Below are 57,671 nucleotides of genomic sequence, written 5' to 3'. Positions count from 1 at the left end.
AGCATGTCATTATTGCTTCCCCGGGAAAGATCGGTTCAGTGAAAAGAGTCAGGGGAGATCCGCCGCTGATCGAGCTGGTCCGGCGAATGCCCGAGATGAACGTGATTCTTGCCGAAGGCTATCATTGGGAAATATGGCCGAAGGTGGAAGTGCTGCGATCCGCCCACAGCAAGAAATTGCGCTGCGATCCGGATGAGCTGTCCGCTGTCGTGAGCGATATTGCGCTGGATATCCCCATACCTGTTTTCGACTTCGAGCAAATGGACGAATTTGTTGACTGGATCGTAAATACATTTTTAATGGGCAGGGATCCGGTTGGAGAGGATGCGATTTGATCTCGTATTCTGAAGCATTGGGAAAGACGCTGGCGGCCATCGGCCCACTGCCGGCCGTCGAGGTCGATCTGGCTGAACTGGTTGGAAGAATTGCGGCCGAGGCTGTTCGTGCCGACATCGAATCGCCCGCCATCGATGTCTCTCTCAAGGATGGATTCGCTATCCGGTCCGAAGATATCCATTTGGCCACCGAGCAGAACCCGGTCCGTCTGCGCCTGCTGGGCAGGGCTGCTGCTGGCGAAGCATGGGCAGGCCAGCTTACAACGGGGCATGCGGTCCGCGTTCTAACAGGAGCTCCCATCCCGGATTGTGCAACGGCCGTGCTGGCGGAGGAATTTGCTCGCCTTGAAGAGGGTGAGATCCTGGCGCTGGCCGACGCCGAACCCGGCCGCAATATCATGCCGCGCGGAGCAGATGTATATGTGGGCCAGGTGTTGGTCGAGGCCGGAGAGGTCCTGGCGCCGGAGACCATCGGGCTGTTGGCTGCTGCGGGTTGCCAGCGCGTACCTGTTGTAACGCGCGCTCGTGTGGGTATTCTGGCCACGGGGGATGAAGTCGTCGCGCCGGGCAAGTCTCTCGGTGCAGCTCAACTCTATGCCAGTAATCTGGTAGCGTTGGCCGCCTGGTGCAGCCAATACGGTATGCAGGTCTCTACGGCAGTCTCACGGGACGACGAGAACCAGCTGCATTTAGCGCTGGAATCGCTGTTCACAGAGCATGACGCAATCCTGACCAGCGGCGGTGCGTGGAAGGGCGATCGCGATCTGATCGTCAAAGTGCTTGTACGCATGGGTTGGCGAAAGGTTTACCACCGCGTGCGAATCGGTCCGGGAAAGGCCGTAGGATTTGGAGTTCTGGATGGGAAGCCCGTTTTCTGCTTGCCCGGCGGCCCGCCTTCCAACCAGATGGCTTTTCTGCAGCTTGCTCTTCCCGGATTGTTGAAGATGGGTGGGCATGCGCAGCCGTCCCTGCCGACCATTCCGGTCCGTTTGGGGCATGAGCTCCGTGGACAGATCGATTGGACGCAGTTCGTCTACGGCACGCTCAGACGCAGCGAAGGAATGCTCGAATTCGAAAAGGTTGACCTGAAGAGCAGGCTTCAAATGATGGCATTTGCGACGGCGATCGTCTCGATTCCGGAAGGATGCGAATATTTGGAGCAGGGAACGATTTGTGAGGCGCAGCTCCTGTCCAATCCGTTAAGCGCAGCTTGATCGACACTCAGGAGGTTTTGATCCTGTAAGCCTACCGGCATCATCGGCTCATATCTGGTTGAAAACTCGCTGCCGCAGTCTTATGAAGATGACGCCGCGTCGATCCGGATCGTCAGCTTGCGTTCACCTGAAGTCCTGTAGACGGGTGAGAGGAACAAGGATGGACACGCAGCCAAGTAGAGTGCCCTTGAACAGGGATGAGAGGCAGCACATGGAAGAACCCGTTGTGGTATCTATCGTGGGAGGTCCAGGTAGTGGGAAAACGACCTTCCTCGTAGGATTACTGCGTGAATTGAAGAGGCGTGGATATCGGGTCGGAACGGTCAAGCACCACGTTCATCCAGGTATCAGCATTGACCGGGAGGGAAAAGATAGCTGGCTGCACGCACAGAGCGGTGCCGATGAGGTCATCATCTCCGCTCCCGATCAAATCGTCACCATCCGCAGGCTGCAGCAGGAACTGCCGCTGGAAGAGGTGGTTCGAGGCTTCGGCGAGGTCGATGTCGTGCTGACGGACGGCTACCGGTTGGAGGGGGTGAACCGAATCGAGGTGATGCGGGAAGAGATGAATTCCGCGATGTTTTGCTCTCCGGAAGAGCTGTTCGCACTGGCAACCGATCGTAAGTTGTCGCTTGCCATACCCGTTTTCGATTTGGACGATTTCGCAGGTGTCGCAGACCTGATCGAGGAGCGGTTGATCCAGTGAGCAGTAAGGGGCGGTTTACCTGTCTGTTTCAACAACAATTCCTGATTGATTCATGATGGCATTCTTTTCTCTTTGTCTGCCAGGGTCACCGAGATCGAATATTGAAGTTTAGCGAAATTGGGTTTCAACGGAACGATCATCGGCGGCCCTTGAATGATGCAGTCCGAAACTTCAACCTGGCTGCAGGAGAAGGCTTCCAGAACGGAGGCTTTCTTGCTTGCCATCATCCTGAGGATCCTTCGCCTTGACGGACTCAGGACAAGGACCTCGCCACTTGAATGCCGGAAAGCGCCCGAGGAAGCGTCTTTTCTTTATAAGAACAATTCCTCAGCGTTCAAGTGATAGACAACATGGCCAAACGGACGATGATCCTGTATGCTACCAGGGCGAAGATATTGGCAAAGCGGATCGGAAAAATGATATAAATCGATTTGCTTTACCCGATCACAGCATGAGGTGAATCGCCATGGGAATCAAGCCGAAAACGATCATCTGGATTCTGATCGTTGCCGGGTTCATTTTTGGGTATGCCGGATTCATGGTTCCGGGGCAATCGGCGATTATTGAGACGCCGCGCGAGGACACATTTCAATTCCAGCGCTTACACGTTTTCTTCTTCAACCTGGTGAGCGGGGGAACCATCCTGCTTTATTTTACGGAAGGCAAGTCCAGGTTAACCCGGCGGGGATGGATTTTCTTCGCAGGATCGTTATTGTTCAGCATCGCTGCGTTTCTGAACCTCTATCTGATTGCCTCCGTTTTTTCTCTCTTTTTGGCTTTTGTCGTAGAATCGATTCGCATCCGCAAATTCTCCTTTTTTCCGAGTGATTTTTTCAAGAGCTCCGTCCCGCTGTCGAGTAAGTTTCACCACGCAGCAATCCTCTGCCTTTCCCTGGGACTTCTGATTTGTACAGGTGTTATGCTCGACAATCAAATTTTCCACGTATTGAATTTACCCTACCTGATTCTGGATGACTTCTATCTGGGATTTTCGTTTCCGATCTCACTGGCTACGTTCGCCATGATATTTTCCATGACACAGGACATTCGCCGCTCATTGTTATCCGTCCTGGGCATCGCCTCCTTCTGGATCGTCACGTTGGGGGTCATTATCTTTTTCGTGTTCATCATCCTCGGAATCCCGATAGCCGAATTCATCGTCGCGACGGTGCTTCTGATCGACGTGCTGATCGTATACTACATTTTCCGTGCGAGCACCTGGGGACGAGTCGAGGAAAAGAGATTTCTGACATCCGGAATGGTTTTCCTTGTCACGACGGGTCTAACCGGGGTTCTATTGGTGTTGTGGAGTATATTTGCCCCCAAGGAAGTCCCGGGTCGAAATTTCCTTTTACAGACACACGCATACTTGTCCCTGTACGGTTGGAACCTGGTCGGGTTGACGGCCCTCGTCCATTATCGAAATTTCCCCCAACGGCTGCATGGAACATCGATCATTCTGCTGCATTGGGTAACGGTATCGCTGCTGGCCCCGCTTGGATATGAATTTACGATTTTCGCCATTGCAGCCGTTGTAGTTTTCGTTTTTCTGACCCGAGTGCTGCTCTTCAGTCGTCCCGAACAAGCACTGCCTCAGTGACTCAAATCCCACAGGTCGATTCTCGCTCAGACTGCGAAAGCCTCTTGTTGAGTTCCGTATGGGTTCAATCGAGTCGTCTGATTGGATTCAAATATACCGGGGCTTCCGTGTCTGGAAGCTGCAAGGGGGTGAGACATCTCGGTCTGGGCACGCCGTGAGGGAAGTCAGGACGCAGTCGGCTGCCCGCCGATCAACCGCCGGCACAGTTCCACGCCGCTGATGGCATCGGTCGCCCAGGAGTCGGCTTTCACGTATTGGCTGACCTCTTCGGTGATCTGGCCACCGCCGATGATGATCGGTCCTCGATAGCCACCGTCACGAATCTGGGCGATCGTTTCACGCATCGAGTCGTAGGAACTGGTCAGCAAACCGGACAAACCTACGATGTGAGGTTTAAATTCGGAAGCTTGCTCGCGAAAGATGTTTGGCGAAACGTCGACGCCGAGATCGTGCACGGCGAAGCTGTGGCAACTCAGCAGCATGGTGAGAATGTTTTTTCCCAGATCGTGGATGTCTCCTTGAACCGTACCGACGAGGATGCGGCCGGTTGATTTCCCTGTCACTTGCTTTACAACGATGGGTTGGAGCCATTCCATGACCTGGCTGAAGATCTCTCCGGCCATGATCAAACCTGCCAGAAAATACTCGCCGGCCTCGTAACGTTCTCCGACCAGCTGCATGCCTCTACTGCAGTCGTCGATGATCGCGATCGGGTCGTCGCCTCTGGTGATGCGTTCCTGTACGAAGGCAAGGGCGGTTTCTTCCTGGAGGTTGGAGATCGAGTTGATCAACTTGGTGCGCAGGTCATTATCAACCATGGGGCGCTGCCTTCCTAATCGGTAACTCCGATGACGGCGGTAAATCGCAGGCGTTCACCGCTGCAAATGAACCAGCCCCAGCTTACCGGTCCATTGTCGAAATCGTAAAAGATGTGCTCCAGACGAAATGCGGGCGTTCCAACTTCCGATTGGAGCAGGGCGGCTTCCTCGGAGGTCAAACTGGTCACGTCGATCACCAGGTCACCCCGCTTTAGATCGGTACCACCGCCCCCGCTGAAGAGGCCTTGAAGCTCTGTGATCTCCATCTCGGTTTCGATAATGGGACGTGTGGGGTCATAGATTACGTACTCGCGGTGCAGGAGTACGGGCTGTGCGTCCTGGTAGATCAAGCGGCGCATGAAGACGGTCCGGTCTCCAACGGCGACGGCCAGCTTATCCGCAACCCGTTCAGTGGCGAGGGCAATTCTCGCCTCAAGGATTTTTACCTTGGATTGGCTGCCGTCTTGAAAAAACCGCTGTAGGGAGTCCAGGTTGAACGTGGCGGTACTCAATTCCATCGGTCTGACGAAAGTGCCGCGTCCCTGTTCGGCGATGACTACGCCCTGGTCTGTGAGGATGTTGATGACGCGGCGCACGGTCATCGGACTTACGCCATAGCGCTCGCAGAGTTGGGCTTCGGAGGGCAGGCGGTCACCCGGCCGGAACTCCCCGGACGCGATTTGACTCAAAAGGATGCGCACCAATTGGGCGTACGCCGGTTCATACGAGTCGCGGTCGATGGACAAAATTTGTTCTTCGGACAAAAAAAGCTCCATTCAGGGATGTATAAATATATATATAAATCGTTTTCCGTTGTCAATGCCCCAATGCGCTTAATTTGATAACTTCTCTATATAAGTGTATAATAGGTTAATCCATTTTGCTAGCCGCCCATTGATTCTCGAGGGATTTGTATCAGCAAGGCTGGACGAACCAAGATCGTCGCTTGTGCGACGGTGGCCGAGGAACTGCAGGCACACTTATGCGAAGGCATGGAGTGTTCTGTATTGGATTTCGGTCTGCACATCAATCCGTCACGACTGCGGTCCGTTTTGCAGGAGACCATCGACGCCGCGGCGGCTTCCTTCGACACGATCCTCCTCGGTTACGGCCTCTGTTCCCAGGCAGTTGTAGGTTTGCATGCCAACGGCTGCACACTGGTCGTGCCCAAAGTCGATGATTGTATTGCGATCTTTCTGGGTTCGGACCAGGCCTATAAAAAGCAGTACCACTCCGAACCAGGCACCTACTATCTCACCAAGGGCTGGATCGAAGTAGGCGACAGTCCATTCAGTGAGTATGACCGCATTGTAGAGCGATACGGAGAAAAAAGGGCTCAACGACTTATGCGCAGGATGTTCAACAACTATACCCGTCTGGCTTTGATCAACACCGGCCAGTACGATCTGGAACGCTACCGTGAATACTGCCGACGTGCGGCGACACGCTTCGACTTACGCTTTGAGGAGATCCCCGGATCTAATGCCTTGACTAAAAAACTACTGCATGGTCCCTGGGATGACGATTTCGTCGTCGCTCCACCGGGCGAAACCATCACATACCTTGACTTTAAAAGAAACGCAAGCGAGAAGCATGAAGATCATCGGTGAAAAGATCAACGGCACACGCCAACGAGTGGCCCAGGCCATAGCCGGGCGTGACGCAGATTACATCCAGAAACTGGCCCAGGATCAGGCGGAGGCCGGCGCAGACTGGTTGGATGTAAACGCCGGCACGAAGCAGAGTAACGAACCGGAAGATCTGATCTGGTTGGTAGAGACCGTGCAATCCGTGGTGGATATACCCCTCTGTCTGGATAGCCCCAATCCGGCTGCCTTGACGGAAGCTATCCAGATCGTCGAACGGACGCCGATGATCAATTCGATCAGCGGCGAGCCCTGGCGTTTGGATGGCATCCTGCCGCTGGTTGCAAAGCACCGCTGTCCGGTGATTGCGCTGGCGATGGACGATGGCGGTATCCCTGAAACCTGTGCTGGCCGGATCGATGCTGTTCACAAGGTGATGCAAGCCTCTCGAAGCTGTGGCGTACCGGACGAGGATGTATACATCGACCCGCTGGTGATGACCCTGGCGACCGATACGGAAAGCGCCAACATAACCCTCGAAACCATGCGGCTCATTCATGCGCAATATCCGGACACTCACATGAGTATGGGATTGAGCAACATCTCGTTTGGCATGCCGGCTCGAGCGAACATCAATCGGGTCTTCCTGATTCTGGCCGTGGCAGCGGGTCTGGACAGCGCTATCGTCGACCCGATGGATCGCGAACTGAAGGCGGCCTTGATCACCACGCAGATGCTCCTCGGTCGGGATCGTTATTGTCTCAACTACACTCGAGCGTATCGGGCAGGCCTGTTCAATCGAAAGGAGTGTTGAGATTCGTTTTCAAAATGCGAAAGTTTGCTGGCGTGACCAACCCCATCAAGTGGGGGTCTGAAAAACCGGATAGCGTATTTGAGAGGAGGGACACTATCGATTGACTTGCCCGGCGGCTCTGGGGCAAGGACCCCAAATCACGTCCTTAATAGGAGGATATTATGTCAAAGAAACTTGTCAATGCCATTGCCGACATGAAAGAGGACGAAGCCCTCAGCCTAGTCAGGGAAATGGTGGAAGACGGTACGGACCCCAAGGCAATCCTGGATGCAGCAAGGGAAGCCATGGACATCGTCGGTGAGCGTTATGAGAAGGGGACATACTTCTTGCCAGAACTAATGCTTGCGGGCGAGATGATGACCGAGATCACGGAAGTGATTAAGCCCGAGTTGGCCAAAATGCCCGCAGGCGAGAAGATTGGCAAGGTACTCATCGGAACCGTTGCAGGTGATATTCACGATATCGGCAAGAACATCGTCACCTTTATGCTCGATGTCAACGGCTTCGATGTCCTGGATTTGGGCGTGGACGTTCCTGCAAAGAAATTCGTCGATGCGATCAAAGAGTTCAAACCACAGGTCGTCGCGCTGAGCGGGTTCCTGACCCTCGCATTTGACGCCATGAAAGACACTGTGGCGGCCATCGAAAGCGCAGGTTTGCGGAACAACGTCCATATCATGGTTGGCGGTGGCCAGGTTAACGAGGAGATCAGCAAGTATGCCGGCGCGGACGCCTACGGCGACAACGCGATGGCCGGTGTGAACCTCGCGAAGAAATGGACCGGCGCCAAGTAGGAACCTCATAAGAGAACCATGGAGGTAGGAAAATGGAAAAACAATTAACCGCAGAAGAAGTCCAGGAAGGATTGTGGCAAGGGAAACTCACGCTGAAGGATCCTGGAGGGAACCCCGTTCCATTCCAATCCGCGGAAGCTGAAAAGGCGTACAAGAATCGAATTTTCCGCTTCAAAGATGCCATACAGATGGAAAAACTGCCGGACAGAGTGCCGGTCACGATCTTTCCCAGCATGTTCCCCTGGACCAACGCGGGTATGACCGTTCAGGAAGCCATGTACGACTACGCCAAATGTGCCGAGGTCTTCCAGAACTTCGTGCTCGAATTTGAACCGGATGTCCATTGGGGCGCATACGCACCCGGCCCAGGGAAGATGTATGAAATCCTGGACTACAAGCTCTACTCCTGGCCGGGGCATGGGGTCGCGCCGGAGCACAGCTACCAGTGCAACGAAGGCGAATACATGATGGCCAATGAATACGATGCCCTGATCAGCGACCCTTCAGGCTTTTTCACCAGTAAATATCTGCCGCGTGTGTTTGGGGCGTTGAGTGGCTTCCCAATGTTGCCGTTTCTGCCCGGCATCCTCGAAATGTACGGCGTCGCGCTGAACTTCATTCCCTTCGGTTTGCCGCCAGTCCAGGCGACCTATCAAGCGCTGTTCGAGGCCGGAGCGGAAGCGTTGAAATGGATCGGGGCCATCGGCGGCGCTGATGGCTTCCTGGCAACGGCCGGTTTCCCGAATATATTGGGGGGCTTCACCAAGGCGCCTTTCGACGTCGTCGGGGACACCCTGCGGGGTACGAAGGGGGTCATGCTCGACATTTACCGCCAACCCGATAAACTCATCGAGGCCATGGAGTCCCTGGTGCCGCTGATGATTGGTATGGGTGTCGGGGCATCTCAGCAAACCGGCAATCCCCTGATCTTCATCCCTCTTCACAAAGGTGCGAACGGTTTCCTCTCCGATGAGCAGTTCAAGAAATTCTACTGGCCGACGCTCAAGGCGGTCATCCTGGGGCTGATCGAGGCCGGTTGTGTCCCGCTTCCCGCTGCCGAAGGCGGATACAGCGAACGCCTGGAGGTTGTGAAGGACTTACCCAGAGGTAAGACCTTGTGGATGATCGATCTGACGGAAATGCAGGCCGTCAAGAAAACCCTGGGCAAGAATGCCTGTCTCCTTGGAAACGTGCCCTCCGCCATGTTGAACCTGGGAACTCCGGAAGAGATAAAAGAATACGTCAAGAAATTGATTGACACGTGTGGAAAGGACGGCGGCCTGATCATCTGTAACGGGGCGTTCTTCGATCATGCGAAAGCGGAGAACGTCAAGGCGATGGTTGAGACCGCCAAGGAGTACGGCGTTTACAAATAAATAGGCCGAAGATTCGGGTCGGTAACGACGAAGGAGGAACTTTCGAACCGGGAGAGACATGACCCGTTACGATAACTACGTTCGTGCCCTTTCACGTCTCATCCAACGACCATCTCCTGTGTTCGCTTGCTGTAGGAATGCATCCCGGCCGAATGACAGGTTCGTCGAAATGGACCATCGTGTCTGTGTTTTTTCCTTCTTGTCGTATGTTTGCTGCCTGCTTCGAAGCATGAAAGCAGATCGATCGAAAGCAGCTTCGATCCGTCAAGCCCGGCACTCGGCCGGGTTACCGACAAGAACGAATCGATAGTCGTGTACGAACTCGAAGCCATGGAGTAGAAAGGAGAAAAGCTGGAAGGGAAGTCGAAAATCATTTCCGAATGGAGCCGGTGGAGGGCATAAACGCAAGCAAGTGGCTCGAAACAGGCTCCAGAACTCGGAATTGATCGGGAAGGAGAATCCTCATGAGTGTCAGTCTTTGTGGGGTATGCCTGTATTCATTCACGCCGGATGGTGTGTAGTTGCCCCATGAAGACCATTCTAACCGAGAGAGGAGCGTGCTCAGTCGTAAGGCATTAACATTTTCCATCACCTACTCATTGCACTCGATCTTACATTTTTGCCGTTCAATCTGGATGCCGCGAACTATTCGTGTGTATGAGATCGTTGCCGATTGAATCAACAGGCAAAGCACCTTGAGGAGAAAGTCGTCTCTGATTGTTCAAAAGGAGGAAATGATGGGTGCAAAGGACGGGATCGTTTCAGATCTACAGAAACCACCGATTGAAACGGTCGATAAAAAGGGCATAACTCGGCGTGGCTTCATCAAGACCGCAGCGGCTGCCGGCGCCGGGTTGGTGGCGGCAAGTTGTGGAAAGATCAGCCCATCGCGATCCAAGGATAAAATCGTCGTTGGAATGGCCCGGCCGCTTTCCGGCCCGCTGGCGATCATTGGGGATTCGGCCTTCAAGCCAGTCTACGAGACCTGGGTCCCGGAGGTCAATGACGCGGGGGGCATCTATGTCGACGAATTGGGCAAGAGCTTGCCCATCGAAATGCTGATCTACGATGACACCAGCGACGTGGGTACGATGACCAGGCTGACCGAGAAACTCATCGTCGAGGACGAAGTGGATTTCCTCTGGCCGGCTTGTGGAACGTCGTTCATCTTCGCCCAGGCCCCGATCGCCAACAAGTACGGCTACATTTTAGTGACAGCCGAAGGCGGGGCCACGAGTGTCAAGGAACTACTCCCCAGCCTGCCGTATCTATTCGTGACGCTCAGCTTTTCGGATTGGTACCAGCTGCCGGTGCTGGCCGATCTGCTGCAGGAGAAGGGCGCCACAACGGCTTACATCGCGTACATCGCCGACCTGCACGGCATCGAGTATTCCGGTGTTGCGGGCATCGAATTTCCGAAGAAAGGGATCGAGATCATCGGCGTCAAGAGCCTCCCACCCGACATCACGGATCTGTCGCCCATAATCAAGGACGCGGATGCGTCCGGCGCCGACGTCTTCTGCTGCTTCGCGTATCCCGATCAGATCATGCCCGCGATGGGAACGTCGATCGAACTTGGGTACAACCCCAAAGGCTGGGTCGGCGGCCCCGGCGTCAATTTCGGGTTCTTCCATACGGCCTTTGGCCCGATGGTGGAAGGGATCATGGGTTTTACGTCCTTCAGCCCGAAGCAGTCGGATGCGGCTCAGGCGCTGGCCGACAAGCTTTACACAGGCCAACCGGAGGACATCCAGGATCCGTGGGGTCACCCGTTGTACTGGGCCGGTCTCGAAGTATGGAAGCAAGCCATCGAGAAAGCCGGCACCCTCGACCAGGCCAAGATACGTGACGTTCTGGCGACCGAAACCTTCGAGACGGTTCTGGGTCCCACCTTCTTCGAGAATGGCCTGCTCTCGAAGGATTGCCACACGGGCGAGATCGGACAATGGAACAACGGAGTCTACGAGGTCATCGGACCGAAAGAATGGGCGACTGCAGAGATGATCTATCCAAAGCCGGAGTGGCCAACCGGCTGACTTGAGCAGCTGCGCAGGCTTGCTTAAAGAGACGCACCTCGGTTCATCATCGAACATACTCGTCAGATTGTTCTTTAAGCAGCCTGCCTCTCTGCCCATCATCGCAAGGGAGCTGGTTACATGATTACAACCATCCTGGATATCGTTATCGCAGGGCTGTTGCTTGGGGGCCTGTATGCGCTCATCGCCATGGGTCTCAGCCTGCAGTATGGCGTAGCGCGAGTCCTCAACATATCCCACGGCGAATTCATCATGCTCGGCGGGCTGACCACGTGGTCGATTACTCAAACGCTTGACATCAATCCTTTTGTGTCCCTCGCTGTTTGCGCCCCCGTCGCTTTCGCCTTGGGTTATGTCATCCATCAAACGTTGTTCAAACGCCTCCATTCCATCTCTGACTCGCCGGCTATTTTTGAAAGCAGTTCCATGCTGGCCTCATTCGGCCTCATGTTCATCATTCAAAATATCGCTTTGCTGACGTGGGGTCCCGAGATTCGGGGTTATTCCTATCTTGCATTTCCCGTCCATATCGCCGGCACGCTGTTCGGCGCCAACCGTCTCGTGACTGCAGGATTTGCGATCGTAATCGGCGTGGTTTTTTACCTCTTCCTGGCACGCACTCGCATGGGCAAAGCGATCCGGGCGGCGGCACAGGATTCAACCACGGCAGGACTCATGGGGGTGAATATCAATCGGGTCCTGGCGTTGTGCTTCGGATTGGGGGCGGCCATGGCAGGCATCGCCGGGATGCTGATCAGTATGTGCTATCCGGTCCATGCGGTGATGGGCATGCCGTATACCATCATTGCCATCATCGTGGTGGCCCTGGGCGGATTGGGAAGCATCCCCGGCAGTTATATCGGAGGTTTTGCGCTCGGGCTTATCGGAAGCATCGTGACGTATTTCGAGCCGGGATTGGCGCTTGTGGCGTACTACCTGATCTTCATCCTGTTATTGCTCTTAAAACCAACCGGAATCATGGGGAAGTAACGAAATGAATTCTTCCAAGCTAAATCTTAACCTGCGTACATCGTGGCCGGCCGGTGCATCGTTCATTCTCCTGGTTTTCTTTGCCACACTTTCGTTATACGCCTCTACCTATACCGTCATTCTCCTCACCAGCATCTTCATGTACATCATCCTGACGGTGAGTTGGGTGATCTTCTCCGGTCCGACCGGCTATATTTCTTTCGCGCCGGCGGCTTTCTTCGGAGTTGGCATCTATACCTCCGCCGTCCTCGGCACGGAATTGCCGCTGCCGTTGGTCATCCTCACTGGCGGAGTGGTCAGTTTCATCCTTGCCCTCTTCGTCGGCGCTTTGACGCTGAGGTTGAAGGGGGTTTATTTCACCATGTTCACCCTGGGGCTTGTGGAACTCAGCAAGCACCTGCTCCTGTGGTACGAGATCAAGTATACGGGCACTCGAGGCCGGTTCGTCATCCTGGTCGATAACAACACGATCTACTACATCATGCTGACGATCCTGGTGTTGCTGCTGCTCACGACGTACCTCATCCGGCGTTCCAGGTTCGGGTTGGCCTTGCGGAGCATCGGAGAATCCGAGGAAGCTTCTGCTCATTTGGGTGTGAATGTGAATCTACTAAAAACCATAACCTTTGCGTTTAGCGCGGTTTTCATGGGTGCGACCGGTGCGATCATGGCGACACGTTGGACGTATGTCGATCCATATATCGCTTTCAAATTACATTATTCCTTCATGCCCGTCTTGATGAGTGTTTTCGGCGGAATGGGCCAACTTTATGGCCCCGTTCTGGGTGCCGGCATTTTCGCCATCCTCGAGGAACTGTTGATCACCAAATTCCCCTATTACTACATGTTCACCATCGGCCTGATCTTGTTGATCGTCATCGTTTACCTGCCCAATGGGTTGGTGGGTCTGATCCAGAAATGGCAGAAAAGAAATCCGGAGGAGCAACATGCCAATCCTTGAAGGTATCGGCGTCACAAAAAATTTCGGCGGATTGGCCGCAGTCTCGGAGGTGGATTTTAAAATCACCAAGGGCAAAGTCGTCGGGTTGATCGGCCCCAACGGGGCGGGCAAGACGACACTGTTCAATCTGGTGTCCGGGGCGGCTGTTCCGAAATCCGGAACCATAAATTTCAAAGCCGAAAACATCACCGGCATGCAGCCGTATCGAATCTGCCGGAAGGGCGTGGCGAGGACGTTTCAGTCGGTGAAGATATTCGGCAACATGCCGGTCGTCGAAAACGTCCTGCTGGGTTCGATCTTCGGTTCAGCCAATGACTCGTCGATGTCGGAAGCTGCCGAAGATGCTTCAGAATTGTGTGAATTCGTAGGGCTGTCAGAAATGCGCAAGGTCCCGGCCCACAGCCTCACCCTGTGTAACAAGAAACGTCTTGAAGTCGCCAGGGCGTTGGCGACCAAGCCGGAACTCCTGCTGCTGGATGAATTAATGGCGGGATTGAATCCCACAGAATTGGCCGGGGCGATGGAGCTGGTCCATAAGATTCGAGATCGGGGAATAACGATTTTCATGATCGAACATGTCATGCATGCGATCATGAGTATCTGCGATCGCATCATCGTTCTTCATCATGGACAAAAAATTGCGGAGGGAACACCCAAACGCATTGCAGCCAACAAAACCGTGATCGAGGCTTACTTAGGAGAATAACCCTGTGCTGGAACTATGTGATGTTTGCACCCCTTGTGAGGCGACCCAAGCGCTTTGGGACGTTTGTCTGGAAGTCCGTGAATCTGAGATCGTGGCTTTGATTGGGTCGAACGGCGCCGGAAAAACCGCACTGCTCGATGCCATTTCGGGTATTGCGCCTCCCGTTTCGGGCACGATTGAATTCCTGGGGAAGCGGATCGATGGCCTGCCCTCTCACGTGATCGTCGACCTGGGAATCTCTCACGTGCCCGAAGGTGGGAGAGTGTTTCCCGACATGACGGTGTACGAGAATCTCGAGATGGGGGCGTATTCCCTCCGCGCCTGGCAAAAAAAGGAAGAGACTCTGAAACAGGTCTACCAGATTTTTCCCATCCTGGAGGAAAGAACCGGGCAATTGGCCAGTACCTTGAGCGGCGGCGAGCGTCAAATGCTGGCGATCGCCCGTGGGTTGATGTCCAGGCCGAAGTTATGCATGCTGGACGAACCCTCCTACGGCCTGGCGCCGCTGATGGTCGAGGAGATCTTTCGCGTCATTCAAGATATGCGGGCACAGGGGATCACCATCCTGCTGGTCGAACAGAACGTGCGGCACAGCCTGGAGACAGCCGACCGGGCGTACGTAATGGAAAATGGCCGCATCTGTATGGAAGGGACGGGTGAAGATCTACTCGAGAGTGACTTCGTGAGACAGGCGTTTCTCGGATTGTAGCGGGCAGCCCGTGTCGCCTTCCAAAGCGCGCGAAATGCGGCGCATGATAACCCGGTGAACGTCACTATGGGTCTTCAAAACCCGGATAAGTGAGCGCTTATCCGGAATGATCGGGCCAGCCACACTTTTTCTAGACTTCGCGGATAGGGATATCTGCGGGGCAGGGAGGAAGACATGGACATCAAAGCTGCGGTCATCTCGGAACCCGGGGGCGCATTCATCATCGAACAACTCGAGCTGAGCGAGCCGAACGACGACGAGGTGCTTGTGCGGATAATCGGAACGGGTATTTGCCACACGGACCTGGCGGGTCGGGACATGCATCTACCGATTCCGGCGCCGCCCAGCGTGTTCGGGCATGAAGGAGCGGGTGTGGTGGAACGCGTGGGCTCGCGGGTAACCAAGGTCAAACCGGGCGATCACGTCGTGCTCGCCTGGGATTACTGCGGGAAGTGCAGTTCCTGCAAGTCCGGCAAGGTGCTCTACTGTCTGAACTTTTTCCAACACAACTTCCACGGCGCCCGTCCTGACGATTCCGATACCTTGCGAAAAGGCGATCAGGTCGTACACGGCTCATTTTTCTGCCAGTCCTCTTTCGCCAATTTCGCCCTGGCCAACGAACGCAACGTAGTCAAGGTGCGGGATGACGTGCCGCTCGAGATCCTGGGTCCGATGGGCTGCGGCATAATGACCGGCGCCGGCGCCGTGATGAACTCGTTGGGGGTCAGACCGGGATCTTCGATTGCCGTTTTCGGTGCCGGCAACGTGGGCATGAGCGCGATCCTCGCTGCAGTCGTATGCGGCTGCACCACCATCATCGCTGTGGACACGAACGCAGATCGCTTGAAGATGGCGCAGGAACTCGGAGCGACCCACACCATCAACGCCGGGGAGATGGACCCGGTGGAAGCCATCCTGGAGATCACCGGTGGCGGCGCCAAGTACAGCCTGGAGTGTGTGGGCAACCCGGCGGTGCTGCGGCAAGCCGTAGACGTGCTGCCGCGCCTCGGCATCTGTGGGCTGACCGGTGTCGTGCCGCCGGGCACGGAAGTCAGCCTGGACATGGACCTGATCATGAACGGCCGCACGGTGAGGGGAATTCTCGGAGGGGATGCGATTCCGGACCTGTTCATCCCGGTCCTCATCGAACTCTACGCGCAAGGAAGATTCCCCTTCGACCGTCTTATTAAATTCTATGAGTTCGAGGACATCAATCAAGCCGTCGAAGATATGGAACAGGGGAAAGTAATGAAACCTGTATTGAAGATGTGAGCGAAGTCTCAATCGGACTCTTATGAAGGTATTGGGTCTGCGCTGCGCATGCGTCCATGAGAGATAGGGAAAGGCGGGAGACATGAAACTCATCCGAGTCAATATGAGTGATAAAACCGTTCACATCGAAGATGTACCGAAGGAGTACGCCGGGTTGGGCGGCAGAGGACTGACTTCGATCATGATCAACGCAGAAGTGCCGCCGAAGTGCGACCCTTTGGGTCCGGAGAATAAACTGATCTTCGCTCCCGGTTATATGAGCGGCACGACGCTGCCGAACACCAGCCGCATCTCCATCGGGGCGAAGAGCCCATTAACTGGCGGGATAAAGGAAAGCAACGCCGGTGGCACCGTAGCCACGGCGCTGGGACACCTGGGAATTACCGCCATTGTGGCTGAAGGCGCAGCGTCGGACTTCAACATTCTTCGCATCGACCAGAATGGTGAGGCGAGCCTGATACCGGCCGATACTTACCGGGGTATGCGTACCTATGCGTTCGTAGAGAAAATGCTGGAGGCATACGGCGAAGACACCTCCGTCCTTTGCATTGGACCGGCCGGGGAGTACGAACTTGCGGCTGCTTCGATTCAATCTTCTGACGTCGATGGCCGGCCTTGCCGCGCCGCTGGACGCGGGGGCATGGGCGCCGTCATGGGCTCCAAGGGTTTGAAAGCGCTGGTGGTCGATCAACGCGGAAAGGCGGCAGATGCCGTAGCCGATCCAAAGGCTTTTAAGGCGGCGGTCAAGGATGTGGTGGCGTTTGTGAAGGCGGATCACATGAGCGGCGAAGTAATGCCGGAACTCGGGACGGCGGCACTCGTCGCCCCGGTCAACGTCATGGGTGCCTTCCCCAGCTATAACGCGCGCGAGGGCACATTTGAAGGCTGGGAAAATATCAGCGGCGAGAGGATGGCAGAGATCATCAAGGAGCGAGGGGGTAAGGCCACACACCAGGGTTGCAGCCAGTGTATGATCCATTGTTCGAATGAATACGTAGACAAGGATGGTAATTTCGTCACCAGCTCCCTGGAATATGAAACCATCTGGGCGACTGGCGGTATGACCGGTATCGCCGATCTGGATGTTATCGCCCGACTCGATCACCTGTGTGACGACATCGGTGTCGACACGATGAGCACCGGCGTGGCCGTGGCGGTCGCGATGGATGCCGGCTACAAGGAGTTCGGCGACGCCGAGGCTGCGATCACAATGGTGGAGGAGATCGCCCAGGGTACGGATTTCGGAAGGATTTTAGGGAACGGTCCAGCAGCTGTCGGCAGACATTTCAATCACTCGCGAGTTCCTGTGGTTAAAGGCCAGAGTATCGCTGCATACGACCCAAGAGCCATGTTGGGTCAAGGAGTCACGTACGCAACGTCCCCCATGGGGGCCGATCATACCGCCGGTAACATCGTCGGTGCGTACCTGACCAAGCAGCTCGATCCCTTGGATCCACAAGGACAGGTCGAAACTTCACGTTTCCTGCAGATCGCCATGGCCGCATTCGATACCATGGGGCAGTGTTTTATGGCCAGCGTGGCCATGTTGGCCCCGGAGGGGAGCGAGGCTTTTCGAAAGGCGATCAGCGCCAAATCGGGCGTTGAAATCGACGCGGGCGAGTTTCCCATGGGAATAGGAAAACGGGTATTGCAGGCGGAGCGTGATTTCAACCGCAAGGCAGGGTTTACGAAACAAGACGACCGCCTGCCCGAGATGTTCTATAAAGAACCGCTGCCGCCGCACGACGTCGTGTTTACCATCCCTGATGATGAAATTGACGAAACATTCGATTTTTAGGTTATTAACTGCGTTGGTTCAGATCGTTGACACTGGCAGCCTTATCCCATCGGAAGACCGCTGCGGAGGATTCCGTTGAAAGCGCTGCTGCACTGTGAGATACGGTATGAAGGTATGCGTGAGGCTGTATGGGACTTTGGGCCGGCATATCGAGGGTTATGAGCATGCGCATGGCCTTCTGGTCGATATTCCCGATGGCGCGACTGTTGGGGATCTGTTCGCCCAACTGAAATTCACGGATCGCCGTGGGATTGTGGCCATCATGGAAGGCCGGGTCCTGGATGCGCAGGAAACATTAGGGGATGGAAAGATGATTAACGTGTTTCAGAGTATAGCCGGAGGCTGAGATTGGTCGCCGGCCGTTTTCAGGAAGGGAGCGAGAACGTGGCAGATATTGATGCGTTGCAGGGAAAAGTGCAGGAACTTGCGGCCAGAGACTGGGACGTTCCCGCGATCGAGGCTAGGGTAAGAAAACTGTCTCAGGAAGGGATTCCCAGAAAAGACCTCAATCCCCAGGAACTGCTGTCCCAAAGAGAACGAATTCTAGAGAGAATCGAGCGAAGGGCGCAGGAATACAACTTCATTGTCCGCAACTGTGCCAAGGGTACTGCGCTCGCCATCCTGGAGGAATTCGGCCTGGGCAGCATGCAGATCATCCAGGCCCTCTCGCCTTTTCCCGGGTTCGGCGGCACGGGCTGGATGTGCGGCGGAGTGACCGGGAGCCTCATCGCTCTCGGGCTGTATTTCGGCAGTGAAGACGTGATGGACTATGATGCTGTGGGCGCGTCGATCATGATGGCGCGCCAGTTCATGGCCCGCTTCGAGGACGAAGTCGGCGCAGTGGTGTGCCCCAAGATCCACGAAGACGTCGTTTTTGGGCGCTACATGGACCCTGCGGCGAGCGAAGAGAACATGCAGGCCTTCGCTGAAGCCCAGGGCTTTGAAAAATGCGGCCTGCTGCCGGGGATCGGCGCCAGGCTGACGGCTGAGATCATCCTCGACAGCATGGCATAGTTGGAACCCGCAGCCGATGTCATCGATTTGACTCGAGCCGGAGATCCTGAACCGCACTCGTTGAGCGGCAAGGCCTGCAGAAAAACGCTCTACTTATAACTCCAGCTATTTCCCCGAAGGCGCGAATCGTTTCGAAAGCATTTCTATTCCGAATCGATTCGGTGAACTTTACTTTCCGGCTTTTTTATGCTATACCCCATTGCCAATCTCTTCAACCGCCGGCATGACATCACGCACGGAACCCGATATGACCAAGAGAACTCGCACCAAACGACAAGAGCAGGCGATCGAAACCCGCAACAGGATCTACAACGCTGCGATCGAGTTGATGGACCGTAAAGGGTTTGAGAACCTGACGATCGTGGACATCAGCGAGAAGGCGGGCGTTTCGGTTGGGGCTTTCTACCACTACTTCGAATCGAAAAACGATATCCTGGCAGAGATTTTTCGCAAAGCCGACGATTACTTCTCCAACGAAGTCGTGCTGGGGAAAAACGGGGAGAGCGTTCCGGAACAGATCCTCGAGTTCTTCGATCACTACGCCAAATTCAACGTGATGAGCGGCGTGGAGATGACCCAGCAGCTCTTCAATCCGAAAGTGAAGTTTTTCATCATGAAGGGGCGTCCGATGCTGATGATGCTGGAAGATCTCATCCGCCGGGGGCAGCAGCGAGGAGAAATCAATACGGATGCCGCCCCGGAAGATGTGGTGCGCTTCTTGTTCATGATGGCGCGTGGGATCGTGTTCGACTGGAGCCTGCACGACGGACGCTACGACTTGGAAACGACCATGCACGAAAACATGGCGATCCTGGTATCCACTCTCATCAGATAGTGAACAACTACATCCAACAATACTTTACGAAATTGACCGGGGACGAATTGAGCCTTGCGATTTGATCCTTTCAAGACCAAAAGCCGGAGTCGTAGCAGGTTCTTCGTCGTCTCGAAAGGATAAGTTTAATTTCGTAAAGCCTCCAAGGTCTCGCTTCGGGAAAGTCTTGCCTTCGCCACACGCTTGAAAGCTCTGGGGATGGTTGCCAGTAGTGACTGGGACTGATCCGCGACATCGGTGTAAAATTCCGAGGCTTGCCTCTCGATAGCCATCGCACCGCTAACGACATCGGTGAAACTGGCTTCTTCATCCAGCAGACTTTCGAAATCGATCTCGGGGAACTCCAGCGTTTCGAAAGAAAACGTGGCTTCCAGCGCGTCGGAAATGGTCTCCTGGTAGGTCCGCACGAGGTGGATCTTGTTCTTCTTGCACTCCTTCGCGAAGCGCAGGAAGGTATCCCGCTGTTCTTCGAATCTCCGGGCGAGCTGCTCGTAAAAGGCCATGGATTGCTCCTCGAGTTTTTCCGAGAAGCTCATGATGGCGGAAGCTGTGATATTTGCGTCGTGCACTTCAAAGATGACGACTTTACTCTCGGTGAAGAAGCGGACGCTCTCCATGCCTTGCCCGTGCAGTGAGCCGAAGAACGAATCCTTCATGCCGCTGAAGGGGAAGAACGCCATTGGCGCTGCGATGCCAACGTTTATGCCGATATTCCCCACATCGGTCAGGTATTGGAATTCCCGCGCCCACTTGCCGTTTCCCGTGAAAATGGAGGCGGCGTTGCCGAACGGGTTGGTGTGGATCATATCGATCGCTTCGCTTAAGCCGCCGGCTTTCATCATCATGGCCACAGGCCCGAAGATTTCCTCCCGGGCGATGACCATGTCCAACGTCACGTCTTCGAACACCGTCGGACCGACGAAACAGGTATCCGGATAGTCCCCGACGATCTCCGGGATGCGTCCATCCAGTGTGAGGGTGGCGCCCTGCTCAATACCCTTCTCGATATACCCCAGGACTCTCTCTTTCTTGCCGGGATTCTGCAAGGGTCCCATTTGGATCGTTTCGTCGAGCCCATAGCCCACGCGGATCTTACCGGCTGCGGTGACAAAGGCGTCCACGACTTCGGAGTAAAAAGCTTTGTGCTGCATTTCGGATAGCCCTTCACCGACGACGATCAGGTTGGCGTTCGCAAGGCAGCGCTGGCCGGTGTTGCCGAAGAAGGAGGTCATGCAGGCCGCTACCGTCCGATCAATATCGGCGTCCGGCATGACCAGGGCGAAGTTCTTCGCGCCTGTCTGGGCGATGACCCGCTTGCCGGTTTCGCCGCAGCGCCGGTAGACCACATCCCTGCCCACGGGTGTCGAACCGACGAAGCATACTCCCTTGATACGCGGGTGGTCCAGCATCGCCGATACCACGTCCTTCTCCCCGTGAACCACGTTCCAGACGCCGGGCGGGATTCCGGCTTCATCCGCCAGTTCGACGATCTTCGCCTGGCTGATGGGCGTATCTGGAGAAGGTTTGAGGACGATACAGTTGCCCGTCGCGACCGCGTAGGGCGCGAACCACAACGGCACCATGAAGGGAAAGTTGAACGGTCCGACGATTCCAAAGACTCCCAGCGGTTGGCGGATGAGATACTCGTCGATGCCGGTTGCGATGTCCTCCAGGTTGGTGCCCATCATCAGCGTGGGAATTCCCGTGGCAACTTCCACGTTCTCGATGCCGCGCCGTGTCTCCCCGCGGGACTCGTCGATGGTTTTACCGTGCTCCATGGTTTGGATGCGGCTCAGTTCTTCGAAGTTTTCCTCGAGCAGTTCCTTCAAGCGGAAGAGACATCTGGCTCTTGCCACCGGCGGCGTGCTGCGCCAGTCGGGGTATGCCTCCAGCGCCGCTTCGACCGCGCGGTCGTGGTCCACCTTGGTCGATACAGGTACCCTGGCGATCACCTTTCCGGTGGCCGGGTTGACGACCTCCTTCGTGGCTCCGCTGGAGGGCACAAATTCGCCTCCGACGAAGTTCATGAGGTCGACTGGTTCTTGGATCGGTTCAGATAAAATGGCCATGGCCCCGTCTCCTTTCCGGTGCAGTCAGGGATGCTTTCGCACGCGGAAAACTTTTTCCCGGATGAAGGATCGAACACCTTCCGCTGCCCAATCCTCCACCTGGATCCGGCAGATTCGATCTGCCGACGCAGATGCTATGCTTGGGCGGGTTCAATCATCAAGTGTTTCGTAATACGCGTCCCCCAGATCGTTCGGGTTGAAGATCTCCCGAATCCGATGTTGGTAGCGGAACGCCGAAGGTTGCGGGTTGGAAAGATGGATCTTGTCGCGCACCTCCTTCGGTGGGGTCTTGCCGTCCGGACCGCGGGCCTGCGCGTTCCATTTTTCCATCCCGACGCCCCAGCCCTTCTCCAGCCCGAATTCCGTACAGGCGTCGAAGAACTCCAGCGTGCCATCGGTGGAGAACTTGTCGTAAGGATCGAAGCAGGTGAAGTTTTCCCACAGGCACGTCCCGCCTCCGCCCTGGCCGCCGATCGGTCCCATCATACAATCACCGCCGCCCGCCACGATGGCACCGCGTTTCTCCCATTCTTTCTTGAACGCGCCGGCTTCTTCGGCGTTGGCGGCTCCGAGGTCCGCCGCACCCAGCAAACCGAAACAGCCGTCGTAGGATCCGCCGAAGACGAGGTTCAGATTCTTGTGGCCCAGGCGGATCAGGTAGAGCAGCATCCAGGGATTGACTTCGGGCGAATTCATCGCCTCGACCTTCCAGCCGCCCGTCCGGGACAGAATCTCGTCCAGCACGCGGTCCTGCCATTCGATGTCGCGTGGTGTCATTCCCGCCAGGACGATTTGAAAGTCGCGGGTGGATTCATCCGTCACCTTTTGAACCTCGGGATCCTGCAGCAATTGTTCCAGATCACCGAGTGTTTTCGTTGGATCGGTGAGGATCTTCACCATGGCGTACTTCAGATCGCGGCCGAACATGTTGAATTGGCGGTGAGCCAGGTAGCCGATGCCGGTGTCCCATATCGTGTAGGCCGCGTCCGCCCAGGCCTTCCACGATGGAAATGCCAGCGTGTAGGCTCGAAAGAGTTCGGGCAGTGAGACCCCGTAGGCAGGCACGGTTCCTTCGACCGGAAGGCTTTCCGGACCGGGCCAGGCGAAGAGCTTGATGGCGCACTTGGTGAAGACGCCCATCGCCCCTTTCGCTCCCAGGAATCCTCTGGCGATGCCCTTCATGCTCGGGCCCGGACCTTCGCCGCAGAACCAGCCGCAGTTGGAACCCAGCGATCCGGTCCGGAAGAGATCGCCGGTGGGCATCACCCACTCCATGGCCAATAAATTGTCGTAGTGCCAGCCGCCGTATAAATTGCTGGGGCCCGATCCGAAATACGACGTTGCGCCGGCCAGGATGGAACAGCTGCATCCGGAGCCGGGCAGGTGAGTGTTCAAACCGAGCTTCATCGCTTCCGCTTGAAGCGTCGCCCCGATCACTCCGGGCTCGATGACGGCAAACATGTTCTTCTCGTCGATCTCCAGGATGCGGTCCATGCGGCGCATGTCCAGCTGCAGGGTGTTTTCGGAGGAGGGGTAGCCCTGGGCGGACCAGAACGTACTGGAGGCTTTGAACTTGATCTTGTGCATGTTGCACAGTTTTACGATCGCCTGCACTTCTTCTGTACTCCCGGGAAGCAGCACCGCCGCCCCGCGTGGCGTAAAGGTGTCGAAATAAGGACCGAGGTGAATCGCGGTGTGCGCCAGCGAATAGCGGTAGGAGTCGAGCACCGCCGGGTCGTCCGATAAGTTTTCGGCGCCGACGATGTCTTCGAGAGCACGGTATAACTCTTTCGATAATGCCATCAGCTTCCTCCACTACATCGCCATTTGCACCAGTTCGACGATGTCGAGTATCTTCATGTCCCCGTCCTGCGTCTCGACAGCATCCTTGAAATTCCGTTCACACCACGGACAGGCGCTGACCAGAGCCTCGGCGCCCGAGGCCCTCGCCTCAGCGATGCGTTCGGATGCCGTCCATTGGGAATACTCCGGGTAGGCTTCGCGCACGCCGCCGCCGGCGCCGCAGCACCAGCTGTACTCACGGATGCGTTCCATCTCCACCAGACGCAAGCTGGGGATGCTTTCCAGGATGCGCCTGGGCGGGTCGTATATGCCCCAGGCTCCGTTGTATCGGGGTTTCCTGGGTTCGTAGACGACGATCTGTTCCTTGATCTTCTTCTCTACGCCGTCCCACGGCACGTACGGCTCTCCTTGACGGCCCAGATGGCAGGGATCGTGATAGGTCACTGTCAGGGGAACTTCCGTACGGAATTTGATTTTGCCTTCCTGGATGAGACGATCGAGGAGTTCCACGGTGTGCAGCACTTCCACTTGCGATCCGAGATGGGGATACAGGCGTTTGAAGGCGTGATAGCCGTCGGCGCAGGAGGTCACTACCGTCTTCACGCCGGCCTTGCTCCAGGCCGCCATGTTCGCCTCGGCGCAGTCTTCAAACGCCTGACGGTATCCCATGGAATACAATCTGCCGCCGCAGCAGATTTCCTGATCTCCGCGGATGCCGAACTCGACGCCGGCGGCCTGTAATATCTGCACGGCCGTCCTGGCTTCTTCCTGCAGTTCCTTGTCGTAGCTCAAACGGCAGCCGGCGTGAAAGAGAATCGGCATGGGCCGCTCGTCGATCCTGGGGACATCGAGGTCGTTCGCCCAATCGCCGCGGTTGTTCGTAGGCTGCTGCTGGGTATTTCTGAACGCTGCAAGGCTCTCCCTGACGGCACGGAGCGCTTCGAGTTCGAAACCTTGTTCCACCAGCGAGAACTTGAGTTCGCGCACCATCTCGAGCGGTTCCAGGTTGTACCGGCAGACCTTGCAGCTGACGTCGCAGGAGCCGCAGGTCAGGCATGTGAAGACGATTTTCTTGACGGTCTCCGAACAGTCGGATTGCCCTCGCAGCAGGGAGCGGGCGACGGCGTACCGGCCGCGGGCGGAGTAACTGTTGAAATTGTGATACGCGATGCTGGGGCAGTTCTTGGCAAATCTCCAGCTTTTCACCTGATCGAAGGGGACCCACTTGCAGTAGGAACAAGCGCTGCAGCGATCCATCTCCGGTGCGAAATCTTCCAATGCCATGTCACTCTCCTCCACGCACGCAGCACTCAGAAGCAAAGTTTGCCGGGGTTCATGACGTTGTTGGGGTCAAAAATCTGTTTGACCTTCTGCGTGACGATAGTCGTCCGGGCATCGCCGTTGTACACCATGCCGGCCCAGATGCCATACGGGCGCGAGAAGTACGCACCCTGCTTGAACATCCTCAGGCTCGCTTCGCGGAACAGAGATTCGCTCCGCGCTCTTTCTTCCGGAATCCCCCGGTCGAAAGGCAGCATGAATTCACAATGGCAGTACACACCTTGATGCAGCGGCTGAATGTAGACCCCAATGTCTGAAGGGGGATAACGGAACTGGATGGCCAGCTCGTCCATCTCCGAATTGAAGGCGGGTGTGCGTTCGAGATGGGTCAGGAAGAAGATTTCCTGTGACCCGCCTTTGTACCTCAATTTCCAATACGGCGCTTCGCAGGGTTTGAGGATGACATCCTGCAGTTCGCTGCCGCTGCATCCCGGCACGTCAGTGAGCATTTGAAGGCCGGCTTGCTCGATTATGGACCGCATGTCAGCTTCGCGCGCCTGGACTCGTTCGTGTGCCAGGATGTGGCCTCCGCTGACGCCGGCGATCATCATCCATGCGGGAAGGGTCTCTTTGAGGGATTGCATCTGGTTTGTTTCCCGGGTGAGCATGAGGGCCAGACAATTGCGGTTGACGATGAACAGTTCATCACCGAAGCGAAAGCGCAGCAGGTGGTACATGGGATCGATCAAATCTTCGAGTTTGGCTGCCGGGATGAGGAACGTTTTGCGGAATTCCGGAAGTACCTCGCATTTTACCGAGGCCATGGTGACGATCCCCATGCTCCCTTGGGCCGCCGATACCATTTTGTAGAAATCCAGCTGGCCCGGCCCCGGCCCGTTGAGCGGCACCAGGCCTTGCTTCCAGCTTTCTTCGTTCTCGAGATGGAAGAAACCGCTTCCGCTCCAGAATTTCTCGCCGTGACCCCATACGATCTCCAGGCTGCGAAGCGGTTCGAGCAGATTCCATTGGAAGCGAGGGGACATGATGGGTTCGCGTTCCAGCAGGCTGGTGATGACCGATTTCGCCTGTTTGGGGAGGAGTGGTGTGATCAAGCGTAGGCCGGCTTCAGCGAGTTCGGGCTGCAGCTCTCCAAATGTCACGCCGGGTTCGATCAGCGCGAGCCTGTTCCTGCGGTCGATTTTCCGTATGCGCTTCATCCCGCTCAGATCGACCAGGACTGAGCCCGGGGCGCTGGGCGCGGACGCGCTGCGCAGATGCGGTTCCCCCGAACTAAGCGGCACCAGCGGAGTGGAGGCGTCATTCGCCCAACGAACGATCTCCTCGACTTCGTCCACGTCCTTCGGCTGTACACGGAAACGTGGATGCAACGCCGGCAGGAGGTCCCGATCCAGCGAGAACGAATCGCCCAGGGTGGGCTCTTCGGTTACGCCCGCTTCACCTACGATGTCCATCAGGCGTACGCGATGTCCATTCATGGGCAGCTCCCTGCGAGAGGTAATTTAGATGAACGTATTCACTGAATACATTCAGTTTATATCGAATTTTGGCATTTGTCAATTTTCTCGCCGGCATTTTCTTTCTATATAAACAATCGAGAAACCCTAAAAGACGCATCGCTGTGGTTTACCGGCCGATCGGATGCTCTCAAAATCAAAGAAACACTGGGAAAAAAGGCTTGCTTGTTCGGAAGCTTGTGTTCTGCTATGTTTAAACGAACTTACCCGGTGAGATCGGGCGTTATGGCAAGCAGCTCATTGAAATCGTCGGGAAGAATGAGGCTTCATCGTTGGGTAGGGAGTTATCTTCGATCGTTCCATCGCGGCGTATCGCACGGGGAATGCTCGAAGCCGGCAAGGAAACCGGAATCTTCGCCCTATCAGACGATGAGAAAGGAGAGAATGACAACCAGATCAGGGGTCATCATAAAAAAAGCCAGCGAGTCTGAGCAAATCATGCAGAGGGAGTCACGCCGGATTCCTGGGCACTGTGTTTTTCTGGACCGATTTCGCCCGCCGGGATGGAGTGAAAGCCACTCTGGCGCCGATCTTTCCAGGCAAACATGTAAAGCTGCAGTCTGTAGAACTGCAGGTGCCCTCTAGGATCATCCAGTCCAGGGATAAGGCGTGCTTGGCCGCAGGGAAATGACAGGTAGGTATTCGGCTGCTGTTCACAGCGCTCAACCTGTCCGTCGAGAATTCGGCGTTTGCATGAGGTTGTTACCAATGGAAGGAATGTACAAAGCACCTTGAAGAGAATTCCGTCTCTTACAATTGTAAAGGAGTGAAGTATGGGTGCAAAAAATGGCAACATTTCAGGCTCAGAGAAATCGGCAAGCGAAACAGTCGACAAACACGCTATATCGCGGCGCGGCTTTATCAAAACCGCTGCGGTTACCGGTGCAGGACTGCTGGCAGCAAGTTGTGGAAAGATCTCCTCGCGATCCAAAGAGAAAATCGTTGTTGGAATGGCTCGGCCGCTCACAGGTCCACTGGCCATGATTGGGGATTCGGCCTTCAAACCAGTGTATGAGACATTTGTCGAGGAGGTCAATGGTGAGGGGGGAGTGTACGTCAAGGAACTTGACAAGCGCTTGCCCATCGAAACCCTGATCTACGATGACGAAAGTAACGTGGCAACGATGGCGAGGCTGACGGAGAAGCTCATTGTCGAGGATGAAGTCGACTTCCTCTGGCCGGCCTGCTCGACATCGTTTATCTTCGCTCAGGCTCCGATCGCCAACAAGCATGGCTATCTGTTGATTACGGCCGAAGGCGGGGCAACGAGCGTCAAGGAAATGCTTCCCAGCTTGCCCTACGTTTTCGTTACACTCAGTTTTTCGGACTGGTACCAGATACCGGTGCTCGCCGATCTTCTGCAGGACAAGGGCGCGACATCGGCCTACATCGCTTACATTGCTGACCTTCATGGCATCGAGTATTCCGGTGTTGCGGGCATCGAATTTCCGAAGAAGGGGATCGAGATCATTGGTGTCAGGAGCGTCCCGGCCGATATGGCGGATCTGTCCCCCGTGATCGAGGACGCAGGCGCCTCTGGCGCCGACGTTTTCTGCTGCTTCGCGTATCCCGATCAGATCATGCCGGCGATGGGCGCATCGATCGAACTCGGATTCAATCCCAAGGCCTGGATTGGTGGCCCCGGCGTCAATTTCGGGTTCTTCCATTCATCCTTCGGCCCGATGGCCGAGGGAGTTCTCGGCTTCACATCCTTCAGCCCGAAGCAGTCGGACGCGGCTCAGGCGCTGGCCGACAAGCTTTACACAGACCAACCGGAGGACATCCAGGATCCGTGGGGTCACCCGTTGTACTGGGCCGGTCTCGAGGTTTGGAAGCAGGCCATCGAGAAAGCTGGGACCCTCGATCAGGCTGCGATCCGGGACGTGGTGGCGAGTGAAACGTTCGAAACGGTTCTGGGCCCTACCTGGTTCGAGAATGGTCTGCTGTCGAAGGATTGCCATACGGGGGAGATCGGACAATGGCAGAACGGTCTGTATGAGGTCGTCGGTCCGAAAGACATGGCGACCGCGGAGATGGTCTATCCAAAGCCGGAGTTCCCGGTTTAAGTAAGAAGGGTTCTGGACCCTTTGACCGACTGGTTCAGTTACGCAGGCCTGCTTAGAGGAACGCAGCTCAGTTCCGCATACGGATGTGGTGAGTTGACCGTCCTTTAAGCAGCCTGTTTTTCATGAAATGATGTGAACGTTTAGCTGAAAATTGGGGCTGCGGGCCTGTAGTTCAACCGTCCAAACCGATGAACATGGATTGCGCGAAGGTGTTCTGAAAATCGGGGTGTGTGGCGAGCTCGACATAGCGGATACGTGCGGCGAGTTCGCGCGCCTCATCCCGTTTGGCCCGGGAGATGAGAGCGAGTTTGGCGCCCATGCCGGCGGCGTTGCCCACCTGGTGGTAACGATCCAGGGGAAGATCGGGCAGCATGCCGACCGTAATCGCGCTGGTGATGTCGATGTACGTTCCGAACGCCCCGGCGACGATCACCGTATCGATTTCATCCTTTCGAACGCCGGCGGTCTTAAGCAGCAGTTTGATTCCGGCCGACATGGCCCCCTTGGCGAGTTGGAGTTCCCGCACGTCTTTTTGCGTGAAGCTGATTGCGTGATCGGAATCAGTATCGTCTCTTCCCTGGGAGACTTCTCGTTCGTCAACGAGCACGAACTCGCGCTCGGCGCCAATCGTGCGCACGCGGGGATGGTCGTGCATGCGGCCTTGTTCGTCGAGCACACCCGAGAGATAGAGCTGCGCCATGGTGTCGAGGATGCCGGAGCCGCACAAGCCAACAGGCGGCGCGCCGCCGATGGTCTGATACTCGATGGTGTCGTCGACAAGCCTCAAGTGTTCGATGGCGCCGTTCGCGGCGCGCATGCCGTGTTTGATGTGGGCGCCTTCGAATGCCGGGCCGGATGCGCAGGATGCGCTGATTAACCCCCCATCATGCCGCAGACAAATTTCCGTGTTCGTCCCGATGTCGATTGCCAGGGTCGTTCCGGGCCGGTGTTCGATCTTCACTGCCAGGAGCATGGCGACGTGGTCCGCGCCGACGAAGCCGGCGATGTTGGCCGGCAAGTGGACGCAGCTGCCGGGCATGAACTCGAGGCCCAGGTCGCGAGCCTTCACGTCCAACGCCGAGGACACGGCGGGGATGTACGGGGCTCGAGCGAGTTGTTTCAGGGGCAGGTTCAGAAAGACGTGATGCATCGCCGTGTTGCCGACAATCACCGTGTCGGAGATATGGAACGGCTCGGCGTCGATCTGAGTGCACATTTCGCCAACCGCTTTGTTGATCCCCGTCACCACCAAGTCCCGCAGGGTTGTGGGGTGAGACGGATTTCTCTCGATGTAGGAGATGCGAGCGATGATGTCTTCCCCGTAGGCGATCTGGGGGTTCATCAGGCCCTGGGCCGCGAGGGTTTGTCCCGTGTTGAGGTCGAGTAAGTAAAGGGCAATCTTTGTCGTACCCAGGTCGACGGCCAAACCCAAGGACGGCAGATCCGGGGCAAGGAATCCGATGATTTCGCGCCCTCGAACGACGGCCTGTATGCGCCAGGTCCCGCTGCCGGGATCGAGGTGTTCCCGCAAATCGGGAGAAATTCGCCGCAAGACATCGATGTCGATCGAGGTGGCCTGCAAGCCGTGTTGCCGCTCGAGTGCGTCGATGAGTCTCCCGGCGTCCGCTTCGAGATCTTCAAGGGTCGGCTGGGGAAGAGAGACCGGATAGGCCCGGACGATGGGGTCCGGTTCAATGGGCAGTTCCTCGCCCTCGACCTGCGTGCGCTGCGGGGAAGACAGGGATTCTGGCGGAACACTCACCTTGCAGTCGCTTGTTACAGTGGTGCAGCACGCCATACGGTAGCCTTGAGCTATGTCCTCAGGGGTGAGGAACTCCATCTCGCTTGCGGTGGGTTGGGACACTTCGCCACTCAGGATTTGAATGCGGCAGCGTCCACAGGTGCCTGTGCCGCCGCACAGGCTTTCCAGCTCGACCCCCAAGGCGCGGGCAATCTCGAGCAAATTCTCGCCTTCAGGTACTTCCCCTCTACGCCCTAACGGTTCGAAATGGACAAAGTGACTCATACCTTCAACATTATAGGTTGTTTGCGGCCGACGAAAAAGGGACGAATATCCATCAGGGGCCAGCCTCTCAGTTGTTATGTTTTCCCGAGTGAGGGAGATGGCCGGAGAGAAAAGTGTGTACTTCGGGATTACACAGCCTGGCGATTCAAATCTCAAGAATTTCGATATACGGCAATTGCCGCTCTTCCTCGAATCTGGTGCGTTCGAGCAAAAAATATCAGTATGTATTGAATCCAGTCTTTCCTTCTATGCATGCGATAATCCAATCTGCCGACTCGCATCTGGATTTGCATGACAGACCCACCGGATCCACTTACTCGGATCGTAAATATCCCGTTTTTAGTTGGCGTTGGTCAGTTTAAGCGCGGCGAAGGGTTCGCAGGATGATGACCAGGATGACACCGCCGGCGACGGCCACACCGATGTTCCCTAACCAGTTTGTGCTGGAAAGACCGATGAGGCCGAAGATCCAGCCTCCAAGAATACCACCCAGTACACCAATTACGAGATCGCCCAGGAGACCGTATCCTTTCCCTTTCATGATCAAACCGGTGAGCCAACCCGCGATAATCCCGCTGACGATCCAGATTAAGATATTCATCTACTCATCCTCTCTGATGTGGATATAAATTCCACTCGGTTCGTGTGGTTCCTTCCATCATGTGCTGCCTGGTGATCATGATCCTACGATTACCAAAGACGAAGATACTGCCCCGTATTCGTCATCCGCAATTTGCGTTTTTTCACGGATCTTGGCGTCTGAAGAGTCAACCTATGCAGCAACGATCTCGTATTGGCGCAGTTAATCTTCATTGGAAAAAGACACCCATGCTTCCTAGCTGTGTATATCATTAGCGTTTCAATAGAAATTATAGCAAACCTGGATGGCGTTGACTGAAGGGTATTTTCTACCCGGGAATGGAATCATCGTAACTCCGGGAGAAATCGGGATAAGGCACTCTCCTGTTCCCGGTGACTGTGAGATAAGATGATCATCGATATGGGTTGGATCGAGACCGCCGGCAAAGGCTTGGCAACGGGAGGAGAATCTCAAAACGCTTTCTCTTGGCAACCTCGGATGGTGCATCCCTTTGTATTAAATACTTACGACCGCAAACGATGCCGCACTCGATTCAGGATTTTCTAATAGAATCTATTGTAGTCTTTGCCCTCGTTCGTAAATAATGTACATATAACCAGAAGGAACGACGGATTCTTTTTCGCAGTTCGTGAGGGAGGCGGTGAGTATGTATGAATGAAAGACAAATCATAACGGAATATTGGCATCGAACTCCAGACGAACTCATGGCGGCTCTAGGCAGCACGCCGCGAGGTTTGCGTTCCGATCGTGCTATGGAGTTGCTTGAATCTGTCGGGCATAACACCCTGGAAGTAAAGAAACGGGTAACGGGATTGTGGTTGTTTCTGAATCAATTCAGGAATCCTCTGGTCTTGATCTTGATCTTTGCAACGCTGGTTTCCATGCTGACGAAAGACTGGGCGGATGCGTTGATCATACTGGCGATCGTACTCAGTAGTGCGGTTTTGACTTTCGTCCAGGAATACAACGCCGGAGTCGCGGTAGAGAAACTGCGGGCGCGAGTGCGAGCGAAAAGCCTTGTGCTGCGCGATGAAGTCGAAACGGAGATTCCTGCCGAAGAGGTCGTCCCGGGAGACGTTGTGCGTCTCAGCGCCGGCAGCCTGGTCCCCGCCGATGGGATCCTGCTCGAGGCGAAGGATTTCTATGTTAACCAAGCCATTCTCACGGGTGAGACTTTTGCGGTGGAGAAACGTCCTGGCAGCGTGGCCGTGGAGGCCACTGTTGCGCAGCGTACGAACAGCGTTTTCATGGGCACCAACGTTCGCAGCGGAAGCGCGTTGGCCCTGATCGTCCACACCGGGGTCCACACTGCGTTTGGACAGGTCGCCAAGCGGTTGACCGTTCGTCCACCGGAGACGGAATTCGAAATGGGTGTCCGGCGCTTTGGGAATCTACTCAGCCGCATGATGCTTGTGCTGGTTGTAATTGTGTTCGCCGTCAACGTCTCCTTTCAGAAGCCAGTCCTGGATTCATTGCTTTTCTCCGTTGCGCTTGCAGTGGGTATTACGCCCGAACTTCTGCCCGCCATCATCAGTGTGACGTTGTCCAAAGGTTCGCAAGAGATGGCCAAGCAAGGGGTTATCGTGCGGCGGCTGAACGCCATCGAAAATCTGGGCAGCATGGATGTGCTCTGTACGGATAAAACGGGCACGCTCACACAAGGTGTAGTCAAATTAGACAGTGCGATCGACGTACAAGGACAACCGTCACAGTCGGTACTGGACTACGCCCACATCAACGCAAGTCTGCAAACGGGCTTAAGCGATCCACTCGATGCGGCAATCATTGCCCTGCGGAAGACCGAGCTCGAGGGAGTTAAAAAAATCGACGAGATCCCTTACGATTTCGTGCGTAAAAGACTCAGCGTGGTCGTCGAAGAGAATGGTGTATGGCGTATGATCACCAAGGGTGCTCTCGAAAACGTGCTGGCGGTATGTTCGCAGGTGCGTGACGGTGCGGAGCGGCCGTTGAATGATGAGTGTGCAGAGATGATCCGCAGCCGTTTTCAGGAGTGGAGCAATCAGGGATTCCGAGTATTGGGTGTCGCCGTGCGGGAGCTTCAGGAGCTGAAGAATTTCACACATCAGGATGAGACAGGAATGACCTTCGTCGGTTATTTACTGTTCTTCGATCCACCCAAACCCGAAGTACAACAAACGATCCGAGATCTTGCGGCCAGCGGCGTCGAATTGAAAATCATCACCGGGGATAACCGTCAGGTGGCGCTGCACACCGCGGAGATGATTGGCCTGAAGATAATGGGCGTACTTACGGGGAGTGAGCTCAACCGGCTGCCTGACGAGGCTTTGTGGCATCGGGTTGAAACGGTGAATTTGTTCGTGGAGGTGGATCCCAATCAAAAAGAGCGCATCATCCTGGCGCTGCGCAAGAAGGGGCGCGTGGTCGGGTACATGGGGGACGGCATTAATGATGCCCCCTCGCTCCGCGCCGCGGACGTTGGCATCTCTGTGGACCAGGCGGTGGACGTAGCGAAAGAAGCGGCCGATTTCGTGCTGCTCGAGAAAGGCCTGGATGTATCGGAGCGTGGGATTCGGCTGGGAAGGCGCACATTTGCCAATACCTTGAAGTACGTCTACGTTACCACCAGCGCTAATTTCGGTAACATGTTCAGTATGGCCAGCGCAACGCTATTCCTGCCGTTCCTGCCGATGCTGCCGGTGCAGATTCTGCTGACCAACTTCCTTACCGATTTTCCTGCGATCACCATCGCCAGTGATCTTGTCGATAAAGAAATGGTCGAAAGGCCGCGACGCTGGAATATCCGGCACATCCGTAATTTCATGTTCACCTTTGGAACCGTGAGTTCGATCTTCGATTATCTCACTTTTGGCCTGCTGCTTTTGGTTTTTAATACGACGGTCGATGAATTCCGTACCGGATGGTTCATTGAATCGGTGATGACCGAACTGCTGGTAATGCTGGTGATCAGGACGCAGAGGCCGTTCTTCCGAAGCCGAATCGGCAAGATGCTGCTGGCGTCCACTGCGCTCGTCGCCGTAGTTACGATCGCGTTGCCGTATCTGCCTTTTGCCTCCATCTTTGGTTTGACCCCACTTCCAATCAACCTCATCCTTGGTTTACTCGTTATTACGCTGCTGTATCTCGTGGGAACGGAAGCAACGAAGCGGATGTTTTACCGATGGGCGACATCGTCTTGATACAGACGCATGGAAAGGTGAATTCTGAATGTGGATGATGTTGTCTTACCCGGAAGAAGTCGGGCACCTAATCTCTCGCAAATGCGGGATGTCGACCAGGCTGCCTCTGATCGATGTGGTCGCAGCGGCGATTCTGTTCTTTGCCAGGGGCTGCATCTCCTTTCAGTGACAGGAAATCCGCTCCGGATGGATATCCGGCTGCGTTTCATCGGTTGAAGTTGGTCGAGGCGTCATTGCGGGAGTAAATTAAACATATCGGCTCCCGGGGAGAATCAGCCCTGTCCCGGGAGCCGGTGTTTACGCTGCGATGATCAAAAAAGTCAAGTTTCGATCAATCGGAGTATTACGCAGCTTTCCGTCTGAGCCAGATCGCCCAGACGGCCACCACCAGCGCGACGATCGCAGCGGCGGCGATCAGGATCCAATACGGGAAGGCTGTCTGTTGCGGTGAGGCGGATTCGGTTTCTGCAGCTTCCGGTTGGAATGTTTCAATCTTTGCAGCATCTACGCCGCTCTTCTGATCGAGGTAGGTCGCCACCCATGCCAGCGGCGCGTTCCAGTTGATCGTCACCTCGTTGGTCGAGTATGAGCCAATTTCGTCCACGTAGCGTTTGGACGGCGCGTAAGCGGAGAGATTGGCGTTCAACGCTGCCGGGTCGTTGGCCGTGGCGTTTGCACCGCCGGCAAGCGCACCGGGTGGAGGCGGTGGATAGCCGTTTGCGGGATCGTTAGCCCAGAAGCGGTGATGCGGGTGCTGCATGGGATACGTTCCGTAGCCGGAGACGTAGCTCTTGTAGAGTGGATTGTGACCCAATATGTAATCCATGCTCAAGCGTACAGAATCCAGATATTTGCCTTCCCCGCTGAGATCGTGCGCCAAGGCCATCAGGATCGTGTTGTTGAGGATCAAGCCGTTGGAACCCCAGGGATATTCTCCATCGATGAGTACGGAATATCCGTCATTTTCCTGAATGGTGAGCATCTCATCTGCGAAGTCGAGGACGTTCGCCTTTAGTTTTGCCGCCTGTTCCTGCGGGAGGTCGTTTTCCGTCGAGACCAGCGTAATCGTGCCCAGGGAAGAGGTGCTGCCCCAATCGAACTGGCCCACTTCGCCGAAACGATCCGACTCAAGCAGGTAGTTGAGATACGTCTCATCGCCGGTCGTGACGTACAGTTCGGCGGCGGCCCAGTAGAACTCATCGGCCACGTTGCCGTCCTCATAGTTGCCGCCGCCATCACCGGGGGTGTTGCCGGCGTAGATGTTCGGGTTGGCGAGTGCGGCCTCCCAGGCCGTTTGCGCGGCAGTAAGACACGTCGCTGCAAAGTCCGGGTCGATTTCATCCCAGATGCGGGCGCACTGCGCTGCGGTCGCTGCCAGATTGAGCGTGGCGGCAGTAGAAGGCGGGTAGAGGTAGCGGCCTTGTCCGGCGATCTCATGCTCGTTGTCGTTGTCCACTTCCATTGGCGGCACCATGGGCATGGGTTCCCAGGTGCGGTCGTGTATCTTGTGATGGACCATGCCGGCTTTCGGCTGTCCTTGCGGGACCTGCATGGAAAGAAGGAACTCCATTTCCCAGCGCGCTTCGTCCAGCAGGTCGGGAACGCCGTTACTCTGCTCCGGGATACGAAGCGTGCCGTCCCCATAGACTTCCGGGAAGCGTTCGTAGAGGTTCATTAAAGTCCATGCGGAAATGCCGCCGTTGACCACGTACTTGCCGAAATCTCCGGCGTCGTACCAGCCGCCCGCTACGTCCAGGGAATAATCACAGCCGGGCCATGAGTTGCCATCGGGATCGTCGCCTTTGTAGCACGTCACGTTGTCGTCCGTGATGTGGCCGGCAGGGCGAGCCCAATTCGCACCCACGTATTGCACAACGATGGGAGTGCCGCTGCGATTGTGATAGAAGTAAGCAAGGGCGTCGAGTTTGAGTTGGCTGTAGATGTCCTTGGCGATCGCAAAGGAGACGCTTTCCAGGCCGCCTGCTAGAAGCTGATAGCCGCTTCCGGGCGTGTTGTACTCCGAGAAGTCAATTTGGTGCAAGAAGTCGCCCGAGGTGGCGTCTTCACCAAGAACGGTGGTCTTACCGCTCAGCACGACCTCTCCGCTGCTGTCTCGCAAGCTCCAGTCCAGGGCATCCGTCGAATCGTTTGCGACGGATGCGTTTTTTTCACCCTCGGGGAAATAGCCCGTCTGATTGACACTCACCTGCGCCGGAATGGGGACTGCCGTGGGTGTCGGCGCTGCCGTCGGCTGGACTTCGACTGCGCTGGGTTGTGGTATGTCCTCCCGGCCGAGCTCGAAGAAGATCGCCCGCCCGAAGAGATAGGGGTACTGCCAGGATTGATCGGCGGTGTCTGCTTTCGACCAGATCAGTTTGACGTTGCGGTCCAGCGCGGAAGCGCCGTTGATCTGTGCCTGAAAGCCGATTTCGACGCCGTGGGCGGGTTCCAACAAACCTTCGAGCGAGACGGCTGCTTCAAAACCCCAACCGTCTTCTGTTTCGAATACGAACCCGCGCACATTGGCATCTGAGCTTTTCATCCCGGTGATCGTCAGCGCATCCGGGTCGGTGTTGCCGATGTCCGCGGCGTTGATGTTGATCTGAAAGATCTTCGGCCAGTAAGCCGTGGCGTTGAGATCGTCGGAGGCGTTGATGTAAAACTCCATAGAGTCTTCGTTCCAGAAGTTCGTTCCGTGTTTCCCGGCGATGATGTTTTTGTCGGGCATCTGCATGGTGATGTAGAAATTTTGCGCGTCCGCTGCCACCGAGAAGGTGAAGGAACCGTTCTCTGCGGGGTCGGAAGAGAGCGTCTGGCCGTAGTCCACGTAGCTCGAGGGTAAACCTTCCCAATCCGACAGATCGCCGTCCACCGTGATCTCGACGGGGAAGGGGATGTATATCAATTCTCCCTGGATTTCGGGGGGAACGGGGCCATCGAAATTCTGTGCGGCGACGTTTGCCGGCGCTGCGAGCGCGATGACGGCGAGAACGATAACCGTGACGATCGTGGTTAACCATGAAGTTTCATTCATTTTCCATCTACCTCGTGGGATTTGGTCTGCAGCCGACAAGAAGGATGCCCTCGGAAAGCCGGCAGGCTCTGCATATTATAGTATGAAAGCGAAGCAGAAGCGTTCTTTTTTTGCTTTCGACGGTTCATCATGCTTCGCATCTCATTTTGCCGCTCATCTCCCGGATTTTCGTCTTGACAGAAGAGCGGTTGTGGACTAATATGGGTGGGTAGTCACCCATATTTATGAAAAGGATAAGAATCATGCCGCGCTTCAAGGAAGAAGATCGGAATCAACTCAAAGGGGAGACCCGAAGGGCGTTGTTGGAGGCGGCGGCGTTGGAGTTCGCCCGCGAAGGGTACAACGGGGCGAACATCAACCGCATTTCCACGGCGGCAGGCTACGCCAAGGGTACAATTTACAACTATTTCGAAAGCAAGCGCGCGCTCATGCATGCCTTGATAGAGGACACCGCCGCGCTTCACCTGGCTTACCTCAACGAGCGAGTGCTGCAGGCGGAGATGGCTGACCGACGGCTGGAGATCTTTTTCATCGCCGGCTTTGAATTTGTCTCGGCTCATCTTGCCCGGGGGCGGGCGATCGTAAACAACCTCTACGGCCCGGATATAGGTTTCAAAGACGCAATGTATCAGGCCTATCTGCCTATGTTCGAACTCGTCGGCCGCGACATCCTTGCGCTGGGTCTGGCTCAAGAGATTTTTATCCGGCTGGATCCAACCAGCATGTCTACATTGATAATGCTCATCTATCTGGGAGTTGCTGCTCATGTCGGTCCGGAAGGGAAGCCCTGGCTCGATACGCAGCTGGTGGCCGATTTCGCTGTACGCGGGCTCAGGAAACAGCCAGAGGCGCATCGATCGGCTTGAACATTTCCACCTCCACGAGACTCGTCGTAAACCTTGATTGCTGTGTGGGGGGAAACCCGCTCATTTACTGGAAAGGATCATGTCTGGTGAACACACTCGTAGTCTACTTCTCTAAATTCGGCAACACCCAAAAGATCGCCGAGGCGATCGCGAAAACCTTCGAATCCGCCGGCGGCGTTCGTTTGCTTCCATCCGACCGGTTGGAAAAAACCGATCTCGAGAAATGCGATCTCGTCGTGATGGGCAGCCCGACTCACAAAATGAATCTGCCAAAGGAAGTACGGCCGGTGTTCGAACGCCTGCCCAAGAAGATCCTTCGCGGCAAATTCGTTGCGGCATTCGACACCTCCTATCAAATGTCGACGTTCATGGCACGCTTTACGGCGGCCAAGCGGTTGGATCAAAAACTGCGCAAACTTGGGGGAAAGCGCGCCGTTCGACCGGAGACGTTCATCGTGGCCGGACGGGAGGGACCACTTTTCGATGGTGAAATCGAACGAGCCGCTGTTTGGGCGCACGCAATTCTGAAGCAACTGCCTCGGGCTTAAGCACAACAGGACGACCTGCAATCAGTTCACGCACACCCAGCCGGGAGGCCGGCTGGGTCGCACCGTAGGGTATTCGGAATCGGATGCGGGAGTCCGCTCGGGCCGCCGGATGGACCGGCGTATTTGTATGGATAATTATCCAGTAAGTACGTCCACTATCGACGCGAAATCGCGCAGGCGGAAGTTTTGCACAGTGACCTGCCTCTGGGGGACGAGGTCAATAACTGTCGATCTTCTATAATTTGGATGGAAATTCACAAAATTTGGTGTATGCTATATAAATAGATTCCCGTGCGGGGTTTGTCCGAAGGAAGTTATCACCGGTAATTCAATAATGGAGGAGAATAATGAAGCGTTGGCCGGTAGTGTTCATCGCCGTGTTGATGGTGGCGGTCGGTGGGATCTGGTTCTTTCAAGGCATCGGCGTGCTGCCAGGAAGCTTCATGACCGGCGATCCACTTTGGGCGTGGATTGGCGGTGTCCTCTTCTTCGCTGGTTTGGTCGTGCTATGGTTCAGTCGCGGCACGAAGAATGATGAGGAGTGAGATGAGGAAAAATCAACCGAATCTTCTGCATGGAGCGTTGGTCGGGTTGTTGTTTACGGTTCCCCTCATAAGCCTGTTTTACCTGGCCAATCAAGTGGTGGGCTTGCCATACGTGCCCTTCGATCTTTTCGAATGGCTATCCAGGATTCTACCTGGTGATCTCGTGGTTTTCGGTATAGACACGATGGTGAAAATATTGACCTTCTTCAGTCTCAGCGTACGAGAAGCCTCCAAGCCTGCGGAGATTCTGATGGCGCTGGGACAATTCACGGTCATCGGCATCGTCATGTGTGCGGTATTCTATTTCGTCTTGAGACGTTGGGCGGCAATTCGCAAGAACTACCTCGTCGGTATGGTCCTGGGTGTCGTGGCGGGGATCGTTTTTCTGTTGATCAGTTTCCAGGTTGGAAAGTACTCCGCATCTCCGGAAATCAGCGCCATCTGGGTTTTGCTGGTGTTCATCCTTTGGGGAGTCGCCATGCAGTGGTCCTATCAAAAGCTGGTGCGGGAAGAGGCTCCCGAGGTGGTTGCGGGTGAGGCGTCTGTGGCCAGTTTTGAGATGCAGCAGATCGATCGACGGAAGTTCCTGGTCATGCTGGGCGGCGCCTCGGCCGTCATCACCGTGATCGGCGCCGGCCTTGGTTCGCTCATCAAGCAAGAGCCGCAGCAAGTTGCTGCGGGCGGCGCGGGAGAGGGGGGCATCGATCTGCAAGTACCTGAGCCGCAGACGGTTACGTTGCCCGAAAGACCCGGTGCGGTCGAGCCGGTGCCGGGCACGCGGCCGGAATACACGCCGCTCGAGGATCATTATCGAATCGACATCAACCTCACTCCACCGGAGATCGACGGCGCAACCTGGCATCTGCCCATTCAGGGTCTGGTCAGCAATCCGATTACACTGAACCTCAACGATTTCTACCAGCAGCGCTATGGCGAACCCATGCATCTGTTCGTCACCCTGGCGTGCATCTCCAACAACATCGCCGGAGACCTGGTCAGCACCACGCGTTGGACCGGCGTTTCCCTGCAGAGAATTCTGGACGAGGTGGAACCGTTGGTTTCGGCGAGGCACCTCAACATCGAATCCGCGGACGGTTTTTACGAAAGCGTTCCCCTGGATCTGATTCGTTCAGACGAACGGATCATGCTTACCTATCTCTGGGACGGAAAACCGCTGCTGCCCGAACACGGCTACCCGCTGCGTATTTACATCCCCGACCGCTACGGCATGAAGCAGCCCAAGTGGATAACGAACTTCGATCTGAGCGCCGTGGATCAACCCGGATATTGGGTCGAAAGAGGTTGGGATCGCATCGCCCAGATGAAAGCCACCTCGGTCATCGATGTGGTCGGTGTCGATGAAGTCATCCAGCGCGGTGGCCAGGACTATATCCCCGTTGGTGGGATCGCACGCGCCGGGGCGCGCGGCATCTCGAAAGTCGAAGTTCAGGTCGACGATGGGGATTGGCAGGAGGCTCAACTGCGTACACCACTTTCGGAACTGACCTGGGTCTTGTGGCGTTTTGAATGGCCGTTCGAAGCCGGGGATCACACGTTTACCGTGCGCTGCTACGACGGTGCGGGCGAGATGCAGATCACCGAGAGTCATCCACCGCATCCGTCCGGGGCCACGGGGCTGCACAACGTCGAAGTCAGCGTGTAATCCCGGAGCAGCGCAGCGTTTTTTAAAGCGCCGCGAAGAGCTGGACTGTCGTATCCTGGAAAGAAGGCGTCTTCCCGGCGGTGATTTCACGCTGCGGGCGTTCGAAAACGACCGGAGCCCCAAAACGATTTCAGAGTCAGACGGTTTATACGTGAATCAATACATCGAGAGGTGTCATGGAATACATTGAATTCCAGGGTGAACGCGTCCCCAAGATCGGTTTGGGAACCTGGGATCTGCGCGGCAGCGAATGTATCCGTGCGGTGAAACATGCTCTGGAGATCGGCTACCGGCATGTCGATACGGCCGAATTTTACCGGAATGAAACGGAAATCGGCGCGGCGATCTCGGAATCAGACGTCGCCCGTGATGAGCTTTTTCTGACCAGCAAGGTGTGGTCGACTCATCTGCGTTACGAAGATTTGATCGAAGCTTGCCAACGTAGTCTGCAGAAATTGGGCATCGAGTGGCTCGATCTCTACCTCATTCATGCGCCCAATCCGCAGGTGCCCATAGAAGTGTCGATGCGCGCCCTGAACGACTTGACGGCAGGTGGCAAGATCCACCATGTAGGAGTGAGCAATTTCAGCCTCGACCAACTGCGCCAGGCGATGCAGCATTCCGATGCACCGATCTTCAGCCATCAGATCAACTATCATCCGCTGCATCCACAGGACGAGATGGTGGCGTTCTGCCAGCGTGAAAAAATCCTGGTTACGGCGTACAGTCCCATCGCCAAAGGCAGGGCGCTGCGGTCCGAGTTGCTGCAAGAGATCGCGGCGCGGCACGGAGTCTCGGCGGCTCAGGTTGCCCTGCGCTGGTTGGTAGAGCAGGATCTCGTGATCACGATCCCGAAATCTTCCAATCCGCAGCATCAGCAGCAAAATTTGGATGTATTTGGGTTCGCACTCTCCCCGGAGGAGAAGATAAAAATCGACGAGATGGGGCATTGATCCATCTTCGCCGACTTATCTGCATCTTTCACCCTTGATGGAGGAAAGACGTGCGATTCGATTTTGACTCGTCCCCCCGATTTGCACTTAAGCCAGCTCCACGCTTTTTCCAATAGGATCCAGCGCATCTTCTGTGGAAGCCTGGGCTTGATTTTGATTCAAGAGGTTGGTCATCTTCTGGGTGGCTTCCGCCCGGCGAAAGGCGCTGCGGCTGATGACTTTCCGCACGCGGCTGTCTTCGACGCAGTCGACAGGAATCCAGTATGTGGTCTCGTCCGCTTCGACTCGAAAATACGCGCAAGTCGTTTCGTTGACGCATTTTTCTTCGATCCTGCTAATTTGGCCGACGCCGTAGATGGGATGGACGATCCAATTGCCAACTTCAAAATCTTTTTTCTTATTTCTTGCTGCCATGTATATAAACCCTTTCCGGTATGGATGCAGCGGGTTCGATAGGCCGGAGGTTCCGAAACGATGGAATGTGAACGGGGAGAGGTCTGTAATTCATGGTGTAGACGGCATGAATTACAACATCCGGCATTATTTGCCGCCGCCACGCATATCGAACGTCGTTTCAACGGGAACGTTACGTAGCTAGATGCCTTCGCACGATTCAGCAGTGGCGATAGACATTAACATTTTACCATTTACCCCCCGGAGGGATTCAAGGCATAAATGGTACCAATTCCTGTAAAGAAGGCGTGTAGGGTGTTCACAGACTCGATTGCCGATTCGGGTGCCGTTGTATCCGCCCGTTCTCGGCACGCTTCAAACTCCCCATGCATTGTGAACGGATGACCGATCGCTGGATATAATTTGCTTTCATAAACAAGGTCATATACGTGTAAGATAAGGCTTGAGATCGCTCGCTCACGAGCGCAGTTCGCGGCGTGGGATGGAAAAATGTCAATCGATGACCGGATGAAGGAGGAATGATGGACATCAAGGATCGTGTTCTGCAAATCGTCGAGAAAGGTCGTGCGGTGGAAATGGAATTCATGGGGAATCAGACGGAAGCCGATCGGTCGCTCGAAGGAAGTTTCGAGAAGTGGTCGGCGAAAGACGCCATCGCGCATGCCAATTATTGGCAAGACGTGCGCACCAGGCGGGCTGCATCCTGGATCGAGGGTCAGGAATTGGAACCCATTCCGCATTACGAACAAGCCAACGCGCAGGCATACGCAGAGTTCGCCAAACACACCTGGGAAGAAATCGAAGCATTTGCGCAGCAAACCCACGAGAATCTCGTTTCGCTGGTGAGCGGGTTGAGCGACGAAAACCTCACCGGTCCAGCCGAGGAATCGGATGATCGCAAAGTGTGGGAAGCGCTCGTGGGATCCGCCTATACTCACAAGCTCGCGCACTATGCCGAATTCTATACCGATCGAGGGCAGCAAGAGACGACCAGCCGGCTCTGGAGTGAGTGGGCAGATTTGGTCTCGCCGCTCGATGACGGCGCGGAATGGCAGGGTGGGGTGCACTACAATGCAGCCTGCAGCCTGGCGCTCGCCGGGGATCGCTCCGGCGCACTCGAGGAATTGAAGCGGAGCTTGGAGCTGCGGCCTAGTTTGCGATCCTGGTCGCGTCAGGACAGCGACCTGGAAAGCCTGCACGATCTCCCGGAATATAAGAGTCTCTACGCGCCTGCATTTTGGTGGACGGCGATCGAATCCGGTCCCCTCGCCGATGCGCTGGCCGATCAATACATGCGCCTGTTTTCGATGCTGCGCATGGCCATCGAAAATATCACCGAAGCAGAATGGTCACAAGCGGATACGCGCTATCGGCGGCCGGCCGGTTTGGCGCTGCACATCCTGCAGTCGATCGGTTTCTACGGCGCCCTCGAACCGGGCGATCGATTGGATGACGCGCTGATGCAGATCAACTGGCAAGAGCGTGATTCGTCCAGGCTGCCCGCCCGCGAAGACATGCAGCGATTTATCGACAAGGTCGAGAAGCGTACGGCGAACTTCCTGGCGAAGGCCGACCTGACCGCGGAGGAAGAACAGTTTCCCTGGACCGGTCCTACTGTTCTCGGCCGCGTCGTGTATTCGCTGCGTCACGCACAACACCACCTTGCTGATTTGATCGCCGAAGTCCATCGCCAACGTCCGGGCGTAATAGACTGGTTCTAATGGAGTCGTAGGAGGAGACCTGACAGATCAGTCAGGAATCGGAACGCTCCCGAAGCACTGGCCCGGCCGAGGGCAGGGCGGATGATGAGATCTGCCTGCTGGCGCAGATGCTCGTGCGCGCTTACGATCCCTGCATTTCCTGCTCGTTGCACAAAGTTTTCGTTCGAGAGCTCCCCAGATGACGAACGAATCGGCTCTTTCCGGCGCTTGCGGCGGTCTCCGCTCACTTTCCGGGATTCGGCCTCAGACCTGGTTCTTGGAAATCACGTCCCGGTACCAGTAGGCGCTGGACTTTGGGATGCGTTCGAGAGTCTCATAATCCGTGTAAACCAGGCCGAACCGCTTCGAAAATCCGTGTCCCCATTCGAAATTGTCGGTGAAGGTCCAATGGAAGTAGCCACGCAGCGGGATGCCGTCCTGAATCGCACGTGCGGCCGCTCTCAGATGCGAGCCGACGAAGCGGATTCGGTCAGGATCGTCGACTTTCCCTGAAGTATCCAGGTGGTCGTCAAGTGCGGCGCCGTTCTCCGTGATCATGAGGGACGGAAATGTGTACTCACGACGTATGCGATCCAGGATTTCATACAATCCGTGTGGATAGATCTCCCAGCCCGTTTCGGTCATGTCGTTGGAGGGAGACAGCGTGCGCGGTGCGTTCTCGCGCTCCGGAATCTCCTCGCTCCTGGCGATGATCCTGAAGTAGTAATTGATGCCCAGAAAATCCAGAGGCGCGGCAATTTTCTCCAGATCTCCCTCGAAGACAAAATCCATCTTTCTACCGAAATTATCGACCACGTCCTCCGGGTAACCTCGCCCGGAGACGGGATCCAGGTACCAGCGGTTGACGGCGCCGTCCACCATTTGTGCCGCTTCCTCATCCGCCTCGCTTGGGGAGGCCGTGTGCACGGGGTAAAGGTTGAGCACGATGCCAGCGTTCGCGTCGGGAACGTTGGCGCGTATGGCTGCAACGCCCAAACCGTGCGCCAGAAGCAGGTGATGGGAAGCGGCGACCATTTCATCCATGTCTTTATGACCCGGTGCGTGGCGTCCTTGAAGATAGCCCATAAAAGCGCTGACGTGAGGTTCATTGAGGGTCATCCAATTGCGCACACGGTCGCCAAGATGCCGGGTTACCACATGCGTGTATTCCGCAAAGGCCTTCGCCGTGTCCCGCGCTGGCCATCCGCCGCGATCCTGAAGAGCCTGGGGGAGATCCCAGTGATAGAGGGTGATGTACGGCTCGATTCCCGCCTCGAGAAGTCCGTCGACCAGGGCGTTGTAGAAATCCAATCCGGCCTGATTGACTTTTCCCTTCCCGGAGGGCAGGATGCGCGGCCACGATATCGAGAAGCGGTAGGCGGGAATGCCTAACGAGGCCATCAATGTCACGTCTTCCCGCCAGCGATGATAGTGATCGCAAGCGACGTCGCCCGTGTCGCCGTTCTCGATGTTGCCGGGTGTGTGGCAGAAACGATCCCAGATGCTCTCGCCTTTCCCGTCCTCCTTCCAGGCGCCCTCGATCTGATAGGCCGAAGTGGCGACACCCCAGACGAAATTCTCAGGAAAATCAAATGCTGCTTCGTTGTTGGAATTGTGATCCATCGTTATCCCTGTTCATACTCTATTTTGTATTGGTGGGCATTAAACCATGGATTGGGTTTCCAGAAAATCGAGAACGTCCTCGAGCTGCGTGAAGGCGAGCGCCGTCACGGTGTCCGCGCCGCCGTAATAGATCGCGATGCGGCCGTTCGACTCGTCGTACAGTGCCGCGCAGGGGAAGGTCACGTTGGGCACGTCTCCGACGCATTCGTAGTCTCTTTGCGGGGAGAGCAAATAGGGCTCGCCGCGCCGGATCACCTTCCAGGGCTGCTCGAGATCGAGCAGGGCTGCACCAAAGCTGTAGACGAAACCGTTGCAGGAGGTAAGAACGCCGTGATAGAAGAGCAGCCAGCCTTCAGGCGTCTCGATGGGGATGGGCCCGGCGCCGATCTTGGTGCTCTGCCAGCCGCCGGCCACTCCCATCACGAAGCGATGCCTCCCCCAATGGATCATGTCGTGGCTATGGCTCAGGAAAATATCCCCGAAAGGCGTATGACCGTTATCGCTTGGGCGGCTGAGCATCACGTAGCGATCGTTGATTTTTCTGGGGAAAAGAACGCCGTTGCGGTTGAAGGGCAGAAGTGCGTTTTCGAGAAAGTGGAATTTCTCGAAATCCTGGGTGTATCCGATGCCGATCGTCGGGCCGTGGTAGCCGTTGCACCAGGTGACGTAGTAGCGATCCTCGAGCCAGACGAGGCGTGGATCGTAGCGGTGGGAAAACTCGGACAGTTCGGAATCGGTGAATTCCCATGCGATTGGGTCGTGATCCAGCTTCCAATCCAGGCCGTCATCGCTGAAGCCGCGGTAGAGATTCATCTCGCGCTTCTTGTTGTCCACGCGGAACACACCTGCGAATCTGTCCTCATAAGGAACGACGGCGCTGTTGAAGATGCTGTTCGATGAGGGGATCAAATCGCGAGGGATGATCGGGTTCTTGCTGTAGCGCCAGATAACGTCGGAGCAGCCCGCGGGCCGCGCTTCCCAGGGGATATTGGTTTTTGCCATGCGATATCTCCTTAAGTGTCTCTTCCTGAACCAGCCACGGGAAGCGAGCGGAAAGTCCTCTCTTAAACATCGCGCCGCAGGCTTGCTTTGGGAATAGTGTTGCTCTACTGCGCCGTCCCACGATTCCCCGGGCGATGCACAGCATGTAATGTTACCATACCGCTCATCCGGTGGATTTTACCCGCTTGGCGGGTATAATGGCTTTGCGTCCAAATCATACTAAAGTGTGAGGAATCCGTGCCCGGAGGTGAGTATTCATGAAGAATGTTAAATTCAATAATGTTGGATGTGTGGAGATCGCCAACGAAAGTCTGACGCTGCTCGTATCCGTTTCCGTTGGTCCACGGGTGCTCTCGCTGAAGACGCAGCGCGGTGACAATCTTTTCGCCGAACTCCCGGATATCACCCTGGATTGCCCCGGTGTAGGGCCGTTCCACCTGTACGGCGGGCACCGGCTCTGGTACGCCCCGGAAGAACCGCGCGTTACTTACCTGCCGGACGATTCGCCGGTACAGGCGCAGGCCATAGATAACGGCGTGCACATCACGCAGGACGTTGAGGTGCAAACGGGACTCCGGAAAGAACTTGAAATCCGCCTGATCGAGGACAAGGCCGAGGTCGGAGTGCGCCACACGATCACGAACGAGGGCAAACAGGATTGGACTATCGCACCCTGGGCGATTACGCAGTTGATTCCAGGCGGAGTCGGCATCCTGCCCCTCTACGGCGGGGGGAATCCGGACAATCCCACGCTGCCCGACCGCTCGTTTGTGCTCTGGCCGTATACCGACATCAATTCGCCGCACATCACCTGGGGCAACCAGCAGATTTTAATTCGGGCGCAGATGCAGGAGGGCAGCCAAAAAGTCGGTTTCACCAATCCGGCGGGATGGCTCGCCTATTGGGTCGAAGGCACGCTCTTTGTAAAACGGGCTGCTTACGACCCCAAGGCAGCGTATTTCGATTTCGGAAGCCCTTCACAATGCTACTGTAATCCGCACTTCATCGAGCTGGAGACGCTGGCGCCGATCACGGAGCTCGCACCTGGACAAAGCGTCGAACACGTCGAACGCTGGCAGGTCTATGAAGGCGTCGTATGGGACGATGATATGAAAGATATCCTTGCCGTGGTCAAGGGCGAATAGATCGTTTCCACGCGGGGGTTGCTGTGTGAGGGCAACCCATCGGGTCGCCCCTACATGAATTAAAAGGATGGCGCGTAGGGGCGGTTCGCGAACCGCCCTTACAATTTTCCTTGGATGTGTCGTGTTGCGACAATCCGGCGGGGCGTCCATAAAAAGAAATAATAGTGCTGTGCGGCCTCGTTTTCGCAGTTATTCTTCCGGGCAGGCGCAGTACGGTGCCGCCATGCCTTCAGTCCACTCGCCCCCCGCGGCGATACATTCACGCTCGTCCAAATCGGAGCTGCAAGCACTTTCGCGCGGCGCCTCCGGCGGATTGATGATCTCCACGGGGCAGTTGCCGAAGGGATTCTCGTCCCCGCCCATCAAACCCAGCCAGACCCAGCACTGTTTCCCGTTCTCGAGCTCGAACAGACCGTGGGTGTATTCGGAGTTGAGGGCGATCAGGTCGGCACTGTCTCCTTCCATCAGGATCTCGACCAGGTCGGATTCGGGATAGTCACTCGCCCGGCAGTTGGAGTTCTGCAGCGCCTCATAGATGCAAATTTCCGGGTCGGCCTCGACGTAGGTGATGCACTTGCAGTTCTCGCAGACCTGTCCGGAGAGGCACATGGTCAGGTCATCGCCGTCGCACTGCTCGCCTTGCTCGACGACTCCGTTCCCGCACATGCCCATCATGGTGATGCATTTACAGTTTTCACACACCTGGCCGGAGAGACACATGGTGAGGTCGTCGCCGTCGCACTGCTCGCCAGAGTCGACGACGCCGTTGCCGCATTGATCCAGGTAGGTGATGCATTTGCAGTTCTCGCACACCTGACCCTCGAGGCACATGGTGAGGTCATTGCCGTCGCACTGCTCGCCAGAGTCGACGACGCCGTTGCCACAGATGGGAGCTTCTTGCGGGGTTTGTGGCTCGTAAAAGGGCAGGGCGGTGAATATGACCGCGGCAATCACGCCGCCGGTCAACCCGCCGATGGGGATGCTCCATGCGGGCATGCCGGGTCGCCTGCGGCGGATGCGCCAGGCGATGAACGCGAAGACCACGATGATGAAGACCCAAATGGGATAGAGAAAGATATCGGGCGGTTTGACAAAGCACTTGGCGGTGGCGTTTTGTGAGAATTCCGAAGTATTTCCTAAGCTATCCGTCGCTGTTGCGGTGATCATGAAGCAATAGCCAGGACTGCTGATAGGGATGCTGAAGGTGTCGTCTGTCTCGGTGGTGTAGCCTTCAGCGAGAAACACTTTCCCCTCGCCATAACCAGAGGGGTCGGGCTCGGCGCGGAAAATCTCGATCTTGCATGAATACCACGCTATGCCTTCGATCGTCGAGTCCTGAGGGGAGGTGATTTGTGGAGGTTGGATATTGCCATTGTGTCCAGGCATGATTGTGATACCCAGCCCACCATTGTTGTAAATACTATTTTGTGTGAATGTATTCTGAGTTAAATAACCATAGTAGGGAATAGCGCTATTGAGGTAGATGCCGTCCTGGCCGTTATCCGCAATCGTGTTTTTCGCGACGAGATTACCGCTGGCACCATCGGCGATATTTACGCCATGACCGGCATTTCCCATGATCAGATTTCCCTCGCCCGGGGAGGTCCCGCCAATCACGACGCCATCCGCTGAAGATACAATGCCCTGCGCCTGGTTCGGTATCATCACGGAACCGCTTATATCGGTGCCGATCTTGTTACCCTGGATCACGGCGTTCTGCCCGCCCTGTTCTACAGCAATCCCCCAACGTTCGTTACCGGAGATCACATTGCTGTGCTGGGGTAGGCTGCCGCCGATCCAGGCATTCGCTCCTTGTATGGAAACCCCGTAGTAGTTCGGTAAAGGCGCAGTGCCTGTGGCGTCGACCCCAATCAGGTTGCCGTGGATCTGGTTGTCAGCCGATTGGGAGAGAATGGCAATGATCTCGTTAGCAGAGATTAGATTGCCCTCCCCGGGGCCTACTCCCCCGATATCGGCACTTAGAGCACCTGAATCAAGTACGATGCCGTAGTCGTTATAGACTGGCGTGACTCCGTCAGCTGCAGGGCCGATGATGTTGCCCCGGATTTCGGTGCTCGAGCCGTCGCTGTAAACACCAATGCCATTGCCGGAGATCACGTTCCCAATAACGCTGTTGTGCGCGCCGTAGATACGCACGCCTACGGCGTTCTGCAGCGCTCCCGAGCCGATCCGGTTTTCCTGAATCAGATTTCCGCTTCCGGCTGCGAGGATTGCGCTTCCAATCGGATCATGAAAATCAAAAACTTGTTCTGGTGGGAAAGTACCAAAGCCATTCAGGCTCAATCCACGAATGATGTTGTCATTGGACTGAAGATCAAGCCCAACCTCGATCCCGGGCATACCATCCTGGATGCCAAAGACCGGCGACCCGGCGTAATCTGGTTCCGTGGTGCCGTCGATGGTCGTAGCGTCGTCGGTCAGGGCAGGAAGCGGAGAGGTGAGATAGATGATGGTGTTGGATCCTCCGGATCCTGGAAGATCGAAGTGGATCTCGTCCGGGCCGCTGTTGGCGTTGGCGGCGTTGATCGCCTCGCGCAGCGAGCAGTGGTTTGAGTCGCACTGCCCGTCGTCGAGGTCGTCGTAGGTGTTAACAACGAAGGTGCTGGCCTCCGCGGGCAGCGGTAAGGCGAACAAGCCTGTCATTCCCAATAGTAATAATGCATACAGACCATGACGAATTCGTTGGGGTTTCATACGGTCCCTCCCATTCTGACGCGATCCCTGGCAAATGGCAAAATAAGAGCTTCGTCGGTCCGGTTCGTGGAAGTGTGGATGCACAACCGAATCGAGGCGAAGGTATCGTTGGTACTCACTTCATTGTATGTAACGGATTATAGGGCTTTTTTGTGACAGAATCTACAAGCGAGTTTTGGATTGGCGATCCAGCTTGTAGGGTCGGGTTCCAAACCCGACCATGCAATGATTCAATAATTTGGCGTGTGAGGACATCAGGTGAGTTTCCTATTTTCATCATCCTAAGCGGAGGGCAAAGCCCGTAGTTGAAGGAAGGTATTCATCCCTCATAATCAGAAGGTCAGCCGTCCTTCGACTTCGTTCGCCTCTTCGAAGCTCACTCCGCTCAGGATGAGAAGAATTTAAGTGTGAGGGGCGGTTCGCGAACCGCCCTTATAACCTTCTATGAAGGTGTCACATTGGGACGCTCCAGTCCATGATCGCCCAATATTTTGGGGGAGTTGACGTGTAAGGGCGACCCGACGGGTCGTCCCTACATGGATCGAATGGATGCCGTGTAGGGGGGACACAGGGGTCCGCCCGGATCGAATCGATGTAAAGAAAGGGCCGACGCGCAGGTCGGCCCCTACAGTTAATGTAAATGCAAGTTGTAAACCTGACCGTAGAATCAAATATACAAATCTCGCCGGTTATAGGTAATGTAACCAGCGATGATGCAGACGGCGATGATGCCCAGCGAGATCCACACGTAGAGCATATCCAGATGCGCCTCGTTCAGCAGTTTCGCCGGATTGAAATACTTGAAGGGTGAGAAGTATTTCAGAAAATCCAGCTTCTTGTCCAGGCCGGATATGATCGACATGAAGTACGTGGCGAGCAGCAGCGACACGGCGATCGAACCGGCGCGTTTGTACTGCTTCAGCGCGCAGCCCAGAAAAATACCCACGGCGAGGAAGGTGAACTGCATGATCACCAGGGCCAGCATGCATAAAGCGACGAACTTGTAGAACTCGTGGTCCGGATGGTACGGGATGACGCTGATCAGGGATACGCCCCAGATGATCAGAAGAAAGGCGATGCTGTGTACCACCGCGGCCATGATCTTGGCAGTCACCAGCTTCCAACGCGGAACGGGCAGCGTGAGCGTAAATTCGACGGTCTTGTCCCGTTCCTCCTTGGATATGATGTCGCTGCCCAGCATGGCGGCGAAAACCGTGCTGAGCAGGGCGAAGTAAGTGAAGCATACGCCGAAGAAACCCGTGACCGTGGTCAGATTGAAGGCGTTCATCTGGAAGGCTTCCAACAGCGCGGGAGGCATGTTGTCCAATATTTTCAGCATCTCCGGGTTGTTCGCATAGGCGGAGAACTTGGTCATGGCGATCCAGATGAAGAGAACGATGAGGACCGCCCAGATTAAAAGCGAACGCAGATTGGCTTTGAGTTCTCTGAGGAAAATATTCATGGTTGGCCTCCTCACACCGCCGTATGGATGTCTCTTCGCTGGTAAATCAGATAGCTCAGACCGACGGAAAGCAGGATAACCACCACGCTGGCCAGCGTTAATGGCATGTCGAGACTTCCGCTGCGGACGATGTTGTTTGGATCGAATTGCCGGAACGGTGAGATGTAGGACAACGTATCCTCACCGATCATGTCGCTAAAAGCGTTCAACACGTAAAGACCAAACACGATGCCCATCGAATACGGGGTGACGCTGCGGATCTTCTTCGGCAGCAGCGAAATCAGTATGCCGACGGTGAGAAAGAAGAGCTGCATAAACGCGATGCTCAAGAGCATCAGACTCAATGTCTTGCCATCGTAGGGCCTTCCACCCCGATAGAGATTGATGAACACGTAGCTGCTCACCCAAACGACAAGATTGGTGATGGCCAGACTGGCGATGGCGGCGAGCAGCTTGCTGCTCATGATCTTTGCACGCCCGACGGGTTTGGTCATGAGGAAATCTGCCGTCATCTCCCGCTCTTCGATGGAGACCATGGAAAAACCGTAATTGGCCGCCTGGATGGAGACGCAAATCTGACAGAAGACGATGGTCAGGGTGAAAAAGCCGAGCACGGTGGACATATCGATGCCGTACATGCCGAAGGCCATTAAAAATTCTTTCGGGAACTTTTCCAGCGTCTGGTTGAGAAGCTCCGCTTGTGCCGCAAAGCCGGTATAGAGTGTGGAAAAGACGTAGATCAATATCGCCAGTGAAACGGACCAGGTGACCACGGAGCGAATATTTTGTTTGAATTCGTGCAAGAAAATGTTCATGCTCGCACCTACTCGTAGTAATGCATGAAGATTTCTTCAAGCGTAGGTTCTTCGATAGCCACGTCGTTAACCTTCAACGCCGCGATCTTCTTCGTAAGCACGTTGATGTCGCCCTTGAAAAAGAAACTCACCGAGTTGTTTTGTGTCTCCAGATGGGTCACACCGGGTATCTGGAAGCCTGCTCCGTCGACGCCGTCGGCGACGATGGTAATTTTCTTATAATTCTCTCGCTGCAGCGTCTTGATGTCCTTGATTTCGACGATTTTTCCCTCGCGGATGATCGCCACGCGGTTGCAAATTTTCTGCACCACGGAAAGTATGTGCGACGAGAAGAAGACCGTGGCGCCCTTTTTGTTTTCGTCGCGGATCAGGTCGAAGAATTTGTGCTGGATCAGCGGGTCGAGCCCGGCGGTCGGCTCGTCGAGAAAAATCACTTTGGGTGAGTGCAGCAGCCCCTGAACGATGCCCACTTTCTTCTTGTTTCCGTAGGAGAGGTCGTCGATCCTGCGGTTCAGGTCCAGTTCCATGATATCTGCCAGCTCCTGGATGCGGTCGCTGCAATCCTTCTTGTAGAAGCTCGCAGAGTATTTGAGCAGATCGATGACCTTCATGCGGTCGTAATAGAAGACCTCCGAGGGCAGATAGCCGATTTCCTGCCGGATCTCGGGGCCATACTTGATGCAATCCTTGCCGAATATCTTGGCCTCTCCGCTGGTGGGATAGATCAACGAACACAGCAGGCGGATCGTCGTGGATTTCCCCGCGCCGTTGGGGCCGATGAAACCAAAAATCTCACCTTCTTCGATGTTCAGCGTGACATCGATGATGCCCCGAGCCTTGCCGTAATACTTGGTCAGATGATTGATTTCGATGACGCTCATTCTTTTTCTCCTCATCTCGATGCAAGAGGCTCAGCCTTGCCTTCTCGAGCGGTATACGAGGATTGTACTACCGAACGATCGCCCATGTGATCCCGCCGCGAAGGAGAAGCAGGCGGGATGAACGACGATCCTCGTATTGCGTCCCGCGCTGCCGCGAGCGGCAGCCCGGATGTCTCTCATCGCTGCGCCGGAGATCATTCGAAACGAAAAAACAGCGTATGCACTTGCCAACTGCAATACGCTGCGTTTGGGTAACTCGGACTGGCTTAGCTTGTGTTCCTGCAGATTCTGCTTCTCTTACTTCTTCTGGGCGACGACGGCGACCGCTCGCTCACCGGCGTGCGTGGCCAGCGCCGGACCGGCATCCACGATCGGAATTTTCTCCTTGAAGAAGTTGCCGACCGAGGTTTTCACCTCTTCGGCCAACGCCGGCGCGTTGGTGTGGATCACACCCATCTTGATCATATCGCCCATGTCGCCGATCATGTCAACGATTTTCTTCCTCGCTTTGCTGGCGCTGCGTGCCCGGCCGAACAGATCCAATTTCCCTTCTTTAACCGCCAGGATGGGATGGATGGAGATCGCCGAGAACATCGAAGCCAGCATGCCTTTGATCTGCTCCGCTCGGCCGCCTTTCTTCAGATTTTCAAACGTCTCCAGCACGACGAGAACCTCGATCTTGGGAATGAGCTGCGAGATTTCGTCGATGATGGATTTCAGATCGGCGCCTTTCTGCGCCAACCAGGCGGCGTGCTTGGCAATCCAATACTGCCCCAGCGATAACGACTTCGAGTCCATCACAGCGATGGGCAGGTCTTCCCCGGCTTCCTTCTTCGCTTCCTGAGCGCCGATGAGCGCCGCAGACATGGCCTGGGAATGTGCTTTGGTGACGTGGATGGAAAAAACGGCCTCCGCATCCTTCTCTCGGAACAGATTGAGGTAGATGTCGCGGGCGATGCCCGGACTTAAGCCCGACGTCTTTGGCAGCTCACCGTCCTCGACGATCATGCGCTGCATGATATTGTAAAACTGCCCTGGCTCGATCTCGGTCTCCTGCTTCGTCTTCCATACACCACTCTCGAGGATGGCAAGCTGAAGCGGTATGAGCGAAATACCGCATTCCTGTACCTCTGGGTCCCCCGGCCGGAAGGAACAGCCCATGTCGGTAACAACTTGAACGCGCTGTTTGGTGCTCATCATTCGACCTCTTTTCGTGCATCTGGACGGCGCAGTGTTCTCATCAGCCGCAGTGCCGTCTCTTGCCGCTATCATTTTCGCACAATATCGCACGATTTACCATGATTAACCCCAACCGAAGCTTCCCGTTGTATCCATCCTGACGACGCTTAATTCGCCGGCGCATAGAAAGCCGGGGAGTTCCCTGTAAAAGAACTGTAAGGTCGCAGGGCTATCCTTGTCTGATAAGATGGCATCATGTATGGATCGAATGTAAGTGTGATCCAATTCCCCATACGCAAGCTGCGAAGTATAAAAATTTAGAGAGGTGCATGGTAGCGATGACGCGGGTTGAAACCTTTGGTAAATACTTTACGGAAGTCGTGTCGAAAACCCCGCTGCGAGTGATCATCCAATGCCTCGACACTCGCATCCACGGGACGATCCATCTAAATCCTGCAAACCGGCTCAGCGATGAAATCAACGAGTCGGATTTATTTTTACCGGTTACGGATGCCCGGGTAATTCGGGAGGATGAGAAGTTCGAGGCCGGATTCATCTCCGTCAACAAGCAGAAAATCCTGTGGATCGTGCCAGCGGAAGATCTGGAGGAGGCCGGCGATGATTAATCGTCAGCCGGTGGCGCAGAGCGTGGATGCAGAGACGCTGGCGAAATTGACCGTCTGGCTTACCGAACAGGTTTCTGCGAAGTTGGAAAATGGATCGAACGGTAAATCCCACGATGAAGCCGTCGACCAACTGCTGCACGATGTATACGAGCAAGCCGGAATCCATTTATCTGAAGGTCTGCGCGAACAGGTCTTCCAGCGGGTCGCCAACGATTTGCTAGGGTACGGTGAAATCCAGCCGCTGCTGGACGATCCCAGCATCAGCGAAGTCATGATCAACGGTGGGGGGCAAGTGTTCATCGAGCGCGACGGCCGGTTGGAGGTGTCCTCGATACGTTTCCGGGACGAAAGCGAAATTCTCAGGCTCATCGACCGCATCATTCTCCCATTGGGCCGCCGCATCGATGCCGATAATCCGACGGTGGATGCCAGATTGCCGGATGGCTCGCGTGTCAACGCCGTCATTCCTCCGGTGTCCGTCGACGGTCCGAGCGTCACAATCCGCAAGTTTTCCCGGGAGCGCCTGCGCGTGGAAGACCTCGTGCGCTTCAATTCCTTGACGCAGCACGTGGCGGATTTTCTGGAGGCCTGCGTCGTCGCCCGGCTGAACATCGTGGTTTCCGGCGGTACGGGATCGGGAAAAACCACGCTGCTCAACATACTCTCCGAGTTCATTCCCGAGGGTGAGCGCCTGGTCACGATCGAGGACGCGGCCGAGCTGCGCCTGCACCACAGCAACCTGGTGCGTCTGGAAGTGAAACCACCCAACGTGGAGGGGAGGGGAGAAGTGCCCATCCGGCACCTGGTGCGTAACGCATTACGCATGCGGCCCGATCGCATCATCGTCGGCGAGGTGCGCGGCGGCGAAGCCCTGGACATGCTGCAGGCGATGAACACGGGCCACGACGGTTCCCTGACGACGGTGCACGCCAACTCCCCACGCGACGCGATTTCGCGCCTGGAGACACTTTCGCTGATCTCAGACGTGCCCCTGCCGCTCAAAGTCGTGCGCGAGCAGATCGCCTCGGCCGTGGACCTGATCGTGCAGCAGACGCGTCTGCGCGACGGCAGCCGTAAAGTGACGGGGGTCTCGGAAGTCTGTGGCATGGAAGGTCAGACCGTGGTGATGAGCGATCTCTTCACCTTCGAGGAGCAGCAAGCTTCGGAAAACGGCAAAGTACACGGAGTACTCAAGCCGACCGGTTTGCGTCCCATGTTCGGGAAAAGACTGGTCCAGGCAGGTTACGATTTATCCGCGCAGGTGTTCGGAGTCGGTGATGCGACCATAACGCACCGTACGCGCCGGCGCTGACGCAGTCGAGTTCAAACGTTAGAGGGCTGCCCTCAAGGGCAGCCCTCGTTTGATTCACCTCGATGTGAAAATGGGTTATCGTGGCTGTAACGTGTAAGTCAGTTCAGCGCATCGTCGAGGAATGCGATGATCGCATCGATGTGCTCGTCCATCACGACCGTCCGAACCTGCGCGTGGCCGATGTCCTCGAACAACCACATTTGCTTCGGTTCTGCGGCGGCGTCGAAAAGGGCTTGCGCTTGTTCGATGGTGATGCGTTTGTCGTCGATGCCGTGGATGATCAGCAGCGGGCGGGGCGCGATGTCGGCGATCACGTCGAGCGGCCGGACCTGATCCCTCGAGAAGCCCTTCAGAAATTCCGACGTGCGGATCATCAGCTCGAACAGGGGCAGAGGGATGATAGCCGGACGGTTCGTGTTCCATATTTCTTCCATGGAACGGAAGGGAGAGGCGGCCACGACGGCGTCGATGCCGGGATTGCGTGCGGCGCTGAGGATGATCGATACTGCGCCGGCGGAGTGGCCGAGTGCGCCGATTCTCTGAACCCCTTTTTCCTGGTGCAGGTATCGTACTGCTGCATCCACGTCCAGACTTTCGCGTGCGCCGTAGGAAAAACCATGGATGTTGCCGTCACTCATGCCGTAGCCGCGGTAGCTGAAGAGCAGCACGTTGAATCCCGCCTCGTGCAGCGGGAGCACCAGGGATAGGCCGGAGCGTTGATCTTTCGACGTGGCGGGAGCATACAGAACGGCGGGTGCATCCGCGCCTTCGACGGGAAAATACCAGCCTCGCAGGATGATACCGTCGCCCGTAGGAAAGGATACTTCTTCGTACGCCAATCCCAATTCTTGTGCGGATCGGATGGCGTTCTTGACATTAAAAAACGGTGGCAGCGTCGCCACCAGTTCTCCCAAGATCGGACCACCAAGAGAGACCACCGAAAGACTGAAAATGAGGCTGGATAAAATTGTTATACCTTCTTTTGACATATACCAATTCAGATACAAAACACAACTTCACTGACGAACAAAGAACCCGTGATTGTAACTGCTCCTGCGATGAAA

48 protein-coding genes (1 of these 48 running past the window's edge) are annotated in these 57,671 nt (G+C 55.8%); 29 read left to right on the top strand and 19 right to left on the bottom strand.

The annotated features are described in order from the left end of the window. From mobB (P8Z34_04190) to mobB (P8Z34_04180), 3 genes are all read left to right on the top strand, one after another. Positions 1-335, top strand: partial view of a molybdopterin-guanine dinucleotide biosynthesis protein B gene (mobB, locus tag P8Z34_04190; protein MEJ2549865.1) — the 3' portion only. It extends 214 nt beyond the left edge of the window; 335 of the gene's 549 nt are visible here — the last part of the coding sequence; its start codon lies beyond the left edge, outside the window; it ends in the stop codon at positions 333-335. Next, positions 332-1,549, top strand: a complete 1,218-nt coding sequence (locus P8Z34_04185; GenBank protein ID MEJ2549864.1) for a molybdopterin molybdotransferase MoeA — start codon at positions 332-334, stop codon at positions 1,547-1,549. The genes mobB (P8Z34_04190) and P8Z34_04185 overlap by 4 nt, the downstream gene beginning before the upstream one ends. A gap of 211 nt (positions 1,550-1,760) precedes the next feature. Further along, positions 1,761-2,255: a molybdopterin-guanine dinucleotide biosynthesis protein B gene (gene mobB, locus P8Z34_04180; GenBank protein ID MEJ2549863.1), complete on the top strand. Its 495-nt coding sequence runs from the start codon at positions 1,761-1,763 to the stop codon at positions 2,253-2,255. Positions 2,256-2,305: 50 nt separating this feature from the next. Here the strand turns inward: mobB (P8Z34_04180) and P8Z34_04175 are convergent, their stop codons facing one another. Next, positions 2,306-2,482, bottom strand: a complete 177-nt coding sequence (locus P8Z34_04175; GenBank protein MEJ2549862.1) for a hypothetical protein — start codon at positions 2,480-2,482, stop codon at positions 2,306-2,308. Positions 2,483-2,721: 239 nt separating this feature from the next. On the opposite strand from P8Z34_04175, the gene P8Z34_04170 reads away from it, so the two are divergent. Continuing rightward, on the top strand, positions 2,722-3,855 hold the full coding sequence (locus tag P8Z34_04170) for a hypothetical protein (GenBank protein MEJ2549861.1): 1,134 nt from the start codon (positions 2,722-2,724) through the stop codon (positions 3,853-3,855). Positions 3,856-4,019: 164 nt separating this feature from the next. Here P8Z34_04170 and P8Z34_04165 read toward each other — a convergent pair whose 3' ends face one another. Then, positions 4,020-4,673, bottom strand: coding sequence for a cobalamin-dependent protein (locus P8Z34_04165; protein MEJ2549860.1), 654 nt, complete (start codon positions 4,671-4,673; stop codon positions 4,020-4,022). Between the two features lie 14 nt (positions 4,674-4,687). After that, positions 4,688-5,437, bottom strand: coding sequence for a GntR family transcriptional regulator (locus tag P8Z34_04160; protein ID MEJ2549859.1), 750 nt, complete (start codon positions 5,435-5,437; stop codon positions 4,688-4,690). Positions 5,438-5,629: 192 nt separating this feature from the next. Between P8Z34_04160 and P8Z34_04155 the strand changes: the two genes are divergently transcribed. From P8Z34_04155 to P8Z34_04090, 14 genes are all read left to right on the top strand, one after another. Further along, the gene (locus tag P8Z34_04155; GenBank protein ID MEJ2549858.1) at positions 5,630-6,283 is read left to right on the top strand and encodes a DUF1638 domain-containing protein; all 654 of its coding nucleotides are present in this window, start codon (positions 5,630-5,632) and stop codon (positions 6,281-6,283) included. Further along, positions 6,267-7,073 carry a dihydropteroate synthase gene (locus P8Z34_04150; protein ID MEJ2549857.1) on the top strand — a complete coding sequence of 269 codons (807 nt, stop codon included), beginning with the start codon at positions 6,267-6,269 and terminating at the stop codon, positions 7,071-7,073. The genes P8Z34_04155 and P8Z34_04150 overlap by 17 nt, the downstream gene beginning before the upstream one ends. Positions 7,074-7,234: 161 nt before the next feature. After that, a complete protein-coding gene (locus P8Z34_04145; protein ID MEJ2549856.1) occupies positions 7,235-7,867 on the top strand; it encodes a cobalamin-dependent protein in 633 nt (210 codons plus the stop codon). A 32-nt stretch (positions 7,868-7,899) separates the two neighbouring features. Then, a complete protein-coding gene (locus P8Z34_04140; GenBank protein MEJ2549855.1) occupies positions 7,900-9,243 on the top strand; it encodes a uroporphyrinogen decarboxylase family protein in 1,344 nt (447 codons plus the stop codon). Between the two features lie 737 nt (positions 9,244-9,980). Then, a complete protein-coding gene (locus P8Z34_04135; protein MEJ2549854.1) occupies positions 9,981-11,279 on the top strand; it encodes an amino acid ABC transporter substrate-binding protein in 1,299 nt (432 codons plus the stop codon). Between the two features lie 120 nt (positions 11,280-11,399). Beyond that, positions 11,400-12,269, top strand: a complete 870-nt coding sequence (locus tag P8Z34_04130) for a branched-chain amino acid ABC transporter permease (GenBank protein ID MEJ2549853.1) — start codon at positions 11,400-11,402, stop codon at positions 12,267-12,269. A 4-nt stretch (positions 12,270-12,273) separates the two neighbouring features. Next, complete coding sequence (locus P8Z34_04125; GenBank protein ID MEJ2549852.1) at positions 12,274-13,230, top strand: branched-chain amino acid ABC transporter permease; 957 nt, start codon at positions 12,274-12,276, stop codon at positions 13,228-13,230. Then, positions 13,217-13,936, top strand: coding sequence for an ABC transporter ATP-binding protein (locus P8Z34_04120; protein MEJ2549851.1), 720 nt, complete (start codon positions 13,217-13,219; stop codon positions 13,934-13,936). The genes P8Z34_04125 and P8Z34_04120 overlap by 14 nt, the downstream gene beginning before the upstream one ends. Before the next feature lie 4 nt (positions 13,937-13,940). Next, positions 13,941-14,645 (top strand): ABC transporter ATP-binding protein, encoded by a 705-nt coding sequence (locus P8Z34_04115; protein ID MEJ2549850.1) that lies wholly within the window; start codon positions 13,941-13,943, stop codon positions 14,643-14,645. Positions 14,646-14,819: 174 nt separating this feature from the next. Then, entirely contained in the window at positions 14,820-15,917 is a 1,098-nt protein-coding gene (locus P8Z34_04110) for an NAD(P)-dependent alcohol dehydrogenase (GenBank protein ID MEJ2549849.1), read from the top strand. A gap of 82 nt (positions 15,918-15,999) precedes the next feature. Beyond that, positions 16,000-17,715 (top strand): aldehyde ferredoxin oxidoreductase C-terminal domain-containing protein, encoded by a 1,716-nt coding sequence (locus tag P8Z34_04105; GenBank protein ID MEJ2549848.1) that lies wholly within the window; start codon positions 16,000-16,002, stop codon positions 17,713-17,715. A gap of 106 nt (positions 17,716-17,821) precedes the next feature. Next, entirely contained in the window at positions 17,822-18,061 is a 240-nt protein-coding gene (locus P8Z34_04100) for a MoaD/ThiS family protein (GenBank protein ID MEJ2549847.1), read from the top strand. A gap of 38 nt (positions 18,062-18,099) precedes the next feature. After that, positions 18,100-18,729: a C-GCAxxG-C-C family protein gene (locus P8Z34_04095; protein MEJ2549846.1), complete on the top strand. Its 630-nt coding sequence runs from the start codon at positions 18,100-18,102 to the stop codon at positions 18,727-18,729. A 247-nt stretch (positions 18,730-18,976) separates the two neighbouring features. Continuing rightward, positions 18,977-19,564: a TetR/AcrR family transcriptional regulator gene (locus tag P8Z34_04090; GenBank protein MEJ2549845.1), complete on the top strand. Its 588-nt coding sequence runs from the start codon at positions 18,977-18,979 to the stop codon at positions 19,562-19,564. A 125-nt stretch (positions 19,565-19,689) separates the two neighbouring features. On the opposite strand, the gene mmsA is transcribed toward P8Z34_04090, so the two are convergent. The 4 genes from mmsA to P8Z34_04070 all read right to left on the bottom strand — a co-directional run bounded on the left by mmsA (position 19,690) and on the right by P8Z34_04070 (position 26,213). After that, positions 19,690-21,633, bottom strand: a complete 1,944-nt coding sequence (mmsA, locus tag P8Z34_04085) for a CoA-acylating methylmalonate-semialdehyde dehydrogenase (GenBank protein MEJ2549844.1) — start codon at positions 21,631-21,633, stop codon at positions 19,690-19,692. A gap of 150 nt (positions 21,634-21,783) precedes the next feature. After that, positions 21,784-23,436 (bottom strand): FAD-binding oxidoreductase, encoded by a 1,653-nt coding sequence (locus P8Z34_04080; protein MEJ2549843.1) that lies wholly within the window; start codon positions 23,434-23,436, stop codon positions 21,784-21,786. A gap of 12 nt (positions 23,437-23,448) precedes the next feature. After that, positions 23,449-24,720: a (Fe-S)-binding protein gene (locus P8Z34_04075; GenBank protein ID MEJ2549842.1), complete on the bottom strand. Its 1,272-nt coding sequence runs from the start codon at positions 24,718-24,720 to the stop codon at positions 23,449-23,451. A 26-nt stretch (positions 24,721-24,746) separates the two neighbouring features. After that, positions 24,747-26,213, bottom strand: coding sequence for an FAD-binding oxidoreductase (locus P8Z34_04070; GenBank protein MEJ2549841.1), 1,467 nt, complete (start codon positions 26,211-26,213; stop codon positions 24,747-24,749). An 812-nt stretch (positions 26,214-27,025) separates the two neighbouring features. Between P8Z34_04070 and P8Z34_04065 the strand changes: the two genes are divergently transcribed. Continuing rightward, positions 27,026-28,318: an ABC transporter substrate-binding protein gene (locus P8Z34_04065; GenBank protein MEJ2549840.1), complete on the top strand. Its 1,293-nt coding sequence runs from the start codon at positions 27,026-27,028 to the stop codon at positions 28,316-28,318. A gap of 172 nt (positions 28,319-28,490) precedes the next feature. Here the strand turns inward: P8Z34_04065 and P8Z34_04060 are convergent, their stop codons facing one another. Beyond that, on the bottom strand, positions 28,491-30,344 hold the full coding sequence (locus P8Z34_04060) for an ASKHA domain-containing protein (protein ID MEJ2549839.1): 1,854 nt from the start codon (positions 30,342-30,344) through the stop codon (positions 28,491-28,493). 358 nt (positions 30,345-30,702) lie between these two features. Then, the gene (locus P8Z34_04055; protein MEJ2549838.1) at positions 30,703-30,945 is read right to left on the bottom strand and encodes a GlsB/YeaQ/YmgE family stress response membrane protein; all 243 of its coding nucleotides are present in this window, start codon (positions 30,943-30,945) and stop codon (positions 30,703-30,705) included. Between the two features lie 650 nt (positions 30,946-31,595). On the opposite strand from P8Z34_04055, the gene mgtA reads away from it, so the two are divergent. Further along, on the top strand, positions 31,596-34,124 hold the full coding sequence (mgtA, locus tag P8Z34_04050; protein MEJ2549837.1) for a magnesium-translocating P-type ATPase: 2,529 nt from the start codon (positions 31,596-31,598) through the stop codon (positions 34,122-34,124). 343 nt (positions 34,125-34,467) lie between these two features. On the opposite strand, the gene P8Z34_04045 is transcribed toward mgtA, so the two are convergent. Further along, complete coding sequence (locus P8Z34_04045; GenBank protein ID MEJ2549836.1) at positions 34,468-37,158, bottom strand: glycoside hydrolase family 9 protein; 2,691 nt, start codon at positions 37,156-37,158, stop codon at positions 34,468-34,470. 242 nt (positions 37,159-37,400) lie between these two features. On the opposite strand from P8Z34_04045, the gene P8Z34_04040 reads away from it, so the two are divergent. The 5 genes from P8Z34_04040 (at position 37,401) to P8Z34_04020 (ending at position 41,733) form a co-directional block, all read left to right on the top strand. Further along, on the top strand, positions 37,401-38,024 hold the full coding sequence (locus P8Z34_04040) for a TetR/AcrR family transcriptional regulator (GenBank protein MEJ2549835.1): 624 nt from the start codon (positions 37,401-37,403) through the stop codon (positions 38,022-38,024). An 86-nt stretch (positions 38,025-38,110) separates the two neighbouring features. Then, positions 38,111-38,572, top strand: coding sequence for a flavodoxin family protein (locus tag P8Z34_04035; GenBank protein ID MEJ2549834.1), 462 nt, complete (start codon positions 38,111-38,113; stop codon positions 38,570-38,572). Positions 38,573-38,919: 347 nt separating this feature from the next. Continuing rightward, positions 38,920-39,117, top strand: coding sequence for a hypothetical protein (locus tag P8Z34_04030; protein ID MEJ2549833.1), 198 nt, complete (start codon positions 38,920-38,922; stop codon positions 39,115-39,117). A gap of 1 nt (position 39,118) precedes the next feature. Next, on the top strand, positions 39,119-40,780 hold the full coding sequence (locus tag P8Z34_04025; GenBank protein ID MEJ2549832.1) for a molybdopterin-dependent oxidoreductase: 1,662 nt from the start codon (positions 39,119-39,121) through the stop codon (positions 40,778-40,780). Between the two features lie 176 nt (positions 40,781-40,956). Then, the gene (locus tag P8Z34_04020) at positions 40,957-41,733 is read left to right on the top strand and encodes an aldo/keto reductase (GenBank protein MEJ2549831.1); all 777 of its coding nucleotides are present in this window, start codon (positions 40,957-40,959) and stop codon (positions 41,731-41,733) included. Positions 41,734-41,820: 87 nt separating this feature from the next. Here P8Z34_04020 and P8Z34_04015 read toward each other — a convergent pair whose 3' ends face one another. After that, entirely contained in the window at positions 41,821-42,147 is a 327-nt protein-coding gene (locus P8Z34_04015) for a CarD family transcriptional regulator (GenBank protein ID MEJ2549830.1), read from the bottom strand. 521 nt (positions 42,148-42,668) lie between these two features. Here P8Z34_04015 and P8Z34_04010 point away from each other — a divergent pair. Further along, positions 42,669-43,868 carry a hypothetical protein gene (locus P8Z34_04010; protein MEJ2549829.1) on the top strand — a complete coding sequence of 400 codons (1,200 nt, stop codon included), beginning with the start codon at positions 42,669-42,671 and terminating at the stop codon, positions 43,866-43,868. A gap of 243 nt (positions 43,869-44,111) precedes the next feature. Here P8Z34_04010 and P8Z34_04005 read toward each other — a convergent pair whose 3' ends face one another. Continuing rightward, entirely contained in the window at positions 44,112-45,470 is a 1,359-nt protein-coding gene (locus tag P8Z34_04005) for a GH1 family beta-glucosidase (GenBank protein ID MEJ2549828.1), read from the bottom strand. A gap of 39 nt (positions 45,471-45,509) precedes the next feature. After that, positions 45,510-46,472, bottom strand: coding sequence for a glycoside hydrolase family 130 protein (locus P8Z34_04000; GenBank protein MEJ2549827.1), 963 nt, complete (start codon positions 46,470-46,472; stop codon positions 45,510-45,512). Between the two features lie 257 nt (positions 46,473-46,729). Here P8Z34_04000 and P8Z34_03995 point away from each other — a divergent pair, with 257 nt between their 5' ends. Further along, positions 46,730-47,617 (top strand): hypothetical protein, encoded by an 888-nt coding sequence (locus tag P8Z34_03995; protein ID MEJ2549826.1) that lies wholly within the window; start codon positions 46,730-46,732, stop codon positions 47,615-47,617. A 189-nt stretch (positions 47,618-47,806) separates the two neighbouring features. On the opposite strand, the gene P8Z34_03990 is transcribed toward P8Z34_03995, so the two are convergent. The 5 genes from P8Z34_03990 to P8Z34_03970 form a co-directional block, all read right to left on the bottom strand. Then, positions 47,807-50,332, bottom strand: coding sequence for a NosD domain-containing protein (locus tag P8Z34_03990; GenBank protein ID MEJ2549825.1), 2,526 nt, complete (start codon positions 50,330-50,332; stop codon positions 47,807-47,809). A 667-nt stretch (positions 50,333-50,999) separates the two neighbouring features. Continuing rightward, entirely contained in the window at positions 51,000-51,794 is a 795-nt protein-coding gene (locus P8Z34_03985; GenBank protein MEJ2549824.1) for an ABC transporter permease subunit, read from the bottom strand. A gap of 11 nt (positions 51,795-51,805) precedes the next feature. Continuing rightward, a complete protein-coding gene (locus P8Z34_03980) occupies positions 51,806-52,609 on the bottom strand; it encodes an ABC transporter permease subunit (GenBank protein MEJ2549823.1) in 804 nt (267 codons plus the stop codon). An 8-nt stretch (positions 52,610-52,617) separates the two neighbouring features. Next, on the bottom strand, positions 52,618-53,490 hold the full coding sequence (locus P8Z34_03975; GenBank protein MEJ2549822.1) for an ABC transporter ATP-binding protein: 873 nt from the start codon (positions 53,488-53,490) through the stop codon (positions 52,618-52,620). 297 nt (positions 53,491-53,787) lie between these two features. Continuing rightward, positions 53,788-54,687 (bottom strand): DegV family protein, encoded by a 900-nt coding sequence (locus P8Z34_03970; GenBank protein ID MEJ2549821.1) that lies wholly within the window; start codon positions 54,685-54,687, stop codon positions 53,788-53,790. 311 nt (positions 54,688-54,998) lie between these two features. Between P8Z34_03970 and P8Z34_03965 the strand changes: the two genes are divergently transcribed. Next, the gene (locus tag P8Z34_03965) at positions 54,999-55,295 is read left to right on the top strand and encodes a hypothetical protein (GenBank protein MEJ2549820.1); all 297 of its coding nucleotides are present in this window, start codon (positions 54,999-55,001) and stop codon (positions 55,293-55,295) included. Then, complete coding sequence (locus P8Z34_03960) at positions 55,288-56,607, top strand: CpaF family protein (protein MEJ2549819.1); 1,320 nt, start codon at positions 55,288-55,290, stop codon at positions 56,605-56,607. Before P8Z34_03965 ends, P8Z34_03960 begins: the two co-directional genes overlap by 8 nt. Positions 56,608-56,705: 98 nt before the next feature. On the opposite strand, the gene P8Z34_03955 is transcribed toward P8Z34_03960, so the two are convergent. Then, positions 56,706-57,596, bottom strand: a complete 891-nt coding sequence (locus tag P8Z34_03955) for an alpha/beta fold hydrolase (GenBank protein MEJ2549818.1) — start codon at positions 57,594-57,596, stop codon at positions 56,706-56,708. Positions 57,597-57,671: the final 75 nt, after the last annotated feature.

The sequence above is a fragment of the Anaerolineales bacterium genome, from assembly GCA_037382465.1.
In the GTDB taxonomy this organism is placed as follows: Bacteria; Chloroflexota; Anaerolineae; order Anaerolineales; family E44-bin32; genus WVZH01.
Note: the sequence above shows the minus strand (reverse complement) of the source record. Positions and strands in the feature narration are given on the sequence as shown.

Excerpts from the sequence above, each read along its gene's own strand:
- mmsA (MEJ2549844.1), bottom strand. The coding sequence starts at position 21,633 with ATGGCCATTTTATCTGAACCGATCCAAGAACCAGTCGACCTCATGAAC.
- P8Z34_04130 (MEJ2549853.1), top strand. The coding sequence starts at position 11,400 with ATGATTACAACCATCCTGGATATCGTTATCGCAGGGCTGTTGCTTGGG.
- mgtA (MEJ2549837.1), top strand. The coding sequence starts at position 31,596 with ATGAATGAAAGACAAATCATAACGGAATATTGGCATCGAACTCCAGAC.
- P8Z34_04020 (MEJ2549831.1), top strand. The coding sequence starts at position 40,957 with ATGGAATACATTGAATTCCAGGGTGAACGCGTCCCCAAGATCGGTTTG.
- P8Z34_04100 (MEJ2549847.1), top strand. The coding sequence starts at position 17,822 with ATGAAGGTATGCGTGAGGCTGTATGGGACTTTGGGCCGGCATATCGAG.
- P8Z34_04105 (MEJ2549848.1), top strand. The coding sequence starts at position 16,000 with ATGAAACTCATCCGAGTCAATATGAGTGATAAAACCGTTCACATCGAA.
- P8Z34_03990 (MEJ2549825.1), bottom strand. The coding sequence starts at position 50,332 with ATGAAACCCCAACGAATTCGTCATGGTCTGTATGCATTATTACTATTG.
- P8Z34_04025 (MEJ2549832.1), top strand. The coding sequence starts at position 39,119 with ATGAGGAAAAATCAACCGAATCTTCTGCATGGAGCGTTGGTCGGGTTG.
- P8Z34_04120 (MEJ2549851.1), top strand. The coding sequence starts at position 13,217 with ATGCCAATCCTTGAAGGTATCGGCGTCACAAAAAATTTCGGCGGATTG.
- P8Z34_04005 (MEJ2549828.1), bottom strand. The coding sequence starts at position 45,470 with ATGGATCACAATTCCAACAACGAAGCAGCATTTGATTTTCCTGAGAAT.
- P8Z34_03960 (MEJ2549819.1), top strand. The coding sequence starts at position 55,288 with ATGATTAATCGTCAGCCGGTGGCGCAGAGCGTGGATGCAGAGACGCTG.
- P8Z34_04135 (MEJ2549854.1), top strand. The coding sequence starts at position 9,981 with ATGGGTGCAAAGGACGGGATCGTTTCAGATCTACAGAAACCACCGATT.
- P8Z34_04070 (MEJ2549841.1), bottom strand. The coding sequence starts at position 26,213 with ATGAATGGACATCGCGTACGCCTGATGGACATCGTAGGTGAAGCGGGC.
- P8Z34_04030 (MEJ2549833.1), top strand. The coding sequence starts at position 38,920 with ATGAAGCGTTGGCCGGTAGTGTTCATCGCCGTGTTGATGGTGGCGGTC.
- P8Z34_04040 (MEJ2549835.1), top strand. The coding sequence starts at position 37,401 with ATGCCGCGCTTCAAGGAAGAAGATCGGAATCAACTCAAAGGGGAGACC.
- P8Z34_04150 (MEJ2549857.1), top strand. The coding sequence starts at position 6,267 with ATGAAGATCATCGGTGAAAAGATCAACGGCACACGCCAACGAGTGGCC.
- P8Z34_04145 (MEJ2549856.1), top strand. The coding sequence starts at position 7,235 with ATGTCAAAGAAACTTGTCAATGCCATTGCCGACATGAAAGAGGACGAA.
- P8Z34_03975 (MEJ2549822.1), bottom strand. The coding sequence starts at position 53,490 with ATGAGCGTCATCGAAATCAATCATCTGACCAAGTATTACGGCAAGGCT.
- P8Z34_04080 (MEJ2549843.1), bottom strand. The coding sequence starts at position 23,436 with ATGGCATTATCGAAAGAGTTATACCGTGCTCTCGAAGACATCGTCGGC.
- P8Z34_04075 (MEJ2549842.1), bottom strand. The coding sequence starts at position 24,720 with ATGGCATTGGAAGATTTCGCACCGGAGATGGATCGCTGCAGCGCTTGT.
- P8Z34_04125 (MEJ2549852.1), top strand. The coding sequence starts at position 12,274 with ATGAATTCTTCCAAGCTAAATCTTAACCTGCGTACATCGTGGCCGGCC.
- P8Z34_04175 (MEJ2549862.1), bottom strand. The coding sequence starts at position 2,482 with ATGATGGCAAGCAAGAAAGCCTCCGTTCTGGAAGCCTTCTCCTGCAGC.
- P8Z34_03995 (MEJ2549826.1), top strand. The coding sequence starts at position 46,730 with ATGAAGAATGTTAAATTCAATAATGTTGGATGTGTGGAGATCGCCAAC.
- mobB (MEJ2549863.1), top strand. The coding sequence starts at position 1,761 with ATGGAAGAACCCGTTGTGGTATCTATCGTGGGAGGTCCAGGTAGTGGG.
- P8Z34_04065 (MEJ2549840.1), top strand. The coding sequence starts at position 27,026 with ATGGGTGCAAAAAATGGCAACATTTCAGGCTCAGAGAAATCGGCAAGC.
- P8Z34_03965 (MEJ2549820.1), top strand. The coding sequence starts at position 54,999 with ATGGTAGCGATGACGCGGGTTGAAACCTTTGGTAAATACTTTACGGAA.
- P8Z34_04055 (MEJ2549838.1), bottom strand. The coding sequence starts at position 30,945 with ATGAATATCTTAATCTGGATCGTCAGCGGGATTATCGCGGGTTGGCTC.
- P8Z34_03985 (MEJ2549824.1), bottom strand. The coding sequence starts at position 51,794 with ATGAATATTTTCCTCAGAGAACTCAAAGCCAATCTGCGTTCGCTTTTA.
- P8Z34_04060 (MEJ2549839.1), bottom strand. The coding sequence starts at position 30,344 with ATGAGTCACTTTGTCCATTTCGAACCGTTAGGGCGTAGAGGGGAAGTA.
- P8Z34_03955 (MEJ2549818.1), bottom strand. The coding sequence starts at position 57,596 with ATGTCAAAAGAAGGTATAACAATTTTATCCAGCCTCATTTTCAGTCTT.
- P8Z34_04045 (MEJ2549836.1), bottom strand. The coding sequence starts at position 37,158 with ATGAATGAAACTTCATGGTTAACCACGATCGTCACGGTTATCGTTCTC.
- P8Z34_04110 (MEJ2549849.1), top strand. The coding sequence starts at position 14,820 with ATGGACATCAAAGCTGCGGTCATCTCGGAACCCGGGGGCGCATTCATC.
- P8Z34_04140 (MEJ2549855.1), top strand. The coding sequence starts at position 7,900 with ATGGAAAAACAATTAACCGCAGAAGAAGTCCAGGAAGGATTGTGGCAA.
- P8Z34_03970 (MEJ2549821.1), bottom strand. The coding sequence starts at position 54,687 with ATGAGCACCAAACAGCGCGTTCAAGTTGTTACCGACATGGGCTGTTCC.
- P8Z34_04015 (MEJ2549830.1), bottom strand. The coding sequence starts at position 42,147 with ATGGCAGCAAGAAATAAGAAAAAAGATTTTGAAGTTGGCAATTGGATC.
- P8Z34_04170 (MEJ2549861.1), top strand. The coding sequence starts at position 2,722 with ATGGGAATCAAGCCGAAAACGATCATCTGGATTCTGATCGTTGCCGGG.
- P8Z34_04000 (MEJ2549827.1), bottom strand. The coding sequence starts at position 46,472 with ATGGCAAAAACCAATATCCCCTGGGAAGCGCGGCCCGCGGGCTGCTCC.
- P8Z34_04010 (MEJ2549829.1), top strand. The coding sequence starts at position 42,669 with ATGGACATCAAGGATCGTGTTCTGCAAATCGTCGAGAAAGGTCGTGCG.
- P8Z34_04090 (MEJ2549845.1), top strand. The coding sequence starts at position 18,977 with ATGACCAAGAGAACTCGCACCAAACGACAAGAGCAGGCGATCGAAACC.
- P8Z34_03980 (MEJ2549823.1), bottom strand. The coding sequence starts at position 52,609 with ATGAACATTTTCTTGCACGAATTCAAACAAAATATTCGCTCCGTGGTC.
- P8Z34_04165 (MEJ2549860.1), bottom strand. The coding sequence starts at position 4,673 with ATGGTTGATAATGACCTGCGCACCAAGTTGATCAACTCGATCTCCAAC.